Source organism: Thioalkalivibrio sp. ALE21 (assembly GCF_003208255.1).
Classification (GTDB): domain Bacteria; phylum Pseudomonadota; class Gammaproteobacteria; order Ectothiorhodospirales; family Ectothiorhodospiraceae; genus Thioalkalivibrio; species Thioalkalivibrio halophilus.
The window spans coordinates 1-56,427 of sequence record NZ_QKMA01000004.1; the positions used below are offsets into that span (position 1 = coordinate 1).

The window sequence follows — 56,427 nt, forward strand, 5'->3', positions numbered from 1 at the left end:
GAGACGACGCCGGCGCCCACGGTGCGGCCGCCTTCGCGAATCGCGAAACGCAGACCGTCTTCCATGGCGATCGGGCTGATCAGCGACACCGTCATCTTCACGTTGTCGCCCGGCATCACCATCTCGGTGCCTTCCGGCAGCTCGACCGAACCCGTCACGTCCGTCGTCCGGAAATAGAACTGCGGACGATACCCGTTGAAGAACGGCGTGTGACGACCGCCCTCTTCCTTGTTCAGGATGTACACTTCCGCCTCGAACTGGGTGTGCGGAGTAATCGAGCCCGGCTTGCACAGCACCTGGCCGCGCTGCACGTCGTCACGCTTGGTGCCGCGCAGCAGCACGCCCACGTTGTCGCCGGCCTCGCCCTGGTCCAGCAGCTTGCGGAACATCTCCACGCCGGTCACCGTGGTCTTCTGCGTGTCGTGCAGACCCACGATCTCCACTTCCTCGCCCACCTTGACCACGCCGCGCTCGACGCGACCGGTGACCACGGTGCCGCGACCGGAAATCGAGAACACGTCTTCCACCGGCATCAGGAACGCACCGTCCACCGCGCGCTCCGGCTCGGGGATGAAGCGGTCCATCTCGTCAACCAGCTTATGGATCGCCTGGGCGCCCATCTCGCTTTCGTCGCCTTCCAGCGCCTTCAGCGCCGAACCGGTGACCACCGGGGTGTCGTCACCCGGGAAATCATAGCTCGACAGCAGATCGCGGACTTCCATCTCCACCAGCTCCAGGAGCTCCGGATCGTCCACCATGTCCGCCTTGTTCAGGAACACCACGATGTGCGGCACACCCACCTGGCGCGACAGCAGGATGTGCTCCCGCGTCTGCGGCATCGGGCCGTCCGCCGCCGAAACCACCAGGATCGCACCGTCCATCTGCGCAGCACCGGTGATCATGTTCTTCACATAGTCCGCGTGCCCCGGGCAGTCCACGTGCGCATAGTGGCGCGTGTCCGACTCGTACTCCACGTGCGCCGTCGCAATCGTGATCCCGCGCTGCTTCTCTTCCGGCGCGTTGTCAATCTGGTCAAAGGCACGCGCATCGCTGCCGTACTTCTTCGCCTGAACCACCGTCAACGCCGCCGTCAGCGTCGTCTTCCCGTGGTCCACATGACCAATCGTCCCCACATTCACGTGCGGCTTCTTGCGTTCGAACTTTTCCTTGGACATATCTCGCTTCCCCGGATCGTGACGCTGTCGCTACGACGGCAGCACTGACGTTGCTACGTACCAAAAATGGAGCTCATGACCGGACTCGAACCGGTGACCTCTTCCTTACCAAGGAAGTGCTCTACCTGCTGAGCTACATGAGCCTGACCTGCAAGCCAGAATCTGGAGCGGGTGATGGGAATCGAACCCACATCATCAGCTTGGAAGGCTGAGGTTCTACCATTGAACTACACCCGCAGAACCTGGCTTTCTCGCCATCGCCCGCTCGGGTCGCTGGCATGAAACTGGGTGGTGGAGGGAGGAGGATTCGAACCTCCGAAGGCTGTGCCAGCAGATTTACAGTCTGCCCCCGTTGGCCGCTTGGGTATCCCTCCTGAACCAAGCCGTGCATTCTGAGAGACGAATCTAGACAAGTCAACCCCGCCCGAGACGCCGTTCGCAGAACCGTCGACTGACCCGCATCGAGGGCGCGGACCGCGGAAAACCTTGTTCCCATCCTTGTAATCCGCCGAATAACCGCTCTAATATCGGGCCAATGTGAGGAACAACCGCAGCGCCAGCTCGGCATGCGTTTCCATTCCGGACCGCGCCACGTACAGTGTGGATAATCCCCAATAACGTCTGCGAACACCCATGGCCAACAGCAACACGACCCCCCGCCTGCCGGGGCTGGCAAAACGCCTCGTCGACAACGGGCTGATTGCACAGGACATCGCCCAACAGCTGGTCGAACAGGCGCGGACCCAACAGACCCCACTCATGGCGCTGCTGGCCGACAAGGGCGACGTGCCGGAACCACGACTCGTCGAAGCGGCGGCGGAGGAGTTCGGGCTTCCGGTACTGGACATGGCCGCCTTTGACGAGGAAGTCATTCCGCGCGACCACCTGAACGAGAAGCTGATCCAGAAGCATCATGCCCTGCCTCTGATGCAACGCGGGAATCGGTTGTTCATCGCGGTATCCGATCCCACCAACCTGGTGGCCACCGACGAATTCAAATTCGCCACCGGGATGCCCGTCGATGCGGTGCTGGTCGAACCGAAGAAACTGGACAAGGCCATCGACGACGCACTGAATGCCTCGTCCCAGTTGATGGAAGATCTCGGCGATGACGAGCTCGACAGTCTGAATGTCGAAGCCGATTCCGATACCGAGAGTGCCTCGGATGAAGGTGATGCCGTTGATGACGCCCCGGTAGTTCGGTTCGTCAACAAGCTGCTGATGGACGCGATCAACCGTAAGGCATCGGACATCCACCTGGAACCTTTCGAGAAGGATTTCCGGGTTCGTTTTCGCATTGACGGCGTGCTGCATGAGGTGGCTCACCCGCCGAACTCGCTGGCTCCCCGCATCCTGGCCCGCGTCAAGGTCATGTCGCGCATGGATATCGCCGAACGCCGCATCCCGCAGGACGGGCGCATCAAGCTGAAGCTCTCACGCACCCGCGCGATCGACTTCCGTGTCAGCTCCCTGCCCACGCTGTTCGGCGAAAAAATCGTACTGCGAATCCTCGACCCGAGCTCGGCATCGATGGGCATCGATCAGCTCGGTTACGAGGAGGAGCAGAAGGCGCAGTACCTGGAGGCCCTCGGGCGCCCGTACGGGATGATCCTGGTGACCGGACCGACCGGGTCCGGCAAGACCGTCTCCCTCTACACCGGTCTGGGCATCCTCAACACGTCGGACCGCAACATCTCCACTGCGGAAGACCCGTCCGAAATCAACATGCCCGGGGTGAACCAGGTCAACATCAACCCCAAGGTCGGACTGACGTTCGCCAGCGCACTGCGCGCCTTCCTGCGCCAGGACCCCGACGTAATCATGGTCGGCGAGATCCGCGACCTGGAAACCGCCGAGATCGCCATCAAGGCCGCTCAGACCGGGCATCTGGTACTCTCCACCCTGCACACCAACGATGCGCCGCAAACCCTGACGCGCCTGGCCAACATGGGGGTGCCGCCGTACAACATCGCCTCGTCCATCCTGCTGATCATCGCGCAGCGACTGGCGCGCCGTCTGTGCCCCAACTGCAAGGCACCCGAGGATCTGCCGGAGGAAACGCTGCGCGACGAGGGCTTCACCGACGAGGAGCTCGAACAGGGCTTCACGGTGTACCGGCCGGTGGGCTGCGATCAGTGCACCAATGGCTACAAGGGCCGGCTCGGGATCTACCAGGTTATGCCGATCTCGGAGGAACTTGAACGGATCATCCTTGAAAATGGCAACAGCACCGAACTCGCCCGCCAGGCCGAAAAAGAAGGCATCAAGGACCTGCGGCGGGCGGGCCTGCACAAGGTCATCGAAGGGCTGACCAGCCTGGAAGAAGTCAACCGCGTGACCATCGACTAGCGGCTAAGGGGGACAGGGAATGGCCGATTCCGGCACGATCTACACTTGGGAAGGCCTCAACAAGAACGGGGACCGCGTCAAGGGCGAAGTGCCCGCGGAGAACGAGACCTCCGCGCGCGCCGAACTGCGCAAGAACGGCGTCAACGTTCTGAAGATCAAGAAGAAGCCGAAACCCCTTCTGGGTGGCGGGCAGAAGAAGATCATCCCCGCCGACATCGCGTATTTCCTGCGCCAGATGACCACCATGCTGCAGTCGGGGGTGCCGCTGGTGCAGGCGTTCGAGATCGTGGGTCGGGGCAACGAAAAGGCCTCGATGCGCGATCTGATCATGCAGATCAAGACCGACGTCGAGGGCGGCGACACCTTCGCCACCGCCCTGTCGAAGCACCCGAAGCACTTCGACGACCTCGTGGTGAATCTGGTCGAGTCCGGCGAGCAGTCCGGGACCCTGGAAACGCTGCTCGACAAGATCGCGACCTACAAGGAAAAAACGGAGGCCCTCAAGGCCAAGATCCGCAAGGCCCTGTTCTATCCGGCGGCGGTCATCGTGGTGGCCATCGTGGTAACGGCGATCCTGCTGATCTACGTGGTGCCGCAGTTCGAATCCCTGTTCCAGGGCTTCGGCGCAGACCTCCCGGTGTTCACCCGCATGGTCATTAACATGTCGGAGTTCGTACAGGCCTGGTGGTGGGCGATCCTCGGTGCGGCGATCCTGGCGGGATTCCTGTTCATTCAGGCCCGCCAGCGCATTCCAAAATTCGATCGCTTCCTTGACATCGCCATCCTCCGCGCCCCGGCCTTCGGCCCCATCCTGCGCAAGGCCGCGGTGGCCCGCTTCGCCCGGACCCTGTCGACTATGTTCGCGGCCGGCGTGCCGCTGGTGGATGCCCTCAACTCGGTCTCCGGCGCCACCGGCAACGCGGTGTATCGCGAAGCCACCGAGCGAATGCGGGACGAAACCGCAGCGGGCGGGCAGCTTCAGTGGTCGATGCGCAACACGGCCGTGTTCCCCAACATGGTGGTACAGATGGTCGCGATCGGCGAAGAATCAGGCTCGCTCGACACCATGCTGGCCAAGGTCGCTGACTTCTACGAGGAAGAGGTCGACAACGCGGTGGACAGCCTGTCCAGCCTGCTGGAGCCGCTGATCATGGTGGTCCTGGGTGTACTGGTCGGCGGCCTGGTGATCGCGATGTACCTGCCAATCTTCCAGATGGGGCAGGTGATCTGATGGCCGGCGGCATGACCCGCGCATGAGCGAGCTGCTCGCGAACCCGCTGGCGCTGGCGATCATCGCCGGTTTGCTGGGGCTGCTGATCGGCAGCTTCATCAACGTAGTGATCGCCCGCCTCCCAGTCATGCTCGAACGGGAGTGGCAGGCCGAGGCCCGCTACGTCCTGCAGGGCGAAGAACCCGCGGAAGACACCGGCGCGGAGCGTTTCGATCTGATCCGCCCCCGCTCGCGCTGCCCGCACTGCCAGCGTAGCATCCGCGCAATCGAGAACATCCCGCTGCTCAGCTTCCTGTTCCTGCGCGGACGCTGCCCGGGATGTGGGTCCCGCATCAGCTGGCAGTACCCCGCCGTGGAACTGCTGACCGGGCTCCTCTTCGCAGCAACCCTGTGGCACTTCGGCGCCAGCGTCGAGGCCGGCCTTGCACTCGTGCTGACCGGCGGGCTGATCGCAGCCGGCGGCATCGATGCCCGGACCACTCTGCTGCCCGACCAGCTGACCCTGCCTCTGCTCTGGCTGGGGCTGCTGGTGAACAGCTTCGGGGTCTTCACCGACCTGCAGTCGGCCGTGTTCGGCGCGATGGCGGGCTACCTGCTGCTCTGGCTGGTATTCCACGGCTTCCGCCTGCTGACCGGCAAGGAGGGCATGGGCTACGGCGACTTCAAGTTGCTGGCCGCGCTCGGCGCCTGGCTTGGCTGGCAGGCCATCCCGGTGATCCTGCTGCTGGCCTCCCTGGTAGGAGCGGTGGTCGGCATTGCGCTGATCGTCCTGCGCGGACGCGATCGCAACATTCCGATCCCCTTCGGGCCTTACCTGGCCGCCGCCGGATGGCTGACGCTGATCACGGGCGACGCCCTGCTGCGCATCTACTTTCCGCACGGTCTATGATGAAGCTATGGAGCGAGCTGGACTGACGGGGGGGATCGGATCCGGGAAATCCCGTGTGGCGGCCTTGTTCGCCGAACAGGGGATCCCGGTGCTGGATGCCGATCGCGTCACGCGCGAACTGCAGGAACCCGGACAGCCGCTGCACGGGGCGATCGTCGAGCATTTCGGGCCAGGCATTCTTGACCCGCGCGGACACCTCGACCGCCGGGCGCTTGCGACCCGCGTGTTCGCAGACTCCGAGGAACGCGAGGCTCTGGAGGCGATTGTCCATCCGGCCGTCCGTGACGAGATCCACGCCCGGCTGAAAAACAGCTCCCGGGAAGCCCCCTACGCGCTCATCGTCGTGCCTCTCCTGTTCGAAGCGGGCTGGGAGACGGATTTCTTTCACGTCCTTACCGTTGAGTGCACCCCCGAAGAACAGATCGAGCGGGTGACCCGGCGCGACGACCGCACCCGCGAGGAGGTTCGCGCGATCATGGAACGCCAGCTTGGCACGGATGCGCGGCGCCGCCGGGCCGACACCTGCATCGATAACCACGACGGTATCGACGACCGGCAGCTGCGCGACCAGGTCCTGGCCGCCGATCGACACCTGCGAACCCTTACTTCCGGCGGGTAGAAACACCCCCCCACAATCGTGGATACTGCAGAATCTTCAAGCCAATGGCACCGCCGTGACCGCTCCGCTGATCTTCGAACAGCCCCTCCACGAACGGATCCGCCTCCTGCTCCGGCTGGAGGCGCTCACGCAACGTTTCGGTGACGCCCTGCAAGCAGGGCAACCTTACGACCATCACGAAGCCCTGGTCTCCCTGGTCGACATCTATGCGCTGGTCACGCGCGTCGACATCAAGCGCGAGCTGATGGGCGAGATCGAACGCCAGACCGCCAATCTGCAGCGGCTGGCCGACCAGCCCGGGATCGACGCCAGCCGTTTCCGAAGCACGATGGACGACCAGCGGCGCCTGCATTCCGCACTGGAAGAGCAGGCCGGGGCGCTGGACGGGGCAGTCCGCGAGAACGAATTTTTCAACAGTGTGCGCCAGCGGATGGCCCTGCCCGGTGGCGCCTTCGACTTTGACCTCCCGATCTACCACCACTGGCTGTCACAGCCCGTGGAGGCACGCACCGAGCTGCTGCGGGAGTGGTTCCGGCCGCTGGAGAGCGTGACCGAGGCCACACAGCACGTGCTGCGCTATATTCGGGGATCCGGCAACGACCGCAGCGTCACCGCCGAGGAAGGTTTTCTGGAACAGCCCCTGGACAGCCAGCACGCCTGGCAGATGATTCGGGTCAGCGTGGACCCGCAGCTGGGCATCTACCCCGAGATCTCGGGCGGGCGTCAGCGCTTTACCGTGCGCTTCATGGATCCCGGCGATTTCCGCTCGCGCCCGAACCCGGTGCGCGAGGATGTGACATTCGGCCTTTGCTGCTGCGCCCTGTAGGCAGCCCCGGGCGGCACCGCCCCGTGCCGTCACCCCCTCGCGCCCGGCGGCTCTCCGAGCAGACCACGGATGGCTGCGATCCCGCAGGCGCCGGCGGCACGGGCCGGCGCGAGGCTGCCCGCGTCCACCCCCCCCAGGGCGTAGACCGGCACCGGACTCGCCGCGGTCAGACGTGCCAGACCGTCCCAGCCCAGCGGCGTCGCCCCCGGGTGCGTCCGGGTCGGCCGGACCGGACCGACCACGGCCAGATCGGGCGCCAGCCCCCCCGCCTCCCGGAGACCCGTGACATCGTGCGCCGACACGCTGATACGGCCGTCCACCGCGGGACGCCGGGACAGCGCCCGCCAGCGCCGCTCCGGCAGATGCACCCCGGCCGGCGGTAGCTCGTCCAGCCAGTCCAGCGGCGCGTTCAGGAGCACTTCAGTGCCCAGCGACTGCGCGACCGTCACCAGGTCATGGGCAAAGCGGAGATAGTCGTCCCGAGCCAGCCCCGGCGCACGGACCTGCAACAGCCCCACATCCCCGTGCCGGAGGCGGGCCGCCACACGGTCCACCACGGCGGCGATGCCGTCGGACCCGGCCGGGTCGGGCGTCACCAGAAGGAAATCGGGGAGCTGCAACAGGCGCAGAATCGGGCCGTTGGCGGCCGGGAAATCCGCCGGATCCAGCGCGGTCGCCTCGCGCCAGCGCAGGGCGCAGCCTTCGCACTCCCGGACCTCGCCGCTCCAGTCCGGCACCCGGAACACGTGCAGCCGCACGCGGCGGTCGCCGTAGTCATGCTCCAGCCGCAGGCAGGGGATGGCATGGGCCACCTCCAGCGCGGTCTCCTCCCGGATCTCGCGCACCAGGCCCGCGGCCGGGGACTCGTCCGCCTCCAGCTTGCCGCCGGGGAATTCGAGGCGATCCGGCTGATGCTGCCCGGCCCCGCGCTGACCGACCAGGACCCGGCCGTCCCCGTCCTCGATCACGCCCAGCGCCACATCAAGCGGTGGCGCCTCAGGAGCGGTATTCGGCATTGATGCGCACGTACTCGTGGGAGAAATCGCAGGTGTACTTGCGCGCCCGCGCATCGCCGCGTCCGAGGTCGATGGCGATGGTGATCTCGTCAGCCGCGAAGGCGGCCTGGCCGTCTTCCTCGCGGTATTCGGGCGCGCGGCCGCCACCGCGCACGATCGCCAGACCGTTGATGTCGACCGTGACCCCCTCGATCCGGAGATCGCTGACGCCGGCCCGTCCCACGGCCGCGAGGATGCGCCCCCAGTTCGGGTCACTGGCGTACAGCGCGGTCTTCACCAGAGGGGACAACGCGACCGTCTCGGCAACGCGCTCGGCTTCCGCCCGCTCGCATGCGCCCGTCACCTCCACGGTCACGAACTTGGTCGCCCCTTCCCCGTCGCGCACGATCGCGGTCGCCAGTTCCAGACACAGTGACCCCAGCGCCTGCGCGAACGCGGTGCGGTCGGCATCGCCGACCAGACGGACACCGCTGGCCCCGCTGGCCATGCAGACCAGCGCGTCATTGGTCGAGGTATCGCCATCCACGGTAATGGCGTTGAAACTGTCACGGTTCGCCTCGCGCAGCAGCGCGTCCAGCTCGTCCGCATCGGTGGCCAGGTCCGTGCCGACAAAACCCAGCATCGTCGCCATGTCGGGATGGATCATCCCCGATCCCTTCGCCATGCCTGTCAGCCGCACGCACCCTTCGGACAGACGGACGTCGCGGCTCGCGACTTTCGTCACCGTGTCAGTGGTCATGATCGCCCGCGCCGCCCGCAGCCAGCTTTCGCCGTCCTCCACGAGTCCGTCGTAGAGCCCCGGCAGGGCCGCCTCCAGTCGCTCCAGCGGAAACGGCTCGCCGATCACCCCGGTCGAAAACGGCAGCACCGCCGAGGCCTCGCTGCCGGCCAGCCGGGCCAGGGCCGTGCAGCTCGCCTCGGCCGCACGCAGCCCGGGCTCACCGGTACCCGCGTTGGCGTTCCCGGCGTTGATCAGAAGCCAGCGGGGACGCCCCTGCGCCTGATGGCGACGAGCGACCTCCACCGGCGCAGCGCGAAACGCACTGGTTGTGTACAACGCGGCGACCACTGCGTGTTCGCCACCGTCCATCAGCACCAGGTCATCACGACCGGCATACCGGATGCCGGCCGCCCCGGCTGCCAGACGGATGCCCGGCACGGCCGGCGGCGCCGACGGTTCCTGCAGTCCCACGGCCATCAGCGCGTCTCCCCGGACCGGCCGTCAGAGACGGCCGTGGCAGTGCTTGTATTTCTTGCCGGAACCGCACCAGCAGGGCTCGTTGCGTCCGAGCTTGGGCTCCTCCCGCCGGTACGTCTCGTCACCACCGGCGACCTTGCGTGCGCCCTCGTCCGCGGCGCCCCCGTCGTCCTCGTCCGCGGCCAGCGGACTGTCGGGATTCTCGTGGCGGAAATTCATGGCCCCGGTATCCGGTGCCTGGCGTTCCGGCTGCAGCTGTTCGGCGTCCTCGGCGGAACGCAGCTGGATACGCAGCAGCATCTTGATCACGTCGTGCTTGATTCGCTCCAGCAGCGACTGGAACATCGCGAACGCTTCTTTCTTGTATTCCTGCTTGGGATTGCGGTTGGCATACCCGCGCAGGCCGATCCCCTGGCGCAGATAGTCCATCGCCGCCAGGTGTTCCTTCCACTGCGAATCCAGCACCTGCAGCATCACGTCTCGTTGCAGGCGGTTCATGGTGGCATCGCCCAGCTGTTCGCGCTTGCCGTTGAGGGTCTCGCGCGCCCGCTCGATGATGCGCTCGCGCAGGGGTTCCTCGTGCAGGTCGTCCTCGTCATCCAGCCACTGCTTCACCGGCAGTTCGAGGCCGAATTCGTTGCGCAGCGCCTGCTCCAGCCCTTCCGGATCCCAGATATCCTCGATGCTGCCGGGCGGGATGTATTCGCTGATCTGCGCATTCATCACGTCGGCCACGAGGGCATCAATGGTGTCGCTGATGTCTTCGGTGGTCAGCAGTTCCGCGCGCTGCTCATAGATGACCTGGCGCTGGTCGTTGGCGACGTCGTCGTATTCCAGCAGCTGCTTGCGGATATCGAAGTTGTGCGCCTCGACCTTGCGCTGGGCGTTCTCGATGGCGCGCGAGACCCAGGCGTTCTCGATCGCCTCGCCTTCCTTCATGCCCAGGCGTCCCATCAGGGACTTCACCCGTTCGGACGCGAACACCCGCATCAGGTTGTCTTCCAGGGACAGGAAGAACCGGCTGGAGCCCGGGTCACCCTGGCGCCCCGAACGCCCGCGCAGCTGGTTGTCGATGCGCCGCGACTCGTGCCGTTCGGAGCCGATGATGTGCAGGCCGCCGGAGGCCAGGACCTCGTCGTGACGCTTCTGCCATGCCTCGCGAATCCGCTCGCGCTGCTCGGTGTCCTCCGGATCCACCTCGGCCAGCTCGGCATCCAGGCTGCCGCCCAGAACGATGTCGGTACCGCGACCGGCCATGTTAGTGGCCAGGGTCACTGCGCCGGGCTGCCCCGCCTGGGCGATGATGTGCGCCTCCCGCTCGTGCTGCTTGGCGTTGAGCACCTCGAATTCGATGCCCTTCTCCTTGAGCGACTTCGCCAGCCGCTCGGAGCTGTCCACCGAGGCCGTGCCGACCAGCACCGGCTGGCCGCGCTCGACGCACCACTGGATCTCCTTCGCGATCGCGTCGTACTTCTCGTCCTGGGTCAGGTACACCAGGTCCTGCATGTCCTCGCGGATCAGCGGCTTGTTCCCGGGGACCACCACGACCTCCAGGCCGTAGATGGTCTGGAACTCGTAGGCTTCGGTATCGGCGGTGCCGGTCATGCCCGCCAGCTTGTCGTACTGGCGGAAATAGTTCTGGAAGGTGATCGAGGCAAGCGTCTGGTTCTCGCGCTGGATCGGCACGCCCTCCTTGGCCTCGATCGCCTGATGCAGCCCCTCGGACCAGCGCCGACCGGTCATGATGCGGCCGGTGAATTCGTCGATGATCTGGACCTGGTTGTCGCGCACCAGATAGTCGACATCCCGATGGAACAGGGCATGCGCGCGCAGCGCCGCGTTCAGATGGTGCAGGACCGCGATCGCGCCGGCGTCGTACAGCGACTGGTCCTCCTCCAGCAGGCCGGCCTCGCGCAGCAGGGCCTCGGCCTTCTCGTGGCCGTCCTCGCTGAGGAAGACCTGTTTGGCCTTCTCGTCAACGAAGTAGTCGCCCTCGCTCTCTTCGTCTTCCTGACGCGTCAGCTGCGGCGGGATCGCATTCATGCGCTCGTACAGCTCGGAGTCCGAGCCGGACGGGCCGGAAATGATCAGGGGCGTGCGCGCCTCGTCGATCAGGATCGAGTCCACCTCGTCGACCAGCGCGTAGTTCAGGCCCCGCTGCACGCGCTGTTCGGCCGAGAAGGCCATGTTGTCGCGCAGATAGTCGAAACCGAACTCGTTGTTCGTGCCATAGGTGATGTCGGCCGCGTAGGCCTCGGTACGGGTGACCGGCCGCAGGCCGTCCATGCCGTCCTCACCCGCCACATGGTCGGGGTCGAACACGAACGAGGAGGCACCGCCCGACTGCCCGCCGGAGGAGTTGATGACGCCGACCGTCAGTCCCAGGGCCTGGTAGAGCCGTCCCATCCAGGCCGCATCGCGGCGGGCGAGATAGTCGTTCACGGTCACCACGTGCACGCCATCGCCCGGCAGCGCATTGAGATAGGCCGTCAGGGTCGCGACCAGGGTCTTGCCCTCGCCGGTGCGCATTTCCGCGATCCGTCCGTCGTGCAGGACCATCCCGCCCATCAGCTGGACATCGAAGTGGCGCAGGCCGAGTACGCGGTCGCTCATCGCTCGGCAGACCGCGAAGGCTTCGGGCAGCAGCGCATCCAGGTCCTCGCCCGACTGCAGCCGTCGGCGGAATTCATCGGTCTTGTGCCGCAGTTCTTCCTGCGGCAGATCGTCGATGGCCGGGGCCAGGGCATTGATGCGCTCGGCCTTTTTCGCGTAGCGCTTGATGATGCGGTCGTTGCGACTGCCGAAGAACTTGCGTACGAGCTGCTTCATGGGGATCCGGAAGATTGGCTGAAACCGACCTAGGATAAACGATCCGCGGAGGTCACGCTCAGCGATGGACGTAGTCGGCCGGATTTTCCGGCCCGCCGGGACCGTGAACTTCGAAATGGAGGTGGGTATCCGTCGTCCGTCCGGTACTGCCCATACGGGCGATGGGCTGGCCTGCTTCCACCCGTTCCCCGGGATCGACCAGCAACTCCGCATTATGCGCGTAACGGGTCAGCAACCCGTCGGCATGAACGATGTCGACGCTGCGCCCGAACCCACCGTTGGTGTCCGCCCGCACCACGATCCCGTCCGCGGCCGCCCGGATCTCGGAGCCCTCGCGTCCGGCGTAGTCCATGCCGGAATGGAAACGCCGCTCGCCGGTGAACGGATCGTCGCGGTATCCAAAGGCCGAGCTGACCCAGGCCTCGGACTCCACCGGCCGCACGCCGGGGCGCATGCGCTCGTCCCGGGCATCGCCGCGCACCGCCTCGTCCAGGCGCGCGACAGTCGTGTCGCGCTGCCCCAGCAGGTGATCCAGCGCGGCGATGCGACGGTCCATCGCGGCCGCGGAGTCCGGCGGCGCGGGTCCGCCACGACCGCCGGTCTTCGGTTCCAGCGCCTCCGGGTCCAGATCCAGGGCGTCGCCCAGACCGGACATGCGCAGGTCCAGGCGCGCCTGGCGGTTTTCCAGCTCGACCAGACGGGACGCCAGCGACTCCACCCCCTCGCGCGCGAGCTCGCGTTCCGCGAGTTCGAGATCGGGCGAGCCCACGGTCGGGAGCACGGGGATTTCGACCACGTCACGCTGCTGCTGACCCAGCTGATAGCCGGCGGTCACGACCGCGGCCAGCACCCCCAGCAGCACCGGAACCACCAGCCACAGCGGGATCCGGGTACAGACACCGCCGGCTCGTAGTAGCATCAGGTCCATGCAACCTCCGTTGATTCCTGCAAGACCCGACCGGGAGGCGCCATGTCAGCCATGACGCCGCCCCGCATCGGCCGATACATCCGCGCCGCGTGGCAGAGCCACGTCACCCCGGACCGGGCACTGGAACGGGCACTGGCCGGGCTGGTCGGAACGCACGTCGCCAGTGGGCGACTCCAGCTGGTGCGCCACGACACCACCCTGGTGGCAGTCTGCCGCGACCGCGCCCTGTGCACCGAGATGCGCTTCCAGCAGCGCGAGATCCTCAAGACCCTGCAGGCGGCCGGCTACCCCGAAGTGGAGCGCGTGCGGGTCGCCCTGGGCGGTGCGGCCCGCTCTACCGAACCGGAGCCGGTGCGCAGTCGTCCGCCGATCCCGGACAGCGCCCGCCAAACCCTGGAACAGACGGCCGGCGAGGTCGACGATCCCCGCCTGGCGGGAGCACTGCGACGGCTGGCCCGCACCCGTCCCCGCGATTCGGGGAACGATGCGGGGTGACGTCCCTCAGCCGGTGGCGCCCGGCTCCAGCTGCCCGAACGAGATCGGCAGCGGCTCCGCAGGGTCCTCGAAGGTGACCTTTTCCCAGGCCGTCCGGTCCGCGGCCAGCTGACGGATGAGCTGGTTGTTCAGGGCATGACCGGACTTGTGCCCGGTGAAAGCCCCGATCAGGCTGTGGCCCAGCAGGTAGAGATCGCCGACCACGTCGAGGATCTTGTGCTTGACCAGTTCGTTGTCGTAGCGCAGTCCGGTTTCGTTGAGGATCCTGAAGTCGTCCAGCACCACGGCATTGTCCAGGCTGCCGCCCAGTGCCAGCTGATTCGCACGCAGGGCCTCGATGTCGCGCATGAACCCGAATGTCCGGGCGCGCGAGACTTCCTTCACGAACGAGGTCGACGAGAAATCCAGCTCTGCGCGCTGGCTCCCGTCCGTGAACATGGGGTGTTCAAAGTCGATGCAGAAGCCGACCTTGAACCCTTCATAGGGATCGAAGCGCACCCATTTGTCGCCGTCGCGAACCTCCACGCTGCGCTTCACCCGGATGAATTCCTTGGGAGCATCCTGCTCCTTGAGACCCGCGGACTGCAGCAGGAACACGAACGGTCCCGCGCTGCCGTCCATGATCGGGACCTCCGCCGCGCTCACGTCGACGAAGAGATTGTCGATGCCCAGACCGGCCACCGCCGACAGCAGATGTTCCACGGTGGAGACCCGCGCATCGCCGTTGACCAGGGTCGTCGACAGCCGCGTGTCCCCGACGTTCTCGGCCCGTGCCGGGATTTCCACCGGCGGGTCGAGGTCATCGCGGTGAAACACGATTCCGGTATTGGGGGGGGCCGGACGCAGCGTAAGGACCACCTTCTCGCCCGTATGGAGCCCCACTCCGGTCGCCCGGATGCTGTTCTTGAGCGTTCTTTGCCTGATCAACGCACTGCCTCTTCTGCGAGAGCGCATGGAGGGGAGCCCGGGCCCTCCCGGGCTCCGTTCATGCACACAACGAATGCTCCATTATTGCAGGATTCCGCTCCTCCTGCATGTCAAGTCCCTCAATCCGCCTGCTTGCGCAGGAAAGCCGGGATGTCGAGCACATCGATATTCGACTGCTGGTTACCGCTGCCGTAATCGGTCGCGACCTCGTCCTGGCCGCGGCGCTGACGCTGGTGCGTGGGGCGGTCGAAGTCCACGTCGGAACCGGCCGCCGCCTGCTGCGGCTGGGCATCCACCACGCGCACCTGCGGGCGTTCGGGCTGCTCGGTCTGCGCGCCCAGGCCGGTGGCCACCAGCGTGACCCGCATCTCGTCGCTCATCTCGGGATCGATGACGGTACCCACCACCACGGTGGCGTCCTCGGAGGCCAGCGCCTTCACCGCTTCGCCGACTTCCTCGAATTCGCCGATACCGACATCCATGCCGCCGGTCACGTTGACCAGGATGCCGCGGGCCCCGGAGATGTCGATGTCCTCGAGCAGCGGGCTGGCAATCGCGGCCTCGGCGGCCTGGCGCGCACGGTCTTCGCCGGAACCGGTGCCGGTCCCCATCATCGCCATGCCCATCTCGCGCATCACGTTGCGTACGTCGGCGAAGTCGACGTTGATCAGGCCCGGACGGGTGATCAGCTCGGCGATGCCCTGCACCGCGCCGAACAGCACGTCGTTGGCAGCCTTGAAGGCATCCAGCAGGGTGGTGTTCTTGCCCATCACCGTGAGCAGCTTCTCGTTGGGGATGGTGATCAGGGAGTCCACCTGCTCGGTCAGCGCCTTGATCCCGGACATTGCGACCTGCATGCGCTTCTTGCCCTCGAACGGGAACGGCTTGGTCACCACGGCCACGGTCAGGATGCCCATCTCCTTGGCGATCTGTGCCACCACCGGGGCCGCGCCGGTGCCCGTGCCGCCGCCCATGCCGGCGGTGATGAACACCATGTCCGCGCCGTGCAGCAGGTCCTGCACCCGCTCGCGATCCTCCAGTGCGGCCTCGCGGCCCACGGACGGATCGGCCCCGGCGCCCAGGCCCTTGGTGATGTCCCCGCCCAGCTGCAGCAGGGTCTTGGAATCCAGGCTCTTGAGCGCCTGGGCATCGGTATTGGCGCAGATGAAATCCACGCCATCCAGCTGCGAATGAACCATGTGCTGTACGGCGTTGCCGCCGCCGCCACCCACGCCCACGACCTTGATCGTGGCGCTCTGGCTAAAGGTATCCATCAGTTCGAACGTCATGATTGCGTCCTCTTGTTTCGTGTGTACATGTCCTTCCTTCTCGGTAGCCGGAGAGCGGTCCGGCCCTTCGGTCCGGCCTAGAACTGGCCGGTAAACCAGCGCTTCATGCGCGCCCAGACCCCCTGGAACCCGGATTCCACCGGGCGGGCCTCCTGCAGAGCCCTTGACTCGCGGGCATACAGCAGCAGGCCCACCCCGGTGGCGTGCACCGGGTTGCGCACCACGTCCAGCAGCCCGGTCACGTGCTGCGGGACTCCCAGGCGAACGGGCATGTGGAAGACCTCCTCTGCGAGATCCACCCCACCTTCCATCCGCGACGACCCGCCGGTCAGTACCACCCCGGCGGCAATCATTTCCTCGGTCCCGGAACGGCGCAGTTCGGCCTGAACCAGCTGCAGCAGCTCCTCGTAACGCGGCTCCACCACCGAGGCGAGGGTCTGCCGCGACAGCCGGCGCGCTTCGCGGTCGCCCACCCCCGGGACCTCGATGGACTCCCCGGGGTCGGCCAGCGAGCGCAGCGCGCAGGCGTATTTCATCTTCAGTTCTTCGGCGTACTGCGTGGGCGTGCGCAGCGCGACCGCGATGTCGTTGGTCACCTGGTCACCGGCGATTGGCAGCACCGCGGTGTGCGCGATCGCGCCGTGGGAGAACACCGCGATGTCGGTGGTGCCGCCCCCGACATCCACCAGGCAGACCCCCAGGTCCTTCTCGTCCTCGGTCAGCACCGAATAGGACGACGCCAGCTGCTCGAGGATGATGTCGTCCACCCGCAGGCCGCAGCGCTCCACGCACTTCACGATGTTCTGCGCCGCCGACACCGCGCCGGTGACCAGATGGACCTTCGCCTCCAGGCGCACGCCGGACATCCCCACCGGTTCGCGGATGCCCTCCTGCTCGTCGATGATGTATTCCTGCGGGAGCACGTGGAGGATGCGCTGGTCGGCGGGGATCGCGATGGCCCGCGCAGCGTCGATGACCCGCTCGACGTCGCCCGGCCCCACCTCGCCGTCCTTGATGGCCACCACGCCGGTCGAGTTGTAGCTCTTCACGTGACTCCCGGCGATACCGGTGTACACCGAGTGGATCTCGCAGCCGGCCATCAGCTCGGCCTCCTCCACCGCGCGCTGGATCGACTGCACGGTGGACTCGATGTTGACCACCACGCCCTTCTTCAGTCCGCGCGAGGGCGACGAGCCGATGCCGATGATCTCGATCTCGCCATCGTCCTTCAGCTCGCCGACGATGGCCTCGATCTTCGAGGTCCCGACATCCAGCCCGACGATCAGACCCGATTCCGCCTTCTTTGCCATCATCTCCCCGCGTCCTTTCACTGTGTCCCGGGATCGCCGGCGGCGTCCCCGTCTTCTTCGGCCCAGGCCACCGCCATGCCATGCGGATAGCGCAGGTCCCAGCGTTCCACCGGCGCGTCACGGCGCTCGCGCACGACGTCGGCCGCCCGTACCAGAGCATTCAGGCGGGCCGCCTCGGCGTCCCGCCCCATCAGGATCCGGCCCCCGGACTCCAGACGGATGGTCCAGTCATGCCGACGCCCCTCGGCTACGCCGGCCACTTCCAGGCCGGCATCCGCCAGACGTGCCGACACCTCGAGGTAACGGCGCATCAGCACCACCTGGCGCCCGTCCTGCCCCTCCAGCGCGGGCAGGTAGTCCCACTCGGCCTGATCCACCGGCCCGAACACCCGGCCATGCCGGTCGACCAGCTGCTCCTCGCCCCAGCGCGCCACCGGTACCGGTTCGCGCACCTCGACCACCAGCGTCCCCGGCCATTGCCGGCGCAGCTGCACGCCATCGATCCAGGGCTCGGCGACCAGCGAACGTTCCAGCGCCGCCAGATCGGCGGTAATGAACCCCGGCGCGTGGCGACGCGCGAGTTCACGCACCCGCTCCACGTCGGCGTAGCGCGGCTCGCCGGCGATCTCGATGCTCTCCACCGGCACCAGCGCGTCCGGCTCGAACCGGGTCGTCGCCAGCAGGACCAGCACGATCGCCGCGGCCAGCGCCATTCCGGCCAGCACACGCAGGGCCGGACCGGACACGCTGCGCAGCCGCGCGAAGCGCGCTGCCGGCGGGGTGCGCCGGCGATTCATCGCAGCCCTCCGCACTGGAAACTGGAGTCCAGGATGCGCAGGCACAGGGTGTCGAAATCGATCCCCGCCTCGGCCGCCGCCTTGGGCACCAGGCTGTGATCCGTCATGCCGGGCACGGTGTTGATCTCGATCAGATGGTTGTCGCCGTGCTCGTCCTGCAGGATGTCGACCCGTCCCCAGCCGCAGGCTTCCAGCGCGGCAAACGCACCCAGCGCCAGTGACTGCAATTCCAGCAACGAGCTTTCATCCAGTGGCGGCGGGCAGACATACCCGGTGCGGTCCGACTCGTATTTCGCGTGGTAGTCGTAGAACCCGCCGTCGGCACGGATCTCGACCACCGGAAGCGGCTGGTTGTCGAGGATGGCCACGGTGTATTCGTGGCCCTCGATCCACTGTTCGGCGAAGATCTGCCCGGGCTGGCTGCGCGCCGCCTCCCAGGCGGCCGGGAGATCGGCCGCCCGATCCACCCGGGTAATGCCCAGGCTCGAGCCCCCGCGGGCCGGCTTCACGATCAGGGGCAGCCCCAGCGCCTCGGCCACCGCATCCGGGTCGAACCCCGGGTTCAGCAACCGGTAGGGCGCACTGGGCAGGTTGCTCCCGGTCCACAGTCGCTTGCAGGCCAGCTTGTCCATCCCCAGGGCGGAACCCAGCACGCCGGTGCCGGTGTAAGGCATGCCGGCCAGGTCCAGGCAGCCCTGCAGGGCCCCGTCCTCGCCACACTCTCCATGCAGCGCGATGAAGACCCGGTCGAACCCCTCCAGGGGGAGGTGCAGATGCCCCATGTGCGCCCGCGTGAGATCGACCGGATGCGCATCCACGCCCTGACGTCGCAGGGCCGCCAGCACGGCGTTGCCGCTGGCCAGCGAGACCTCGCGCTCTCCGGACCAGCCGCCCATCAATACCGCCACCCGGCCATAGTCGCGGGGCTCTGCGTCGTTACGATTCATGCCGTTCCCTCGCTGTCGTCGCCCGGGTCGATGAACCGGCCCAGGATGCGTACCTCCGGCTCCAGGCGGACGCCGAACCGCTGCTCCACCGTGTTGCGCACCGTGTCGATCAGGCGCTCGATGTCTTCCGCCCGCGCCGTACCGTCGTGGGTGATGAAATTGGCGTGCACCGGCGAGACCTCGGCCGCGCCCGCGCGCAGGCCCTTGAGTCCGGCCGCCTCGATCAGGCGTGCGGCGTGATCGCCTTCCGGATTGCGGAACACCGAACCGCACGACGGCTGACCCAGCGGCTGTTTTGCCGAGCGTTCGCGCAGCAGTTCGCGGATGCGCCGGGTACCGGCCTCCGGGTCGCCCGGGCTCAGACGCAGGGTCGCCCCGGTGAACCACAGGCGCTCGCGCGGATCGAGCCCCTGGACCCGGCGGTAACCCACCCGGAACGCATCCGGGCGGCGGGTTTCCAGGCGACCCTCACGATCGATCACCTCCACCGATTCCACCAGGGGCCAGGTCTCGCCGCCCCAGGCCCCGGCGTTCATCTGCAGGGCGCCGCCCACGGTGCCGGGGATGCCGGCAAGGAACTCCGCCCCCACCAGGCCCTCGCGGGCACAGAAGCGCGCAGCCTGGGCACAGGCCAGCCCGCCGCCCAGGAACACCCGGTCGCCGTCCAGGCGTTTCCGCTCGGCCAGAACGCCCTGCAGATGCACCACCAGCCCGGCAATGCCGCCGTCGCGCACCAGGACGTTGCTGCCGAGGCCAAGAAAGGTGATCGGAAGGTCCGGCGCGAGGCGGGCGACCTGCGCCAGCAGGTTCGCGAGATCCTCGCGGTCCGCCGGGCGGAACAGCCAGTCGGCGTGCCCGCCGGCACGCCATGAGGTCAGCGGCGCCAGCGGTGCCCGCGCCTGCAGTTCGCCGCGTGGCTGCAGCTCGTGCAGATGACGCGCCGCGGCCAGGGCAGGGTCCAGCGGTGTCATGCGCCACCTCCGGTTAGCTCTTGCGGCAGCAGGGCCGCCAGGCGACCGATGTCGCCCGCCCCCTGAGCGATGATCACGTCATCCGCCTGCAGCAGCCCCTCCAGCACGCCGGCCACGTCCGCGGCCTGTTCCACGAAAATCGGCTCGACCTGGCCGCGCAGACGGATGGCCCGCGCCAGGCTGCGCCCGTCTGCGCTCGCGATCGGCGCCTCGCCCGCGGCATACACCTCCAGCAGGATCAGCACGTCGGTCTCCGACAGCGCCTCCACGAAGTCCTCGAACAGGTCGCGGGTGCGGGTGTAGCGATGCGGCTGAAACACGGTGATCCGCCGGCGACCGGGCCAGGCATCCCGCGCCGCGGCCTGGGTCGCGGCGATCTCGCGCGGGTGATGACCGTAATCGTCGACCAGCGTCACCGGCCCGGCCGGCCCCGCCCACTCGTGGACCTGGAACCGCCGCCCGATGCCCTGGAAGCGTTCGAGCGCCGTGGCGATCGCCTCGCGCGGGGCCTCCAGCTCCCAGGCCACGGCGGCCGCGGCCAGAGCATTGAGCACGTTGTGCCGCCCCGGGAGATTCAGGGTGACCGGGAACGGCTCACCGGCCTCCGGCAGTTGCAGGCGGAAATGCGTCTGCACGCCTTCCTGGCGCACATCGAGGGCACGCACGTCGGCCTCGGCATCGATCGCGTAGGTCAGCCGCGGGCGTTCCAGCTCCGGCATCAGCTCGCGCACCTGCGGGTCATCGGCGCACAGGATCGCCAGCCCGTAGAAGGGCAGGTGGTGCAGGAACTCGAGAAAGGTCTCGTGCAGCTGGCGAAAATCATTGCCATAGGTCCCCAGGTGATCGGCATCGATGTTGGTCACGATCGCGAGCAGCGGCTGCAGATGCAGGAACGAGGCATCGCTCTCGTCGGCCTCGGCCACCAGGTAGTCACCGGCGCCCAGGCTCGAGTGGCTGGCGGTGGAATTGAGCCGCCCGCCGATCACGAAGGTCGGATCCATGCCCGCCTCCGCCAGCACGCTGGCCACCAGACTGGTCGTGGTGGTCTTGCCATGGGTCCCGGCGACCGCAATCCCGAAGCGGAAACGCATCAGTTCCGCCAGCATCTCGGCACGCCGCACGATCGGGATACCGCGCTCGCGCGCCGCGGCGACCTCGGGATTGGACGGATCGATGGCCGAAGACACCACCAGCACGTCGGCCTCGGCCACGTTCTCCGGCCGGTGCTCGCCGACCACGCGCACGCCCATCTCCACCAGGCGGTCGATCATCGGCGAGCGGCCCAGGTCCGAACCGGAGACCCGGTAACCCAGCTGATGCAGCACCTCCGCGATGCCGCTCATCCCGGAGCCGCCGATCCCCACGCAGTGGATCCGGCGGATGCGGCGCATCGCATGTTCCGGCAGGCGCGCGTGGCTCATGATCCCTCCCCCGCGGGGCCCGGCCCCGCCAGTTCCACACAGACATCGGCGAGGCGCGCGGCACTGTCGGGGCAGGCCAGCGCCCGCGCGCGTTCGGCACGGTCGCGCAGGGTCTCGCGGTCCAGCGAGCCCAGCAGCTTCGCCAGCGCCTGCGGCTCCAGCTCGGCATCGCGGAAACGCCAGGCCGCCCCGGCGTCCACCAGGGCCTCGGCATTCGCATACTGGTGATCGTCCACCGCATGCGGATACGGCACGAACACCGCGGCCACACCGGCGGCCGCCACTTCGGCTACGGTCAGCGCTCCGGCGCGACAGATCACCAGATCCGCCTCGGCCCAGGCCGCCTCCATGTCCGCGATGAACTCGGTGACCGTGGCTTCCACCCCGGCGTCGGCATACGCCGCGCGGGCTTCTTCCAGGGTGCGCGAGCCGGCCTGGTGCAGAACCTGCGGGCGCTGCTCCGACGGCAGCAGGCCGAGCGCGGCGGGCACCGCGTGATTCAGCGAACGCGCGCCCAGGCTGCCTCCCAGGACCAGGATATTGAGCGGCCCGCCGCGTGCGGCGTAGCGCTCGCCCGGGGCGGGCAGGGCCGCGATCGCGGAGCGCACGGGATTGCCAACCCGCGTGGCGCGCACCCCGGGCGGGAACGCACCGTCGAAACCGGCGAACACGCGGTCGGCGACCTTCGCCAGCCAGCGATTGGTCAGGCCGGCCACCGCATTCTGTTCGTGAATCACCAGGGGGCGTCCCAGGGCCGCGGCCATCAGCCCGCCGGGTCCCGCGGCAAACCCGCCGAAACCGATCACCGCATGCGGGCGAATGCGCCGGAGCAGCAACAGGGCCGCCCACAACGACAGCCCCAGGCGCCAGGGGGCGAAGGCCAGCCCGAGCAGCCCCTTGCCACGCAGGCCCGTGATCGGGAGGGTATGCAGGTCAATCCCGGCCTGCGGCACCAGGCGCGCCTCCACGCCCGCACGAGTCCCCAGCCAGACCACCTCGACCCCGCGCTCGCGCAGGGCCTCGGCCACCGCCAGCCCGGGGAAGACATGGCCGCCGGTACCGCCGGCCATGATCAGCACGCGCGGGGCCGTCATGCCGCACCTCCGCTCTGCCGGGCGGCGCGCGAACGCCGGCGAGGCACCGGGGCCGGCGCCGGGGTCCGCGCCTCGCGGGCCACCCGCAGCACCAGACCGACCGCAATCATACTGACGATCAGCGAACTGCCGCCGTAGGACAAAAACGGCAGCGTCATCCCCTTGGTCGGCAGCAGCCCCATGTTCACGCCCATGTTCAGGGCCGCCTGCAGGCCCAGCCAGATCGCCACGCCGAAGCTCAGATGGGCACCGAAGGCATGACCGCTGCGCTGGGCCTCCAGGCCGATGCGCAGGCAGCGCCAGACCAGCCCTGCGAACAGTGCGATCAGCACCAGCACACCGAAGAAACCGAACTCCTCGGCGAACACCGCGAACAGGAAATCGTTGTGCGCCTCCGGCAGGTAGAACAGCTTCTGCACCGAGCCGCCCAGGCCCGAGCCGGTGACCCCGCCGGAGCCGATCGCGATCAGCGACTGGGTCAGCTGAAAACCGCTCGCGAACGGGTCCTGCCACGGGTCCAGGAACGCCGTCAGGCGCGCCACGCGGTAAGGGGCCGCGACCGCGGCGACCGCCATGCCCGCCGCGATCGTGCCCCCCAGCGCGAGGAACTGCGACAGGCGGGCGCCGGCGAGGAACAGCATGCCCATGCCGATCGCCAGCATGATCGCGGCCCCGCCGAAATCCGGCTGCAGCAACAGCAGGACGGTACCCGCCCCCAGCACCACCAGGGGACGCACGAACCCGGCCAGCTGCAGGCGCAGGGTGGAGTAATGACGCACGATGTAGCCCGCCAGGTACATCACCACCAGCAGCTTGGCCAGCTCGGCCACCTGCAGGTTGAACGCTCCGATCGGGATCCAGCGGGTTGCCCCGTTGACCGTGCGTCCGACGCCGGGCAGCAGGACCACCACCAGGATCAGCAGGAACAGCGCCAGCAGCCACGGGCCAGCGCGTTCCCAGCGCGCCAGCGGCACGTTCCATGCCGCCACCGCGGCCATCGTACCCAGCGCGGCAAACAACACCTGGCGCTGCAGAAAGTGCCAGGCATTGCCGAAATCACGCGCGCCCATCTCCATGGAGGCCGAAGCGACCATCACCAGCCCCAGCGCGACCAGCGCCGCGGTCAACGCCAGCAGCGGCAGGTCCACCTCCTGCTGCAGGCGCCGGACCATGGGCGAAGTCGGCTGGCTGACCGGGGCGCTCATGCGGCCAGCTCCCGCACGGCCCGGGCGAAGTCATCACCCCGGGCGCGATAGTCCGGATACATGTCCAGGCTGGCGCAGGCGGGCGACAGCAGCACGGTGTCACCCGGCTGCGCCCATTCTGCGGCATGCGCCACCGCCGCATCCATGTCGTCGACCCGCTGCACCGGCACCACCGGGGCGAGGGCACGCGCGATCAACGGCGCGTCCTCGCCCAGCAGCACCGCGCCGCGCACCTTGCCGGCCAGCTGGTCGGCCAGCGGGGCAAAATCCTGCCCCTTGGCCTGCCCGCCCGCGATCAGGACCAGCGGCCCGGGCGTGCCGCGCAGTGCGGCCAGGGTGGCACCGAGGTTGGTGCCCTTGGAATCGTTGATCCAGTCCACGCCGTCGACCGAGGCGATCCACTGCGAGCGATGCGGCAGCCCCGGGAAATCGGCCAGCGCCGCCAGGGCCCGCGCCCGGCGCCCCGCCGAGTCCAGCCACGGCCAGACCAGGCCCAGTGCGGCCAGGGCGTTGGCCCAGTTGTGCTGGCCGCGCATGCGCAGGCGCGCGGTCTCCAGCAGGGCCTGGCCGCCGCGACACAGTTGCGGTCCCTCCCCGTGGCCGCCGACACACACGCCCCAGTCGGCGTCCGCCGCCGGCGCGCCCAGACCGAAGGTCTCGCGCGCCATGCCCGGCGGGGTGGTCAGCTCCGCCACCATCGGGTCGTCACGATTGAGCAGTCCGCGCCGCGCGCCGCGGAACACCCGCTGCTTGGCGCGCAGGTAGGCGGCCATGTCCGGATGGCGATCGAGGTGATCCGGCGACAGGTTGAGCACTACGGCAGCAGCGGGCGCAAGCTCGTGACACCGTTCCAGCTGGAAGCTGGACAGCTCCAGCACGAACACCTCCGGGTCGCGTTCCAGCAGGTCCAGCGCCGGGGTCCCGTAGTTGCCCCCCATCGCCATCGCGTAGCCGGCCGCATCCAGCAGCTCGCCGACCAGCGCGGTCACCGTGCTCTTGCCGTTGGAACCGGTGATCGCGATCACCGGGGCTCCGGCCTCGCGGGCGAACAGGTCGATATCCCCGGTGACTTCGGCGCCGGCCTCACTTGCGGCGGCGATCACCGGGTGTTCCAGGGCCACCCCGGGCGAGACGATCAGGCGACGCACCCCGCTCGCATCCAGGCCGTCCAGCGGGCCGACCCAACGCTCGTTCAGGATCCGCGCCAGTTCGGGATCGTCACAGGCCGGCGGCTCGCGACGGGTATCGGTAACCGCAAACGACATCCCGCGCGCGAGCAGGTAACGCGCCACCGACTGCCCGGTGGCGCCCAGCCCGACGATCAGGTTGTCGCTTCGCAGCCGTTCCATCAGCGCACCTTCAGGGTCGCCAGACCGATGAGGACGAACACCACGGTCAGGATCCAGAAACGCACGATCACGCGCGGCTCCGGCCAGCCCTTGAGTTCGAAGTGGTGATGCAGCGGCGCCATGCGGAACATCCGCCGTCCGGTCAGCTTGAACGAGGCGACCTGCAGCATGACCGAGACGGTCTCCAGCACGAACACGCCGCCCATGATCAGCAGCACGATCTCCTGGCGGGTCAAGATCGCCATCATCCCCAGCGCCGCGCCCAGGGCGAGGGCCCCGACATCGCCCATGAACACCTGCGCGGGATAGGTGTTGAACCACAGGAACCCGAGCCCCGCCCCCACCAGCGAGGCGGCGAAGATGCCCACCTCGCCAACCCCGGGGACCGCGGGAATGCCGAGATAGTCGGCGAACACCGCATGGCCCGCGGCATAGGCGAAGATGCCCAGCGCACCGGCCACCAGCACCGCCGGCATGATGGCCAGCCCGTCGAGCCCGTCGGTCAGGTTGACCGCATTGGACGAGCCCACCACCACCAGCCACACCAGCGGGATGAACAGCCAGCCCAGACTGAATTCGATGTCCTTGAACACCGGCAGATAAAAGGTGGTTTCCACCGGATCCTGGGCCGTGAGCATGATCACCCCGGCGGCCACCAGGGCGAACAGGGTCTGCCACAGCAGCTTGGATTTCGCCGACAGCCCCTGGCTGTTGCCGTAACGCAGCTTGAGGTAGTCATCCCAGCCGCCGACGGCGCCGAAGGCCAGCGTGGTCAGCAGCACGATCCAGACGAAACGATTCGTCAGGTCGCTCCACAGCAGGGTGGCCACCGCCACGGCCACCAGGATCAGCGCACCGCCCATGGTGGGCGTGCCGGCCTTGCTCAGGTGCGATTCGGGGCCGTCCTCGCGGATGTTCTGGCCCACCTTGCCCAGGGTCAGACGGCGAATCACCGAGGGACCGATCAGGAGCGCGATCGCCAGCGCCGTGACCACCCCGAGGATGGCGCGCAGGGTCAGGTACTGGAAGACCGTGAACCCGGTATGGAACTGGGCGAGATATTCAGTCAGTGCGAACAGCATCCGCCGCCTCCGGGTTCAGGGGCTGCGCGTCCAGCGCGTCCACGATGGATTCCATGTGCTGGCTGCGCGAACCCTTGACCAGCACGGTGGTTCGCTCGTCCAGCAACCCCTGCAGACGCGCGACCAGTGCGGCATGATCGGGGAACCACTCGCCCTGCTCGCCGAAGGCATCGGCGGTTTCGCGGCCCAGCTCGCCGAGCGCCAGGCAGAAATCGATCCCCATGGCGCGGGCCTCCCGCCCGGTGGCCACGTGCAGGGCCGCTGCATCGCCGCCCAGCTCGCCCATTTCCCCCAGCACCAGGATGCGCCGACCGGGCACCGCCGCCAGCACCTCCAGACCGGCCCGCAGAGAATCGGGGTTGGCGTTGTAGCTGTCGTCCCAGATGCGGGCACCGCCTGCGTGCTGCAGTGCCTGCAGGCGGCCGGCGACCGGGCGCCAGTCGCTCAGTCCCTGCGCGATGATGTCGATCGCGGCGCCCGCGGCATTGGCGGCGGCAGCGGCCGCCACGGCATTCGCCGCGACATGGCGGCCGGGACCGGCAAGGCGGATCTCGCGGCTGGCACCGAGGATCGTGAGGCGCAGGCGATCCGGGGCGACCCACACGCCCTCAACCTCGCCGCCCCCCTCGAGGGAGAAGCGCTGCAGATGATGATGCTCGTTGAGCGACAGCCAGTAGTCGGCGAACGGGTCGTCCAGATTCACCACCGCGGTCCCGCCCTGGGCCGGCAGGCCCGAGTAGATCTCGGCCTTGGCGTGCGCCACGCCTTCCAGGCTGCCGAAGCCTTCGAGGTGCGCATGACCGGCGTTGGTGATCATGGCGACGTGCGGCTGAGTCCATGCGGCCATGCGGCCGATCTCGCCGGCGTGGTTGGCGCCCAGTTCGATCACCGCGAAATCGGTATCCTCCGGCATCGCCAGCAGGGTCAGCGGTGTCCCGATCTCGTTGTTCAGGTTGCCTTCGGTGGCATGCACCCGCCCCATGCGCGCGAGGATCGAGCGCAGCATCTCGCGGGTGGTGGTCTTGCCGTTGGAGCCGGTCAGCGCGATCACCCGCGCGCGGCACAGCCTGCGCCAGGTCGCGGCCAGCCGCCCCAGGGCCTCGCCGGTGTCGGGCACCACTACCTGGGCCTGCGGCAGGTCTTCGCGGGCGCGGCGGACCAGCAGCACCGGTGCCGGCAAGTCGGCGTGCAGATGGTCATGGGCATCAAAGTTCGGACCGCGCAGGGCGACGAACAGCCCGCCTTCACGCGGGTTACGCGTGTCGCTGAACACGCCGGTGAATGCCACCCCGGCGTCCCCCTGCAGGCGCCCGCCCACGGCGGTCGCCAGTTCTCCGGCCGTCATCCGGATCATCGCTCCCCCTCCCCGGAAATCCCCTCGCGCGCCAGCCGGGCGGCCAGCTCGCGATCACTGAATGGATGAAACCGGTCACCGATCTGCTGGGTGGTTTCGTGCCCCTTGCCCGCCAGCAGCACGATGTCGCCCGGCCCGGCATCGGCGACCGCGGTACGCACCGCGGCTTCGCGGTCGCCCATCTCGCGGCAGCGCGCGGGATCGTCACAGCCCTGCAGCACCGCCTGGCGGATGGCCGCCGCATCCTCGTGGCGCGGATTGTCATCGGTCACGATCACCCGGTCCGCGGCACGCATGGCCACGCGCCCCATCGCCGGACGCTTGCCCCGGTCGCGATCGCCGCCGCAGCCGAAGACCACAAAGAGGCGGCCACGCACGTGCGGACGCAACGCACTCAATGCGGCCTCCAGGGCCTGCGCGGTGTGGGCGTAATCGACCACCAGCTGGGCTCCGCCCGGCAGATCGTGGCGCTCCATGCGGCCGGGGACCCCGGGCAGCTCGGCCACCGCGTCCGCGGCGGCCTCCCAGGCATGTCCGAGGGCATGCAGGGCGGCCAGAGTGGCCAGCAGGTTCTCGACCTGAAACCGTCCGTACAGCCGCGACCGCACCGGCACGCGCCGCCCGTCGGCAACGAGGACGAAGTGCAGTCCCTCCGGGCCGGCCTGGATGGCCTCGGCGCGCGCCATCGCTGCGGAAGACTCCAGCCCCCAGGTGACGTCGGTGATGCCCTCGGGCACCGGACGGCGCAGGAGCTCGTGACCAAGCTCGTCATCGGCGTTGATCACCCGCGTGCACAGTCCCGGGCGGTCGAACAGCGTGGCCTTGGCCTCGGCATATGCGGCCTGGCTGCCATGGAAGTCCAGATGATCCGTGCCCAGGCGGGTCAGCACCGCGACGCGCACCGGGACCCCGTCCAGACGCCCCTGGACGAGCCCGTGCGAAGAGGCCTCCAGCGCCGCGGCTTCGCAGCCTTCGCGCGCCAGCCCGGCCAGATGCCGGTGGAGCTCGAGCACGCCCGGGGTCGTGTGCCCGGCCGGGTGCAGCTGCCCCGGACGCCCGACGCCCAGGGTGCCGACCAGGCCGGCCGGGGTACCCAGACGTTCGAGTGCCGCTGCGATCAGATGTGTCACCGAGGTCTTGCCATCGGTGCCGGTCACCGCGACGATCGGCGCGGCCTCCGGCCAGGCACCGAATACCCGCTGCGCCATGGCTGGCAGCAGAGCACGCAGCCCCGGAACATGAACGCAGGGCGCGCCAGGCGAGGCGGCGGAGGGGCCCGCATCGGCCTCGTCCCACAGGATCACGCCGGCGCCGCGCGCCGCGGCATCCTCGGCGTGGGCCAGACCGTGCTCGCGGGTTCCCCGGAGGGCCACGAACCCGGCGCCCGGGGTCACCGCGCGGCTGTCCTGCACAAGGTCGGTCACGACCAGCGGGCCGTGGCCATCCAGGGCCTCGGGAAACTGCGCGTGCAGATCCACCCCGGCCACCCGTGGATCGGTCGCCGCGGCGGTCATGGCTGCGCCTCCTCGCCGGTGGCGAGCTGCATCGGGATCTCGGGCATCGCGTCCGGACGCACGTTGTACATGCGCAGGGCCGAGGCGGTGACCTCGCGGAACACCGGCGCCGCCACCGCCCCGCCGTAATGCACGTCGGCGGGTTCGTCCACGACCACCGCCATGACGAACCGTGGCTCGGATGCCGGGACCAGACCGACGAAACTGGAGTAGTAACGGTCCTCGGCATAACCGCCGCGCACCGCCTTGCGCGCGGTGCCGGTCTTGCCGGCGACCCGATATCCGTCGATCACGGCCTGGCGCGCGGTGCCCTCGCTGCCCACGGTGTGTTCCATCATCGCGCGCAGGCGTCCGGCGGTGTCCGCGGTCATCACCCGTTGCGGCTCGCGGGCATCATCCGCGGTCTCGACCAGGCGCACCGGCAGGCGACGCCCGTCATTGGCAAAGGCCGTATAGCCGGCAGCCAGCTGCAGCGGCGTGACCGCGAGCCCGTAACCGTAACCGAGCGTGGCCTGCTCGACCTCGCGCCAGGCGGTGAAGTCGCGCAGGGTGCCACGCGCCTCGCCCGGAAAATGCAGGCCGGTTGCCTGTCCGAAACCGGCGCGGTGCAGCGTCTGCCAGAAATCGGCCGGCTCGGTGTCCAGGGCGAGACGCGTTGCGCCCACGTTGGAGGACCGCGCGATCAGCGTAGTCAGGTCGATGGTGCCGTAGTCGCGCAGATCGCGGACCGTCAGACGCCCCACCTGCATGGTGCCGGGCGCGGTGTCCAGGGTCACGTGTGGGTCGACCGCATCGGCATCCAGGGCCGCCGCGACGGTAAACGGCTTGATGACCGAGCCGGGTTCGAACGCGTCCACGACCGCCCGGTTGCGAGCGCGGTCGGAGCGGATCGAACTGCGATTGTTGGGGTTGAAACCGGGCTGATTGACCATTGCGAGGATGTCGCCGCTGCGCGCATCCAGCAGCACGGCCGATCCGCCGCGCGCATCGTGACGCTGCACCGCAGCCTTGAGTTCGCGGTAGGCGAGGAACTGCAGCCGCGCGTCCAGCGTCAGCTGCAGGGGATTGCCTTCACGCGCCGGACGGATGCTGGCAACGTCGCGGATGGTGCGACCATGCCGGTCGCGCAACACCCGTTTGGCGCCCGGCTGCCCCGAGAGCCAGTAGTCGAACGCGAGCTCGACCCCTTCCTGGCCCTGGTCGTCGATGTCGGTGTAGCCCAGCACATGCGCTACCGCCTCACCATGCGGATAGTAACGGCGGAACTCGCGCGTCAGGGACACTCCGGGCACGCGCAGGGCGGCCACGGCTTCGGCCCGCGCCGGCAGCATGTGCCGACGCAGATAGACGAACTCGCGGTCGGCGCGGCTCTCGATCCGCTCCGCCAGGATCTCGCGGTCCATATCCAGGGCCGCGGCCAGCTCGCCCCAGCGCTCGCGCGCCTCCAGCAGCGCCCCCGGATGCGCCCATGCGGTCTGCACCGGTGCCGAGATCGCCAGCGGTTCTCCGTGGCGATCGGTAATCGCACCGCGGTGGGCGGTCTCGGTCAGCGTGCGCACCTGACGCGCCTCCCCCTGGGCGGACAGGAACTCGCTCTTGAACATCTGCAGATCGGCGGCGCGCAGTACCAGCGCGATCAGCACCAGGACCAGCAGGACGACCAGCGTCCGTAGCCGACCCATTGAGATTTCGCGTTTCAGCGCACCCATGCGTCCCTCCCGATCACCACGAGGCGATCCGCATCGGGGCGCGACATGCCAAGTTCCTCGCGCGCATGACGCTCGATACGCCCGGGCGTCGCCCAGGTGGACTGCTCGATCTGCAGCCGGGTCCATTCCAGGTTGAGCCGGTCGCGCTCGGCCAGCACCGCCTGCTGCTCAACGAACGCCTGACGCGCCTCGTGGCGCGCCACCACCACGCCAATCGCCGACGCAAACGCGCCCACCGACAGCGCGACGATCGCGAGCCCGCGCCAGACCATCAGTTGCGCTCCGCCACGCGCAGCACGGCCGAACGTGCCCGCGGATTGCGTTGCTGTTCCCCGGCATCCGCCCGCACCGGCTTCCCCAGCGGGCGCAACGGACGCGGTGCCGCCTCCGGGATGACCGGCAGCCCGCGCGGGAGGCGGGGCGCATCGTCACGGTCCCCGCGGAAGGCCCGCTTGACCATGCGATCTTCCAGCGAATGAAACGCGATCACCACCAGGCGCGCCCCGGCCGGCAGGACCTCGGGAATGGTTTCCAGCCACGTCTCCAGCTCGCGCAGCTCGGCGTTCACGTGAATGCGCAGGGCCTGGAAGGTGCGGGTCGCGGGGTGCTTGCCGGGTTCGCGCCGGGGGGCCGCGCCACGCACCAGTTCCGCCAGCTGCGCGGTGCGGGTGATCGGGGCGTCGGCACGAGCGCGCACGATCGCCCGGGCGATGCGCCGCGAGAAACGCTCCTCGCCGTACTGGTAGATCACGTCCGCGATCTCCTTTTCCTCGGCGCGCGCCAGCCAGTCGGCCGCACTTTCGCCGGACGACGGGTCCATGCGCATGTCCAGCGGGCCGTCATGCTGGAAACTGAAACCGCGCGCGGCATCGTCCAGCTGCGGCGATGACACCCCGAGATCGAGGAACACGCCATCCGGCCGGCGATCGGGGTAACGCTGCCGCAGCACCTCGGCCATGGACGAGAACGGCGCGGGCTCGAACGCGAAACGCGGGTCCCCCAGAAACGAAGAGGCGGCCTCGGCCGCCTCGGGATCCCGGTCCATCGCCAGCAGGCGACCGTCCGGCCCCAGACGGTCAAGCAAGGCGCGGCTGTGCCCGCCCCGTCCGAAAGTACCGTCCACGTAAAAACCATCAGCGCGCACCGCCAGCCCCTCGAGCACGGTGTCCAGCATGACCGGGACATGGGCCTGTCGCTGTTCCTGCATCACAGCGAGATCGACTCGAGTTCATTTGCATCGATGCCTTCATCGAACATCTCCTCGCAGCGCTGATCCCACGTAGCCTGGTCCCAGATCTCGAACTTCTTGCCCTGCCCCAGCAGGGCGACCTGCTTGTCCATGCCGGCGAACTTGCGCAGCGGCTGCGGCAACAGCAGACGACCGTTGCCGTCGAGCTCGCAGTCGGAGGCATGACCGACCAGAAGCCGCTGCAGCCGGACTACGGCTGGCTTGAGATTGGGGCGCGACATCAGGTTCTGCTCGACCCGTTCCCATTCGGGCCGCGGGTACATCAGGAGACAGCGATCGGGATGAACGGTCACCACCAGCTGGCCATCACAGGACGCCACAAGCTCGTCGCGATAGCGCGCCGGCATGGCGAGGCGCCCCTTCGCATCCAGATTGAGCTGACTGACGCCTCGGAACATGGCCGTGTACGGTGGATTCCCACCTTCTCCCACTTTTTCCCACTTCAATCCACTATAGGTACACCCCTGTTGAGGGTCAAGGAAAAACGGGCTTGCCAGAGAAAAATAAGCCTTGCATCACAGAGACTTATGAGTCTCTGCACAAGAGATACAGGAACGGGGAAAGATACGTTCAAAACCAGATGCCTGGCTCGAACTCTTGAGAAATCACTTGATCATTTCGCGAGCGCCCGGCCGGGGCACGCGAGAGACGCGGGGACAATGGTGGGGAAAAGTGGGAGCCGGCCTGTAAGCCGGGTTCTGTCGAGAACGATCATTCATCTGGGACGTCCGTCACCGGACGCCTCAAGCAGCCTACCCGGGTGCGATGCGGGCCACACCATGCACCCCTATTTGGCCTTGCTCCGGACGGGGTTTACCGTGCCACGGACTGTTACCAGCCGTGCGGTGCGCTCTTACCGCACCATTTCACCCTTGCCTGTGCCCGGACGAGCCGGGCCATCGGCGGTATGTTTTCTGCTGCACTTTCCGTCGGCTCGCGCCGCCCAGGTGTTACCTGGCGTCCTGCCCTGCGGAGCCCGGACTTTCCTCCACGCCACACGGACGCAGCGACCGCCCGGCCGACTCCCGCCTCCCTTTTACCCGCGCCCTGCTCCGGATGCAAGGATATCCGGGGCAGTCAGGCGGGATCATCGCCCTCTTCGCGGTCCGCCTGCTGCAGTTCCAGCGCGCGGGCGTAGAGCCGATTGCGCGGCAGCCCGGTGGCGTCCGCCAGCAGGCGCGCGGCCCGCTTGACCGGAAGCTCGGCGACCAGGCCGGCCAGCAGCCGTTCCTGTTCACCCGACAGCGCGTCGCCGTCTTCGTCGACGGCCGGCGCCGGGGCCAGCACCAGCACGAATTCGCCGCGCGTACGCCAGGCATCCGCCTCCAGCCATTCGGGCAGGCGGCCGGCCGGACCGTAATAATGTTCCTCGTATTGCTTGGTCAGCTCGCGCCCCAGGAACACGGAGCGGTCCGGGGCCTGCGCCGCCAGCTCCCGGGCCGCCGCAAGGATGCGATGCGCGGACTCGAACACGATGCCGGTCTGCGGACGCGCCAGCAGTTCGGCCAGGCGTCTTTCGCGCGCGCCGGCGGCGTGCGGCAGGAAACCGTCAAAACAGAACCGGTCGCTCGGCATCCCCGAGACCGCCAGCGCGGCCAGGGGGGCGCTCGGGCCGGGCACCGCGCGCAGGGCATGGCCGGCTTCGCGGGCCCCGCGGACCAGGCGGAACCCGGGATCCGACACCAGCGGGGTGCCCGCATCCGAGATCAGCGCCACATCTTCGCCCGCGGCCAGCTGCGCGAGCAGGCCCGCGACGCGCTGTTCTTCGTTGTGTTCGTGCAGACTGACCAGCGGCGTGTCGATGCCCAGCGGCGCCAGCAGCGCGCGGCTGTGACGCGTATCCTCCGCCGCGATGCGCGAGACATGCGACAATACATCCCGGGCGCGCTGCCCCAGATCGGCCCGGTTGCCGATCGGGGTGGCCACCACCCACAGGGTTCCGCCCTGCGTTGACACTGTTTCGCGCGCTTCCAATACTGACTCCTTATCGCCAATCCGATGTCTGCCGTGAACCGACTCCCGCTCCCCCTCCGCCCGTTACACCGCTCCGTGCCGGGCCCGGGCCTGACGCGCCCGCTCATGGTACTGCTGGCGGCCGGCCTGATGGCCGCCTGCGCTGCGCCGCAACCGGATCCCGCGGCGACACCGGACCCGGACCCCGAAATCCCGGCCGAGATCGAGCTGGCCCCCGAGCCGCTGGCCGAGCATCGGCTCGAGCGGATCGAGGCGTTGCCGGACGAGCAGGCCGAGCCGGAGGAATTGCGGGCCGCAATCGACGCGGTGCTGGCGCTGGACCCGGTCCCGGAACCGCTGCTGGAACGCGCGGAGGCGGCCTGGAACCGCTTGCCCGACGCGGAGCCACGCCCGCTTGCCGACCGCGTGCGCGGCGGCTGGCTGGCCTGGCACCGCGGGGAGGCCGACCCCGCGGCCGAGCGCCTGGGGGCCGACGATCCGGATGATCCGACACGCACCCCGGAATTCCATCGGCGCGGCATGGAGCTGCATGCCCGGCTGCTGGAATGGGAACAGCAATGGTATCAGGCCCTGAATGTGCGATTTCGGCTGGATTCGCTGCTGACCCTGGAACCCGATCTGCAGACCGCCAACCATGAGCGGATCTGGGGCCTGATGGCCGCCCTGCGCCCGACCCAGCGGGAACGACTCGGGCGCGAGAACATCGTCGGGGCCGATGGCTGGCACGATCTGTTCCGGGGACTGGGCCGGGCGGACGATGCCGCTGCGGCGGAAACGTTCGCCCGACGCTGGCAGCAAGCCTTCCCCCGGCATCCCGCGAACAGCCATCTCCCGGAACTGCTCGCCGCGTCACCCGCCAGCGCGGATCCGGCCGGAGATACGGTGGTCCTGCTGCCATTGTCGGGCAATCTGGCCGGCCTGGGAGAGGCGGTTCTCGACGGCATCACCCGGGCACATTATGCCGACGGCCAGGGGCAGCTCCGGGTGCGCGACACCCGGGGCGATCCACGCCAGGCCGTTGCGCTTTACCGGGATGCAGTACTCGAAGGTGCCGATCACATTATCGGCCCGCTGCAGCGCGATGCCGTCGCCGCGGTCGCCGACCTCGAGGAACATCGGCCCGGGGTGCTCCTCAACCGCACCGCCAACGCCCTGCCGCGCGGCATAACCACACTGGCGCTGGATCCCGAGGCCGACGCCCGCGCCGTTGCCGACCGCGCGGCTCGCACCGGCTGGGGCGCCGGCCTCGGCATCATCGCCGAGGGGGCCTTCGGTGATCGCCTGGCATCCGCATGGTCACTGGCCGCCGAGGAACACGGGGCACCCCCACGGGAGGTGGCGCGAGTAGACACCCGTGCCGGGGACCTCAACGACCGCATCGCCGCCCACGTCGGGATTGATCGCAGTCGCGAGCGCATTGCGTCGGTGTCCCGGCGCCTCGGACTCGGTCTTGAAGGCGACCCGCAGATTCGCGCCGATGTCGGTTACATCTTCGTCGCGGGCAGCGCTGCCGACGTACGCCGCATCGCGCCGCATCTGCACTTCCACCAGGCGTCGCGCCTGCCGATGATGTCCACGCCACATGTCTATCCGGGCCGCCCCGACGCCTCGCGCGACCGCGATCTCAACGGGATCGCATTTCCGGATGCGCCCGGTCTGTTCAGTGAAATCGCCGCGCTCGGGAACACCGGAGCCGAGCCGCTGCGGGAACAATCCGGGCTGCCGCGCTTCTATGCCCTGGGCATGGACGCCCGGCGCCTGGCCGTACGCGCCGACACTAGCTACGCGGCCCCGCATACGACGCTCGTCGGTACCGCCGGCGAGTGGCAACTCAACCCGTTGACCGGTGACTGGCAGCGGACGCCGGCCTGGGCGCGGTTCGTTCGTGGTGAACCCCGGCGGCTGGACGCCGCGACTCCCTCGGACTGATGTTCCGTCCGGGAGAATCCGGCCAGCAGGCCGAACAACGCGCCGCGCGCTATCTCCAGGATCGCGGGCTGCGCCTGGTGGCCAGCAATGTCCGGCGGCCCTGGGGCGAGCTGGACCTGGTTCTGCGTGAGGGGGACACCGTGGTCTTCGTCGAGGTCCGCATGCGCAGCAATCAGGATTACGGAGGCGGACTGGAGAGCGTCGACCGGCGCAAGCGCCGCAAGCTGGTGCGCATGGCGGAAACCTGGATGCTGGAGGAAGACTGGAACGGCCCGGCGCGCTTCGACGTGGTGGCGCTGGACGGTGATGGCGGGGTGGAATGGATCGTGGACGCGATCCGGGCGGACGACTCATGAGCGATCTGGCGCGCGAGATCGAACGTCTGCTGCCGCCGGAGGACCGCCTGCTGGACCCGGCGGACTGCTGGGCCTATGGCGCCGACAATTCGCGCCTGCACGCCGCGCCCGAAGCCGTGGCGTTCGCCCGCGACAGTCAGACCGTCGTGGAACTTGTACGCCTGTGCCGGCGCCTCGGGGCGCCGCTGGTGGCGCGCGGCCGGGGCACGGGCACAACCGGCGCGGCGGTTCCCGACCGCGGCGGACTGGTGCTGTCACTGGAGCGCATGAACCGCATCGTGGATGTGGATCCCGCGAATCGGTGGCTGATTGCCGAACCCGGGGTCACCAACGCCGAGATTCAGGCCGCGGCAGGCGAACACGGGTTCTTCTGGCCCCCCGATCCGACCAGTGCCGCGTATTGCACCCTGGGAGGGAATCTCGCCTACAACTCGGCCGGGCCGCACGCGGTGAAGTACGGTACACCGCGCGACAATACGCTGGGTCTGGAGGCCGTCGCAGGCACCGGGGAGCACTTTCGCACCGGCGTACGCACCACCAAGGGCGTGGTCGGCTACGACCTCACCCGCCTGCTGATCGGCTCGGAGGGAACTCTGGGGATCATCACCCAGGCGACCCTCAAGCTGACACCCCGTCCGGAGTGCACCCGCCTGCTGCAGGCGGTCTACCCGACCATCGATGCGGCGGCCCGGGCAGTCGCAAGACTGATGGCGCGCGCGGAGTCGCCTTCGGCGCTGGAGTTCATGGATCGCTCGGCTATCGGGATGATCCGCGGTTATGGCGGGGTGGAACTGCCGGAAGCCGCCGGAGCCATCCTGATGATCGAGTCCGACGGTCCTGCCGAGATCATCGAGACCCGGATCGACGGGATCCGCCGGACGGCCGCCGAAGGGGCCCTGAGCGTGGATGTCGCCGACACACCGGAGGCGATGGACCGTCTCTGGCAGGTACGCAAGGCCCTGTCACCGGCGCTGCGGACCATTGCCCCGAAGAAGATCAACGAAGATGTCGTGGTGCCGGTATCGCGGATCCCCGCCCTCATCGGCGGCCTCGAGGAACTGGCCGAGCGGCATGCCATCCGCATCGTCAATTTCGGCCACGCCGGCAACGGCAACATCCACGTGAACCTGCTGGTCAATCCGGACGACCCGGAAGAGATGCACCGGGCCGAAGTGTGTCTGGATGAAGCGTTCCGCCTCGTCCTGTCGCTCGACGGCAGCCTGTCGGGGGAACATGGTGTGGGACTGGTCAAACGACCGTTCGTGGATCGCGAACTGGATCCGGCCGCACTGACGCTGATGGAAGGGGTGCGGGCGGTGTTCGATCCGGACGGGATTCTCAATCCGGGGAAGGCGCCGCCCGCGCCCTGACGACCGCCCTTACTTGACCACGGTCAGAGACGGGCCGCCCTTGCGCCGGGGCGCCTCGTCGCCACCCTCGCCGCCATCACCCGTGTCATCACCGTCATCCGGCGGCCCGTCTCCGGGACCGGGGTCCGGATCCGGCCCGGGCTCGCTACCGAACATCATCCCCTGGCCGTTCTCGCGCGCGTAGATCGCCATCACCGCGGTCTGCGGCACGAAGACATCCATCGGACTGCCGGCGAACCGCGCCGAGAACGACACGTACTCGTCGCCCAGCTCCAGACCCTGCACGGCCGTGGGGCCCACATTCAGGGTGATCTTGCCCTGCTCGACGAACGCGTCCGGCACGGCCGTGCCGTCGACCGTGGCATCCACCAGCAGGTGCGGTGTCATGCCGTTGTCGGTGATCCAGTCCCACAGGGCACGCAGCAGATAGGGGCGGGAAGAAGTCAAAGACGCAGCTCCCGTTCGGCTTCGGTGAGGCTGATGGAGAAGGATTCGCGCCGGCACACCCGTTCGGCATAGTCCTGGATCGCCTGCGGCAGGCTTTCCAGTTCGATGCCCACGGCCGGCAGCCGCCAGATGACCGGGGCGATGGCCGCATCCACGATACTGAACTCGTCACTCAGGAAGTACGGCTTGAGTTCAAAGATCTCGCCGGAGGCGATGAAGCTCTCCTTGAGCACCTTGCGGGCCTTGCTGACCCCGGAACCCGAAGCCTTCGCGAGGTTGTCCAGTCCCTCGTACCAGTCGCGCTCGACGCGATAGAGCGCCAGACGCGCGGCCGCGCGCGAGACCGGATCCACCGGCATCAGTGGCGGATGCGGGAAGCGTTCGTCGAGATACTCGGTGATGACATGGGTCCCGTACAGGGCCAGATCCCGGTCCACAAGGGTGGGAACCTCGTTGTACGGGTTCAGGTCGGAGAGATCTTCGGGCATGTCGTCGGGCCCGAGGTTGACCACGTCCACCGCGATGTCCTTCTCGGCGAGGATGATGCGCACCCGGTGACAGCGCACGCAGTCGTGTGCAGAAAACAGCGTCATAACGGAACGGCGGTTGGCGACCAGCGCCATGGCATTCTCCCTAGCCCGGCATGGGGTTCCGCCGGGTCGACGGTACAGGATGCCGGCGCACCCCGGTCCTCCGGGGCACGCCGACTACGGCTCGTCCCGCCTAGTGTACGTCCTTCCAGTATTCCTTTTTCAAGAAGTACGCCAGCACGGTAAAGAAGGCGAGGAAGATCATCACGAAGACCCCGATCCGCTGGCGCTCCAGCTGCACGGGTTCGCCGATGTACGACAGGTAGGTGACGATGTCGCGCACCGCTCGATCGTATTCGGTCGGACTCATGCTGCCGCTCTCGACCAGTTCCAGGCGTTCGTTGCCATCCTCGTCCTCGACCAGCTCCTGCCAGCCCTGCTTGTGCCACAGGACATGCGGCATGCCGACATTACTGAAGATGGTGTTGTTGGCGCCCAGCGGACGGGACTCGTCGCGGTAGAACGACTTGAGGAAGGTATACAGCCAGTCCTCGCCGTGGATGCGGGCGGTCAGGGTCAGATCCGGCGGGACAACACCGAAGGCCTCTTCGGCATAGTCGTCTTCCATGGCGATCTCCATAAGCGAACCGACACCTACCGGCTCACCCTCTTCGTCGGTGACGAAGATGAAGTGCTCTTCCATGTGCTCTTCGGTCAGGCCGATACCCTTGCCGACCCGGTTGTAACGCTCGTACTTGGTCGAGTGGCATCCCATGCAGTTGTCCGCGAACAGGCGGGCACCCCGCTGCAGCGCGTTCTGGTTGGAGATGTCCACGTTGGCCGACATCAGCTCGCTGGCGCCGGCGGTACCCGCCGGCCCCATGAACAGGGCCGCAAGGCCCACGAAGGTTGCAGCAATCAGCTTTTTCATCACGAAGTCACCCTTTGCGGAACGGCACGGTCACGGCCCAGACCACGTGCGAACACGGGGGCCACCATGGTCACGAACAGATAAACGGTCGGGATGAGCCAGCCCCACATGATCAGGGAGGCTTCGTCCGGATCGAAGCGGACCACGTCGTAGAACGTGTACATCGCGACCAGCACCAGGAATGCCAGGATGCTGAAGCCGGCCGAACGCTCCCGCGACAGGAACCACAGCAGGAAGAAGAACAGGAAGTACACCTGAGCGAAGCGCAGGCTCATGTCGCTCACCGCGGTGGTGGCCTGCTGCAGGCCCAGCCAGCCGAGGATCACGAACGCAACCACGAACACCGCCAGGTTGAACTTGGCCGCGAACGAGCGATAGCGCATCGACTTCACGGGGTTGCGGTCCAGCCACGGGATGACGAACAGGATCACCACCGCGGCCCCCATGGCCACCACGCCCAGGAACGGATCCGGCACGGAGCGCAGCACCGAGTACATCGACGTGAAGTACCAGACCGGCGGGATCAGGTCGGGGGTCACCAGCGGATCGGACGGGATGAAGTTGTCCGGCTTCAGGAAGTAGCCGCCACCCTCGGGGGCGAAGAACACGATCGCGAAGAACACGATCAGGAACACGCCCACTCCGACGATGTCCTTCACGGTGTAGTACGGATGGAACGGGATGCCGTCCTTCGGAATGCCGTTCTCGTCCTTGTGGGCCTTGATCTCGACGCCGTCGGGATTGTTCGAGCCCACCTCGTGCAGCGCGATGATGTGCGCGGCCACCAGCAGGATCAGCACCAGCGGCAGGGCCACCACGTGCAGCGCGAAGAAGCGGTTCAGCGTCGCGTCCGACAGCAGGAAGTCACCGCGAATCCAGGTCACCAGTTCCGGCCCGATGTACGGGATGGTCTGGAACAGGTTCACGATCACCTGCGCGCCCCAGTAGGACATCTGGCCCCACGGCAGCAGATAGCCGGCGAAGGCCTCGGCCATCAGCACGACATAGATCAGCATGCCGAAGATCCAGATCAGCTCGCGTGGCTTCTTGTAGGAGCCGTACAGGAGCGCCCGGAACATGTGCAGATAGACCACGACGAAGAACATCGAGGCGCCGGTGGAATGCATGTAGCGGATGAGCCAGCCCCATTCCACGTCACGCATGATGTACTCGACGGACGAGAAGGCGAGCTCCGCGTCCGGCTTGTAGAACATGGTCAGGAAGATGCCGGTGACGATCTGAATGACCAGCACCAGCAGGGCCAGCGAGCCGAAGAAATACCAGAAGTTGAAGTTCTTCGGCGCGTAATACTTGGCCAGGTGGTCGTTCCACATCTGGGACAGGGGGAAGCGTGCATCCACCCAGCCCAGGAAGCCGCCCTGGATCTTTTCGTCCGGATTACTGGCCATCAGACGGTCCCTCCTTCTTCGTCGTCTTCGCCCACCAGGATCACGTCGTCCGTGAGGTACTTGTACGGCGGGATCACGAGATTGGTGGCCGCCGGCATGTTGGCGTACACGCGGCCGGCCATGTCGAAGCGGGAACCGTGGCAACCGCACAGCCAGCCGCCCTGCCAGGCGGCCCCCATCTCGGGATCACCGATTTCCGGACGATAGCTCGGCGAGCAGCCCAGATGGGTACAGATGCCGATCACGACGAGGAACTCGGGATCGATCGAACGGTGTTCGTTCTGGGCGTAAGGAGGCTGCTGCTCCTCGACTTCGGAGTTCGGGTCGCGCAGACGGTCCGTGATCCTGGACAGCCCTTCGATCATCTCGTCCGTGCGCCGAACCACCCAGATGGGCTGGCCGCGCCACTCGACGGAGATGCGCTGGCCCGGTTCGATCTCGCCGAGGGCGACCTCGACCGGAGCCCCGGCCGCCTGGGCGCGCGCGCTCGGCTGCAGCGACGCCAGCATCGGTGCGGCTACTGCAGCCACACCGGCCCCGCCCACGACCGAAGTCGCGGCGACGAGGAACCGGCGACGGCCTCGATTTACGCCTTGGTTTGCCATGTTTGTCTCTCCAAACAACGTGTTGAAAGCGTGATGCGAGGATGCACCCGCCGGGCGCAGCCTGCTCGAAGGAGCCTTGTGGCTCTCTTGTTCGGACCCGACGGGCGGGCAGGAAAATCGTAATAGAATTCCCGAACACGCTAATAAGGTCAAGTACGATGCGGATCGGCGCGGCGTCGCGCGGATCCGGGACTCCGGCCGGCAGCAGACAGCTGCGGCTCGCGGCGCAGGGTATCAGGCCGGGTTGTCGAGATCGAGGAATTCGTGGGTCAGGTCGAACGTCCGCGCGCACCATTCGCCCAGCGCCCGCGGTCCGCCCCGCTCCGTCGCGTGGTGGCCGGCGGCCAGGTAGTGCACGCCCAGCTCGCGCGCCTCGTGCGTGGTCTGTTCGGAGATCTCCCCGCTGATGTAGGCATCGGCGCCCAGCTCGGCGGCGCGGGGCAGCAACGACTGGGCGCCCCCGCTGCACCAGGCCACGCGACGGACGGGGTGTTCGCCAGCGGTGACCAGCAGGGGCTCGCGCCCGAGGGCAGTAGCGATGCGACTGGCAAGCCCCGGGGCCGAGAGCGGCTCGTCCGGCGCGCCGACCAGGCCCACGCCGTCGTCGCGCAGCGTACCGTCGGCCACCAGCCCCAGGTCGCGTGCCAGGGAGGCGTTGTTGCCCACCTCCGGATGGGCGTCCAGGGGCAGATGGTAGGCGACGAGGTTCATCCCGCTCTCCAGCAGGCGACGGATCCGTCGCTGCTTCATGCCGGTGATGACCTGCGGCTCGCCTTTCCAGAAATAGCCGTGATGCACCAGCAGGACATCGGCGCCGCGCTCGGCGGCGGCCTCGATGGTGGCAGCGGAGGCGGTCACGGCACTGACCACGTGGCGCACCTCGGTGCGGCCCTCGACCTGCAGGCCATTGGGACAGTAATCGGTAAACCGGGCAGGCTCGAGTTTGGCGTCGAGGCCCGCAAGCAGCTCGTCACGATGCATGGGAGGGACTCCGGTTCCGGCCGGGCCGACGACCCGGGCAAGGGGTTGGGACTGGGGGTGTCAGGATCACATGATCCGCGCGGGCAGGCGTGCACATGGACCAGTGTTTCCTTAAGCTGCCCCATATGGTGAATTTTTCTCGCTTCTTCCTGCAAGCTGCGGCGACCGGCGTCCTGATCGCGGTGGCGATCGCGGTGTTCTTCCCGGACTGGCTCGGTACCGGCGAGGACGGCACGGCCGTGGACCGGGTGGCAACCCCGGCCGAGGATGCCGCATCCGCGCCCGCCTCCTATGCGCCGGCCGTGGAACGCTCGGCCCCGGCCGTGGTGAACATCATGGCCTCGCGCACCGTGGAGCCGGACCCGGGCATGCTGCTGGAGGAATTCTTCGGCCGGCGGGTCCCGCCGCCCGGCGAACGCGAGGAATCCAGCCTGGGCTCGGGCGTGATCATGACCGGGCAGGGGCACATACTGACCAACCATCACGTGATCGAAGAAGCCGAGGCGATCGCGGTGGTCCTGCCCGATGATCGGGCGCTGCCCGCGGAGATCATCGGGATCGATCCGGACACCGACCTGGCGGTGCTGCGGGTGGAGACCGAGGAGCCGCCGGTCGCCCCCCTCGGACGGTCCAGCGATCTGCGGGTGGGCGATGTGGTCCTCGCCATCGGCAATCCGTTCGGGGTGGGCCAGACCGTGACCCAGGGCATCGTGTCGGCCACCGGCCGCAACCGTCTGGGCATCAACACCTTCGAGGATTTCATCCAGACCGACGCCGCCATCAATCCCGGCAATTCGGGCGGGGCGCTGATCAATGCGCACGGCGAGCTGGTGGGGATCAACACCGCGATCTTTTCCCGCTCCGGCGGCTCCCACGGGATCGGCTTTGCGATCCCGGCGGATCTGGCCCGTGACGTGATGACCCAGATCATCGAACAGGGCTATGTAACGCGCGGCTGGCTGGGGATCGAGGTCCAGTCCCTGAGCCCGGACCTCGCCCGCTCGTTCGGTGTCGAGGATGCCCTGGGGGTACTGGTTGCCGGTGTGCTACGCGACGGACCGGCGGCCGAAGCTGGCATCGAGCCCGGGGACGTGATTACTCACCTCAACGGTGACCGGGTGGAATCCCCGCGCGATGCCCTCGACATCATCGCCCGCACGGCGCCGGGCGAATCACTGGACATCCGCATCGAGCGCGCCGGCGACCGCCACGACCTGGCAGCAGAAGTCGCCCAGCGCCCCATCTGACGCCAGGCGCACGCCGCCCCGGAAAACGCAGTCTCAGCTCCGCTCCAGCGCGGCCTCCAGCGCCTCGAGAAAACGGTCGTTGTCTTCCGGACGGCCCACGGTGACCCGCAGGTGGTCGGCCAGCAACGGATGCGCACGGCCCACGTCCTTGATCAGCACGCCCCGCTCGCGCAGCCCGGCGAACACCGCCGCACCCTGGCCCTCCCCGACCCGGAAGAGGACAAAATTGGCCTGCGACGGAACCACCGAGGTGACGCCGGCCAGCGCCTCCAGGGCCTGCAGCAGGCGCTCGCGCTCGGCCACGATCGCGCGCGCCTGACCGTCCAGTACGTCACGATGATCCAGGGCAAAGCGGACGCTGCGCTGAGTCAGGGTGTTGATATTGTAGGGCAGGCGCAGCCGGTCCAGCGCGTCGATCCAGGCAGACTCCGCCGCCAGGTAGCCCAGCCGGGTACCCGCCAGGCCGAGCTTGGACACCGTCCGCATCACCAGCAGGCCTGCGGTACCCCCGGCCTGTGGCATGAAGCTGTGTCCGGCGAACGGCGCGTAGGCCTCGTCCACCACGGTGATGCCGGGATTGGCTTCGATCACCGCCTGCACCGTCGCGGGGTCTTCCAGACGACCGGTCGGATTATTGGGATGGGCCAGGAACACGATCGCCGGCTGCTCCTCGCGGATCGCCGCCAGCAGGGCATCCAGGTCGAGGGCAAAGTCGGGCCGCAGGGACACGCCGCGGAAGGGCACACCCAGCGCGCGCGCCAGCACGCCGTACATCACGAATCCGGGCTCGGGCGCAATCACCGGCCGTCCGCTGCCGGCCACTGCCTGGATCAGAATCTGGATCAGCTCGTCGGAGCCGTTGCCGAACATCAGCCCGGCGCCCTCGGGCACCGCCTCAACCGCACGCACGCGCGCCGCCAGATCGCGCGCCGCGGCATCCGGGTAGCGATTGAGCTCGGGCTCGCTCAGGGCTTCCAGCCAGGCGGCCTCCAGCTCGCCCGGCCAGGGCCACGGATTTTCCATCGCGTCCAGCTTGAGCAGCCCCGTGGCATCCGCCACCGCGTAGGCCGGCTGCGCCAGAACCTCCGGGCGCATCAGGTCTTCCGGCCGGTCGTGGCGGCCCGCGCTCACGATTCCCGCCGCAGTTCCGCGGAACGTGCGTGCGCGGTCAGCCCCTCGCCATGGGCCAGTTCCGCAGCGGTGCGCCCCAGCCGCGCCGCGCCTTCGGGCGAACACTGGATGATGCTGGAGCGTTTCTGGAAGTCGTAGACCCCCAGCGGTGACGAGAAACGCGCGGTGCGCGAGGTCGGCAGGACGTGGTTGGGCCCGGCGCAGTAGTCGCCCAGGGCTTCGGAGGTATGACGGCCCATGAACACCGCGCCGGCGTGCCGCAGCCCGGCGTCCAGCGCCGCCTGCGGGTCAGCCAGCGAGAGCTCCAGGTGTTCGGGGGCGACCCGATTGGCCACCGCAACCGCATCGTCGAGGTCGCGCGCGGCGATCAACGCGCCCCGATTCTGCAGACTCGTGCGAATGATGTCGGCACGCGGCATTTCCTCCAGCAGGCGGTCCATGGCCTCGTTCACCCGATCGAGAAAGGCATGGTCCCAGGACACCAGGATCGACTGGGCCTGCTCGTCGTGCTCCGCCTGGGAGAACAGGTCGGCCGCGATCCACTCGGGATCGGTCTCGCCGTCGCAGACCACCAGGATCTCCGACGGACCGGCGATCATGTCGATCCCGACGGTACCGAAGACCTCGCGCTTGGCCGCGGCGACAAAGATGTTGCCGGGGCCGACGATCTTGTCCACCGCCGGGATGGTCGCGGTCCCGTAGGCCAGCGCCCCTACCGCCTGGGCACCGCCCACGGTGAACACCCGGTCGACACCGGCGACCGCCGCGGCTGCCAGGACCAGGTCGTTCAGCTCGCCGTCCGGCGCCGGCACCACCATGATCAGCTGGCCGACACCGGCCACCCGGGCGGGCACCGCATTCATCAGCACCGAGGATGGATAGGCGGCCTTGCCGCCCGGCACATACAGCCCCACCGAGTCCAGCGGGGTCACCCGCTGCCCCAGCACCGTGCCGTCGGCGTCGGTGAACTGCCAGTCCTGCATCGACTGGTGTCGGGCGTATTCGCCGATGCGTTCGGCGGCGGTCTCCAGCGCCTCGCGCTGCGCCGCGGGTATCGCCTCCAGCGCCGCCTGCAGGCGTTGCTGCGGGACTTCCAGCCCGGCGACCGAGTCGCGCTCCAGGCGGTCGAAGCGCTCGGTATAGCGCAGCACCGCGGCGTCCCCCTCGGCCTTCACCGCATCGAGGATCTCGCGCACCGCGTCGCGCACCCCGGCCTCCTCGCCGGACTCCCAGGCGAGCAGGCGCTCCAGTTCGGTCGCGAATCCGGTGTCCCGCGTGTCGAGTCGCTTGATCGAAGGCATGGCGTGTCCTCGTGCCCGGGCGTCAGGCCGGGGTGTTGTGCTTGCGGCGCGCGCGCACGGCTTCCGCCAGCCCGCGCAAGGTGGCCTCGGAGTCATCCCAGCCCATGCAGGCGTCGGTGATGCTCTGGCCGTAGTTCAGCGGCTGCCCCGGGAGGATATCCTGGCGCCCGCCGAGGAGATGGCTTTCCAGCATCACCCCGATGATCCGGCGATCCCCCCCGGCGATCTGCTCGCCCAGCACCCGCGCGACCTCCATCTGCTGCGCCGGGTCCTTGCGCGAGTTGGCGTGGCTGCAGTCCACCATCACCTGTTCGGGCAGCTCGGCCATCTGCAGCTCCCGGCACGCCTGGTCGATGCTTTCGGCATCGTAATTGGGCTGCCTGCCACCGCGCAGGATGATGTGGCAATCGTCGTTACCGGCGGTGGAGAAGATCGCCGAACGCCCGGCCTTGGTGACCGACAGGAAGTGGTGCGGCCGCGACGCCGAACGGATCGCGTCGATCGCCACCCGCAGACTGCCGTCGGTGGAATTCTTGAAGCCCACCGGGCACGACAGCCCGGAAGCCAGCTCGCGATGCACCTGGCTCTCGGTGGTGCGGGCGCCGATCGCGCCCCAGGCGACCAGGTCGGCAATGTACTGCGGGCTGATCAGGTCGAGGTACTCGGTGGCCGCGGGCATGCCCTTGACCGCCAGATCGCGCAGCAGCCCGCGTGCCACGCGCAGCCCCTTGTTGATGTGGAAGCTGCCGTCCAGATCCGGATCGTTGATCAGGCCCTTCCATCCCACCGTGGTACGCGGTTTCTCGAAATACACCCGCATCACGATGTTCAGCGCATCGGAGAGTTCGTCGCGCAGGGGCTTGAGGCGGTCGGCATAGTCCAGCGCGGCATCCACGTCGTGGATCGAGCAGGGGCCCACGATCACCTGCAGGCGGTCGTCCTCGCCATGCAGGATCCGATGGCAGGCCTGGCGGGCCTCGTACACCGTGTCGGATGCCGCATCGGTGATCGGCAGTTCGTCGCGCACGGTGTCCGGAGCGGACACCTCCTGGATGTCACGGATCCTGAGGTCGTCGGTATCGGCGGTCATGGCAGTCTCGGTTACGTCGTCGCGGGCGTCACGGCCTCGCGCAGGTTCTCAATGAGATTTTGAATCAGTCCATGTCTCATCTTCATGGCTGCCTGATTCACGATCAACCGGGAACTGATGGGGGCAATCTCCTCCAGCGGCTCCAGGCCGTTGGCGCGCAGCGTATTGCCGGTATCCACCAGATCCACGATGTAGTCGGCCAGACCCACCAGCGGCGCCAGCTCCATCGAGCCGTAGAGCTTGACGATCTCCACCTGGCGTCCCTGGCTGGCGAAATAATTACGCGCGATGTTCACGAACTTGGTCGCGATCCGCAGGCGCGTGCCCGGGTCCGGCTGCTGCCCCGGGTGGCCGGCCAGCATCATGCGGCAGCGCGCGATGCCCAGGTCGAGCGGCTCGTACAGCCCGGCGGCCCCGTGCTCCATCAGCACGTCCTTTCCCGCCACTCCCACCGCGGCGGCACCGTGCTGTACGTAGGTCGGCACATCGGTGGTCCGCACCACCACGATCTTCACGTCCTCGCGCGTGGTGTCGAGGATCAGCTTGCGCGTCTTGTCCGGATCCTCCAGCGGCTCGATCCCCGCCTGTGCCAGCAGCGGCAGGGTATCCTCGAGGATGCGCCCCTTGGACAGGGCAATGGTCAGGGTATTGGCGTCCATCATGTCAGGCAGGCTCCCGGCGAATCGTTGCGCCGATCTGGCTCAGTTTTTCCTCGATGCATTCATAACCGCGATCGATATGGTAGATGCGCTCCACGGCGGTCTCCCCCTCGGCGACCAGACCGGCGAGGATCAGGCTGGCCGAGGCGCGCAGGTCGGTGGCCATCACCGGCGCACCGACCAGCTGCTCCACGCCCTCGACGATCGCGGTGTTCCCCTCGATGGTGATCCGGGCGCCCATACGCTGCAGTTCCAGCGCGTGCATGAAGCGGTTCTCGAACACCGTCTCCACCACCGAACCGGTCCCCTCGGCCACTGTGTTCATGGCCATCATCTGCGCCTGCATATCGGTCGGGAACGCGGGAAACGGCGCAGTCCGCAGATTCACCGCCCGCGGGCGACGCCCCCGCATGTCCAGATCGATCCAGTCCGAACCGGTCTCCACCCGGGCGCCCGCCTCGTCCAGCTTGGCCAGTACCGCGTCGAGCAGCGACGGCCGGGTGTTGCGGGTGCGCACATGCCCACGGGTCATGGCGGCCCCGACCAGGAAGGTCCCGGTCTCGATGCGATCGGGCATCACGTCGTAATCGCAGCCATGCAGGCGTTCCACGCCTTCGACCCGGATGGTGTCGGTCCCGGCACCGCGGATTTTCGCCCCCATCGCGGTGAGGCAGTCCGCCAGGTCCACCACCTCGGGCTCGCGGGCGGCATTTTCGATCAGCGTCTCCCCCTCGGCCAGGGTCGCCGCCATCAGCAGGTTCTCGGTGCCGGTGACGGTGACCTGGTCGAACACCACCCGCGCGCCCTGCAGGCGTCCGGCCCGCGCATGGATGTAGCCACCATCGACGTCGATCTCGGCACCCAGCGCCTCCAGCCCGCGCAGATGCAGATTCACCGGCCGCGAGCCGATCGCGCAGCCGCCGGGCAGGGACACCTCGGCCTCGCCGAAGCGCGCCAGCAGCGGCCCCAGCACCAGGATGGACGCACGCATCGTCTTGACCAGATCGTAGGGCGCAACACACTGGGTCAGGGTGGTGGGATCCACCTCGATGCGCATGCGCTCGTTCACCGTGAGGCTCACGCCCATGCGCCCCAGCAGCTCCATGGTGGTGGTCACGTCCTGCAGGTGCGGCACGTTGCCGATCACCATGGGGCTGTCGGCCAGCAGCGTCGCCGACAGGATGGGGAGTACCGCGTTCTTGGCGCCGGAGACCCAGACCTGACCGTCCAGGGGCTCGCCGCCGGTGATGATGAGCTTGTCCATGTATTGCCCGGTTCGCAAGCCGGGCCAGGAGCGGACCGGCAAAACCCGCAATGATAACGAAACTGCGTCGCCGGCGCGCGGCGCCCCGCCCCGGGCCAGTCAGTGGCAGCCGGGCGGATCCGCCGCCTTCGCCGCGGATTCGCTGATCACGCCCCGCAGGTCGTACAGTTCCAGCAGGGGCTCCAGCCGTGCGGGCACCGGCTCGAACACCAGGAAATGCCCCCTGTGCCGGGCCTGGCGCCACAGAGTCACCAGAAATGCCAGACCGGCACTGTCGATGCGCCCGGTGTCGCCCAGCGCCACCCGGGCATGTTCGGGCAGGCCCTGCCACAACGGGCGCACCTGGCGCTCCAGCCCCGGCACGGTCACGAAGGTCAGATGACCGCGCAGGACCAGGCCCGCGTCATCGGCGGTAATCCGGGCGTCGCTCACCGGTCCTCCGCGGCGTCGGTCTCCTCGGCCACGTCGTCCACCGCCTCCTCGATCAGCTCCTCGTCACCATCCTCCAGGCGTGCGATCAGCTCCTCGAGCCCGTTGTTGGCGATCTCGTCCCCGAAGCGGCTGCGGAAATTGCCGACGAAGGACAGCCCCTCGGCCTCCACATCGAACACCTTCCATTCGCCGTTGACCGGGCGCAGGCGGTAATTGACCTGCAGATTGGACTGCCCGGAGCCCATCACGATCTCGCTGGCCACCACCGCCATGCGGTCGTCCTCGCGCGAGCGCCGTTCGATGATGCGCACCTCCTTGTCCAGGTGATCCGCCAGCTGCACCCCGTAGACCTGCAGCAGGGTGGTCGTGAACGCCTCGGTGAAACGCTCACGCTGCTCGTCGGACGCATCACGCCAGTGGCGCGCCAGCACCAGCCGCGCCATCCCGTCCACGTCGACATGCGGCAGCACGTACTCGCGCAGCACCTCGATCACGAACTCGGGCTCCTCCTGCGCGCGATCTTCATTCTCGCGCAGGACCTTGTAAACCTCGTCCACCGAGCGCTCCATCATCTGCGCCGGGCTTTCGGCCTGGGCGGCCGGGGCCAGCGTCGCCAGCAGCAGGGCCGTCGCGGCCAGCCATGCCGGCGCGGTACGCGGGGAACGAACGAAATTCGGCAACAAACGCATGGCACACTCCCTCGGTATTGGGTGGCCAGGATGACTCAGTCATCCCCCATGTTGGTCATGAACCGGCCGATCAGGTTCTCGAGGACCACGGCCGACTGGGTGAACAGGATCCGGTCACCGTCCTGCAGGGTATCGTAGTCGCCACCCGGCTCCAGCGCGACGTACTGTTCGCCCAGCAGTCCTGCGGTATGGATACTCGCCTGGGTGTCCGCCGGCAAATAGTCGTGTTCCGAACGGATGGCCAGGGTCACCTTCGCCTCGAAGGCCTCGGGGTCGTAGCGGATGTCGGCCACGCGCCCGACCCGCACCCCGGAGATGTTGACCGGCGCGCGCACCTTCAGCCCGCCCACGTTGGAGAAGTAGGCGGTCACCTCGTAGGTGTCGCCGTCGCGGTAATCGGTAATGTTGCTGACCTGCACCGCCAGATAGAACAGCGCCGCCACGCCCAGGAGCACGAACACCCCGACGGCCAGCTCGACGAAACGCATCTTCATGGTTGCTTCTCCACTCCTCAGTTCCCGCCGAACATCAGCCCGGTCAGGATGAAATCGAGCCCCAGTACCGCCAGCGAGGAGACCACCACGGTCTGCGTGGTCGCGCGCGAGATGCCTTCCGAGGTCGGCGTGGCATCCATGCCCTGGAACACCGCGATCCAGCTGACCACGAAGCCGAACACGATGCTCTTGATGACCCCCGACATGACGTCCTCGTTCCAGTCGGTCACCGCCTGCATCTGCGAGAAGTACGCACCGCTGTCCACGCCCAGCAGACCCACCCCGACGATGTAACCGCCCATGACGCCCACCGCGCTGAACATCGCGGCGAGCAGCGGCATGGAGAGGAACCCGGCGACGAAGCGCGGCGCAAACACCCGGCGGTAGGGGTTCACCGCCATCATCTCCATCGCCGAGAGCTGCTCGGTGGTCTTCATCAGGCCGAGTTCGGCGGTCAGCGCGGAGCCGGCGCGTCCGGCGAACAACAGCGCGGTCACCACCGGGCCCAGCTCGCGCACCAGTGACAGCGCGACCACGCCGCCCAGGGCCTCGGCGGCACCGAAGTCCACCAGGGTGATGTAGCCCTGATACGCCAGCACCATGCCCACGAACAGCCCGGCAACCACCACGATAAGCACCGAGCGCACACCCACCGAGTAGACCTGCCACACGGTCAGGCCGAAGCGCCGCACCACGGCATCCAGCGCGGCGAAGATCCGCAGCAGGAACATCGAGGCCCGCCCCAGCACCGCCAGCGCATCCAGGCTGAAGCGCCCGACCGACGCGATCGCGTCAATCATGGTTGCGCCCTCCCGCGTCCAGCAGATCGTCCTGATACGAGGCCCCGGGGTAATGGAACGGCACCGGACCATCCGGCCGGCCTTCCAGGAACTGGGCGGACCAGTCGGAGGCCCGCGCCTGCAGCGCATCCGGCGGCCCGGCATCCACCGCGCGCCCCTCGGCGATCAGCACCACGTGATCGGAGATGCTCATGGCCTCATTCACGTCGTGCGACACCAGCACGCTGGTGAGCCCGAGACTGTGGTTGGTGCGCCGGATCAGGGTCACGATCTGGCCCATGGTGATGGGATCCAGGCCGGTGAACGGCTCGTCGTACATGATCAGTTCCGGATCCAGCGCCAGTGCCCGTGCCAGCGCCACGCGCCGGGCCATGCCGCCGGACAGCTCGGCCGGGTCCATGTCGCGCGCCGCGCGCAGACCGACCGCCTCCAGCTTCATCAGCACCAGGGTCCGCAGGATATCCTCGGGCAGCTCGGTGTGCTCGCGGAGCGGGAAGGCCACATTCTCGAACACCGACAGATCGGTCAGCAGGGCCCCGGTCTGGAACAGCAGCCCCATGCGCTTGCGCACCGCGTACAGCCGGCGTGTGGAAAGCCGCCCGATCTCCTCGCCATCGACCAGGATGCGTCCCGCATCCGGTCGCAGCTGGCCGCCGATCAGCCGCAGCAGCGTGGTCTTGCCGCTGCCGCTGGGGCCCATCACGGTCGTCACGCGCCCGCGCGGCACCTCCAGCGAAAGACCATCGAAGATGGGCTTCCGGCCACGACGGAAATGCAGGTCCTCCACCACGATGTGCGGCGTTTCGGCGGATGCGGACTGGCTCACATTCGAGTCTCCCGGGATGCGGACGCGGCGTCCCTCGCAGCGCGGCGCATGCATGGACGCCGGAGTCTGGCCCCGGCCGCACGGTGCGTCAAACCACCGTGTACATTGATCAGTGTTTCCCCAACAGTTTCGCGATGGTGCGCACACCGTCGAGCACGCCCGGCGAGGCCTCGAGGAACACCGGCAGCGCCCCTGCGGGGCTGCATCCGGCCACGGCCTCCACCAGCACGCGCCAGTCGGCGGGATCCGGCTCGCCCGCAGGACGCAGACGCCAGAACCCCGGCCCCTCTCCGGCATGGAGCTGCGGGTACCACACCGCTTCGTCGACCCCGGGCAACCCCACGGATTCGCCCGGCCCTGCCACCTGCAGGCGCTCCAGGCCCGCACCCCGCAGCCCGGCAACCGCCGCCTCGACGGCCACCCCTGGTTCGAACGCCACCCCCTCGAGACGCTCGCCGAGGACCCGTGCCAGACCCGTCAGGCCGGCGACTCCGGCCGTGGCCTCGGTCTCCGGCGGCCAGCTCACGGTGACGCGCAGATTGGGCGGCACCGCGTCGTCCCAGTCCCCGAACGGGGCGGAGAGCGCCCCGTCGGCCCCCAGCACCCCGGGCACGAACACCCGCGAGCGAAAATGGCCGAGATAGGCCAGTTGCCAGTCCAGCGGCAGACTGGCCGGGAAATACCCGTCCCAGGCCGGCGTACCCGGCCGGGCGACCGCGGCCGGCTGAACCTGTACGCGCATCCCTTCGGTGGCCGCGTCCGATGGATCTCCTGCCGTCATATTCCCCCCGTTGCGACTTGCCAGCACCCCGGTGGCGCGGCACAGTTTCCCGATGTACTTCGACCTCTTCCACGAGATCTCGGTCCCCGAATTCCTCGATATCGACGAACACCGCGCGATCGAGGACACCCTTGCACTGTGGGACCTCGCCGACACCCTCGGATTCAACACCGCGTGGCTGGTGGAACACCACCTGATGCCGGAGTTCTCGCATTCCACCGCACCGGACCTGGTGCTGGCCGCGGCCAGCCAGCGCACCCGGAACCTGCGCCTGGGGCTGGGGGTCGTGCCCCTGCCCTATCACCACCCGCTGCGGGTCGCGCAGCGCGTCGGCATGCTCGACCAGCTCTCCGGCGGCCGCCTGGAGCTGGGCATCGGCCGCGGCTTCTCGCCGCCGGAATATGCCACATTCGGCGCCGAGATGAGCGAGGGCCGCGCCCGGGTCGATGCCGGCCTGGATGCCCTGCGCCAGGCCTTCGCCACCGGCCGCATCACTCAGCACGGGCCCTTCCACCACCTCGACGACGTCCCGGTGATGCCGGCAACGCTGCAGGACCCGCACCCGCCGCTGTGGACCGCCGCGGTCAGTCCCGAGTCGTTCACCTGGGCGGCGGAACAGGGCATCGGTGCGCTGGCCGGCCCGTTCAAGCCGTGGCAGATGATCCGCGAGGACATCCGCCTGTACCGCGAGGGCTGGACCCATGCCGGCGGCGACACCCCGCACCCGCCGCGCGTGGGCATGACCCTCGGCGTGCTGTGCCTGCCGGACGGCAAGCGCGCCCGGCGTGAGGCCAAGCCCGCGTTCGAATGGTTCTACCGCAACATGTTCCGGCAGACCCTGCCGGTGCTGGAACGCCTGATCGAGGGCTACGACTACTACCGCTCGCTGGGCCGCTTCCGCCACCTGGTCAAGGCCGGGATCAACCTGAAGATCCTCGACATGCTGGGCATGACGCTGGTCGGCACCCCCGAGGAATGCCGCGAGCGCATCGAGGCCCTGCGCGAGGCGGGCGTGGATCACCTGCTGCTGGCTTTCGGCGCCGGGGCCGTGCCGCGCGAACTGGCGGAGGAGTCCATGCGCTGCTTCGCCGAAGAGGTCATGCCGGAATTCCTCGATGGCCCCGCCCCGACCCGATAACCGCATGCGCGTTGCCGTCACCGGCGCAGCCGGTCGCATCGGCCGGGTCCTGCTGCCCGAACTGCTGCACACCCCGGAGGTGGAGCGGATCATTGCCCTGGATCGCGAACCGGCGGACTTCCCCGGGGCCGCGACCCTGCCGGCGGACCGCTACGACCTGCGCCAGAAGGATCTGGCGCAACTGACGCCCGAAGACCTCGCCGGGACCGATACCCTGGTGCATCTGGCCTTCCAGCTGATGGGCGGGCACGGCGGACGCCAGCGCCACGACCGCGACTGGGTGCGCCGGCAGAACGTGGAACTGTCGCGGTCGGTCTTCGCGACCGCCGCACAGGCCGGTGTGCGCCATGTAGTGTTCCTCTCCAGCGCCGCGGTCTACGGCCCGTGGCCGGACTCGCCCGTCCCCCTGGACGAGGACCGGCCGCTGCGCCCGCGCTTCCCCTACGCCGAGGACAAGGTCGCCACCGAACAGGCCCTGGAGGCCACGGGGCGCGACTATCCCGATCTGGTCTCCACCGTCCTGCGGCCGCCCGCGGTAGTCGGGCCGCATGCCCACCCGCTGCTGCAGCGGATCGCCCGCAGCCGCCTTCACCCGGCCGGGATCGACGCGCCGGTGCAGATCCTGTGGGAAGAAGACGCCGCGCGGGCAATCGCCGCCGCGGTCACCCGCCGCGCCCCGGGCTGCTTCAACCTGGGCACCGAACCGGTGTGGTCGCTGCGTGCCATGGCCCGTTACGGTCGGCGCCTGACCCTGCCGGTACCCGCCGGCCTCATTCGCAGACTGCACCCGCTGGCCTGGCGCCTGAGCGCACGGGCCGGTGATCCGGGCTGGGTGCGCGGGCTCGACGGCCCGCTGGTCCTGGACTGCACGCGCGCACGCCGGGAACTCGACTGGCAACCCCGGGTCACGACCCCGGAGTGCCTCGAGCGCCTGCGGGTCGGCAATCGATAGGGGGCGACCGGACCACGCATGCTGCTGCCGCTGCTCGCCGTCGTCGGTGGTCTCGTGCTGCTCGCCGCCAGTGCCGATCGCTTCGTGTTCGGCGCCGCCGGCCTGGCGCGCGGGCTCGGGGTCTCGCCGGTGCTGATCGGCCTTACCGTAGTCGCCTTCGGCACTTCGGCCCCGGAGATCATCGTCTCGCTGCTGGCCAGCCTGCAGGGAGCGCCGGGGCTGGCGGTGGGCAACGCGATCGGCTCGAACATCGCCAACCTGGGACTGGTACTCGGGCTGGCCGCCCTGATCGCCCCGATCATCGCCGGTCACGGGCTGGTACGACGCGAACTGCCACTGTTGCTGCTGGCCACGCTCGGTGTGCTGTTGCTGCTGCTGGACGGCCGGCTGGCGCGGGCGGAAGGGGTGATCATGCTGGCCGGCCTGATCGCGGTCGTGGTCTGGATGATCCGCGCGGCCCGCCACCCCGGCACGCCCCCGGAGTCCGACCCCGGGCTGGCCCCGCCCCCGCCGGCGGCCACGCCCGGCGGTCTCCCGACCGCCCTGGGGTGGCTCGCCGGCGGTCTGGTGGTGCTGCTGGCGAGCAGCCAGGCGCTGGTCTGGGGGGCAGTCGAGATCGCCACCGCCCTGGGAGCCGGCGAACTGCTGATCGGCCTGACCCTGGTCGCGATCGGCACCAGTCTGCCGGAACTGGCCACCACCGTGGCCAGCGCGCTGCGCCGCGAAACCGGCATGGCCCTCGGCAACGTCGTCGGTTCCAATCTGTTCAACCTGCTGGCGGTGCTGGCGGTACCCGCCCTGATCGCGCCGCTGGCGGTGGAACCCGCAGTGCTGACCCGTGACTATCCGGTGATGCTGGCCCTGACCGTGGCGGTGCTGCTGGCCGCCCGCTTCGGCTCGGGACGCATCACCCGCTGGCACGGAGCCCTTCTCCTTCTGGCCTTCAGCGGCTACCTTGTGACTCTCGCAATCACGGCACCGGCATGGATCTGAACCCCGACACAACCCGCAAGCTTGCACTGGCCGTCCTCGAAAATGAGGCCGACGCGGTGCGCGGCCTCACCGCGCGCATCGACGACGCCTTCCTCGCGGCCTGCCGGCACATCCTCGCCTGTCGCGGGCGGGTGGTGGTTACCGGCATGGGCAAGTCCGGCCACATCGGCAGCAAGCTGGCGGCCACCCTCGCCTCCACCGGCACGCCGGCGTTCTTCGTGCATCCGGGCGAGGCCAGCCACGGCGATCTCGGCATGATCACCCGCGACGACGTAGTGATCGCCCTGTCGAACTCCGGCGAGACCGACGAGATCCTCACCATCCT

Annotated in this window: 54 protein-coding genes, 3 tRNA genes and 1 other RNA gene (1 of these 58 only partly in view); 14 read left to right on the forward strand and 44 right to left on the reverse strand. The window is 68.3% G+C overall.

Annotated features, from left to right (window positions below):
• The 4 genes from tuf to D893_RS04725 all read right to left on the reverse strand — a co-directional run.
• The coding region (tuf, locus tag D893_RS04710; protein ID WP_110619253.1) for an elongation factor Tu at positions 1–1,175 on the reverse strand (1,175 nt) is incomplete at its 3' end.
• 67 nt (positions 1,176–1,242) lie between these two features.
• Positions 1,243–1,318: transfer RNA gene (locus tag D893_RS04715), tRNA-Thr, on the reverse strand.
• A gap of 20 nt (positions 1,319–1,338) precedes the next feature.
• Positions 1,339–1,412, reverse strand: a tRNA-Gly gene (locus D893_RS04720).
• Between the two features lie 52 nt (positions 1,413–1,464).
• Positions 1,465–1,549 (reverse strand) — tRNA-Tyr (locus tag D893_RS04725).
• A 259-nt stretch (positions 1,550–1,808) separates the two neighbouring features.
• Between D893_RS04725 and pilB the strand changes: the two genes are divergently transcribed.
• Genes pilB through zapD form a run of 5 tightly spaced genes read left to right on the forward strand, consistent with a single transcriptional unit; the run spans position 1,809 to position 7,089 of the window.
• Positions 1,809–3,524, forward strand: a complete 1,716-nt coding sequence (pilB, locus tag D893_RS04730) for a type IV-A pilus assembly ATPase PilB (protein WP_018947357.1) — start codon at positions 1,809–1,811, stop codon at positions 3,522–3,524.
• A 19-nt stretch (positions 3,525–3,543) separates the two neighbouring features.
• Positions 3,544–4,755 (forward strand): type II secretion system F family protein, encoded by a 1,212-nt coding sequence (locus tag D893_RS04735; RefSeq protein ID WP_110619254.1) that lies wholly within the window; start codon positions 3,544–3,546, stop codon positions 4,753–4,755.
• Between the two features lie 22 nt (positions 4,756–4,777).
• On the forward strand, positions 4,778–5,644 hold the full coding sequence (locus tag D893_RS04740; protein ID WP_018947359.1) for an A24 family peptidase: 867 nt from the start codon (positions 4,778–4,780) through the stop codon (positions 5,642–5,644).
• 7 nt (positions 5,645–5,651) lie between these two features.
• Complete coding sequence (gene coaE, locus D893_RS04745; RefSeq protein WP_026289005.1) at positions 5,652–6,263, forward strand: dephospho-CoA kinase; 612 nt, start codon at positions 5,652–5,654, stop codon at positions 6,261–6,263.
• A gap of 55 nt (positions 6,264–6,318) precedes the next feature.
• Positions 6,319–7,089 carry a cell division protein ZapD gene (gene zapD / locus D893_RS04750; RefSeq protein ID WP_110619255.1) on the forward strand — a complete coding sequence of 257 codons (771 nt, stop codon included), beginning with the start codon at positions 6,319–6,321 and terminating at the stop codon, positions 7,087–7,089.
• Between the two features lie 29 nt (positions 7,090–7,118).
• Here zapD and D893_RS04755 read toward each other — a convergent pair whose 3' ends face one another.
• Genes D893_RS04755 through D893_RS04770 form a run of 4 tightly spaced genes read right to left on the reverse strand, consistent with a single transcriptional unit; the run spans position 7,119 to position 13,060 of the window.
• A complete protein-coding gene (locus D893_RS04755) occupies positions 7,119–8,105 on the reverse strand; it encodes a Nudix family hydrolase (protein ID WP_168409928.1) in 987 nt (328 codons plus the stop codon).
• Positions 8,086–9,303 (reverse strand): bifunctional glutamate N-acetyltransferase/amino-acid acetyltransferase ArgJ, encoded by a 1,218-nt coding sequence (gene argJ, locus D893_RS04760; RefSeq protein WP_110619257.1) that lies wholly within the window; start codon positions 9,301–9,303, stop codon positions 8,086–8,088. Before argJ ends, D893_RS04755 begins: the two co-directional genes overlap by 20 nt.
• A 24-nt stretch (positions 9,304–9,327) precedes the next feature.
• On the reverse strand, positions 9,328–12,132 hold the full coding sequence (secA, locus tag D893_RS04765; protein ID WP_110619258.1) for a preprotein translocase subunit SecA: 2,805 nt from the start codon (positions 12,130–12,132) through the stop codon (positions 9,328–9,330).
• A gap of 58 nt (positions 12,133–12,190) precedes the next feature.
• The gene (locus D893_RS04770; protein ID WP_110619259.1) at positions 12,191–13,060 is read right to left on the reverse strand and encodes a M23 family metallopeptidase; all 870 of its coding nucleotides are present in this window, start codon (positions 13,058–13,060) and stop codon (positions 12,191–12,193) included.
• A 51-nt stretch (positions 13,061–13,111) separates the two neighbouring features.
• Between D893_RS04770 and D893_RS04775 the strand changes: the two genes are divergently transcribed.
• Positions 13,112–13,555, forward strand: coding sequence for a DciA family protein (locus tag D893_RS04775; protein WP_018947366.1), 444 nt, complete (start codon positions 13,112–13,114; stop codon positions 13,553–13,555).
• 6 nt (positions 13,556–13,561) lie between these two features.
• On the opposite strand, the gene lpxC is transcribed toward D893_RS04775, so the two are convergent.
• The 19 genes from lpxC to rsmI all read right to left on the reverse strand — a co-directional run bounded on the left by lpxC (position 13,562) and on the right by rsmI (position 33,747).
• Complete coding sequence (gene lpxC, locus D893_RS04780) at positions 13,562–14,482, reverse strand: UDP-3-O-acyl-N-acetylglucosamine deacetylase (RefSeq protein WP_077244790.1); 921 nt, start codon at positions 14,480–14,482, stop codon at positions 13,562–13,564.
• 119 nt (positions 14,483–14,601) lie between these two features.
• On the reverse strand, positions 14,602–15,771 hold the full coding sequence (gene ftsZ / locus D893_RS04785; RefSeq protein WP_019021424.1) for a cell division protein FtsZ: 1,170 nt from the start codon (positions 15,769–15,771) through the stop codon (positions 14,602–14,604).
• Between the two features lie 77 nt (positions 15,772–15,848).
• Complete coding sequence (gene ftsA / locus D893_RS04790) at positions 15,849–17,084, reverse strand: cell division protein FtsA (protein ID WP_110619260.1); 1,236 nt, start codon at positions 17,082–17,084, stop codon at positions 15,849–15,851.
• 14 nt (positions 17,085–17,098) lie between these two features.
• Complete coding sequence (locus D893_RS04795) at positions 17,099–17,827, reverse strand: cell division protein FtsQ/DivIB (RefSeq protein WP_210434080.1); 729 nt, start codon at positions 17,825–17,827, stop codon at positions 17,099–17,101.
• Between the two features lie 47 nt (positions 17,828–17,874).
• Positions 17,875–18,825 carry a D-alanine--D-alanine ligase gene (locus D893_RS04800; RefSeq protein WP_024328179.1) on the reverse strand — a complete coding sequence of 317 codons (951 nt, stop codon included), beginning with the start codon at positions 18,823–18,825 and terminating at the stop codon, positions 17,875–17,877.
• Positions 18,822–19,796 carry a UDP-N-acetylmuramate dehydrogenase gene (gene murB / locus D893_RS04805; RefSeq protein WP_077244792.1) on the reverse strand — a complete coding sequence of 325 codons (975 nt, stop codon included), beginning with the start codon at positions 19,794–19,796 and terminating at the stop codon, positions 18,822–18,824. Before murB ends, D893_RS04800 begins: the two co-directional genes overlap by 4 nt.
• Complete coding sequence (gene murC, locus D893_RS04810) at positions 19,793–21,217, reverse strand: UDP-N-acetylmuramate--L-alanine ligase (RefSeq protein ID WP_024328181.1); 1,425 nt, start codon at positions 21,215–21,217, stop codon at positions 19,793–19,795. Before murC ends, murB begins: the two co-directional genes overlap by 4 nt.
• On the reverse strand, positions 21,214–22,311 hold the full coding sequence (gene murG / locus D893_RS04815) for an undecaprenyldiphospho-muramoylpentapeptide beta-N-acetylglucosaminyltransferase (protein WP_110619262.1): 1,098 nt from the start codon (positions 22,309–22,311) through the stop codon (positions 21,214–21,216). Before murG ends, murC begins: the two co-directional genes overlap by 4 nt.
• Positions 22,308–23,516, reverse strand: coding sequence for a putative lipid II flippase FtsW (gene ftsW, locus D893_RS04820; protein ID WP_029681154.1), 1,209 nt, complete (start codon positions 23,514–23,516; stop codon positions 22,308–22,310). Before ftsW ends, murG begins: the two co-directional genes overlap by 4 nt.
• Positions 23,513–24,865: a UDP-N-acetylmuramoyl-L-alanine--D-glutamate ligase gene (murD, locus tag D893_RS04825; RefSeq protein WP_110619263.1), complete on the reverse strand. Its 1,353-nt coding sequence runs from the start codon at positions 24,863–24,865 to the stop codon at positions 23,513–23,515. The genes ftsW and murD overlap by 4 nt, the downstream gene beginning before the upstream one ends.
• The gene (mraY, locus tag D893_RS04830) at positions 24,865–25,947 is read right to left on the reverse strand and encodes a phospho-N-acetylmuramoyl-pentapeptide-transferase (protein ID WP_024328184.1); all 1,083 of its coding nucleotides are present in this window, start codon (positions 25,945–25,947) and stop codon (positions 24,865–24,867) included. Before mraY ends, murD begins: the two co-directional genes overlap by 1 nt.
• Positions 25,928–27,301 carry a UDP-N-acetylmuramoyl-tripeptide--D-alanyl-D-alanine ligase gene (gene murF, locus D893_RS04835; protein WP_110619264.1) on the reverse strand — a complete coding sequence of 458 codons (1,374 nt, stop codon included), beginning with the start codon at positions 27,299–27,301 and terminating at the stop codon, positions 25,928–25,930. The genes mraY and murF overlap by 20 nt, the downstream gene beginning before the upstream one ends.
• On the reverse strand, positions 27,298–28,815 hold the full coding sequence (locus D893_RS04840) for a UDP-N-acetylmuramoyl-L-alanyl-D-glutamate--2,6-diaminopimelate ligase (RefSeq protein ID WP_018947377.1): 1,518 nt from the start codon (positions 28,813–28,815) through the stop codon (positions 27,298–27,300). Before D893_RS04840 ends, murF begins: the two co-directional genes overlap by 4 nt.
• The gene (locus D893_RS04845) at positions 28,812–30,524 is read right to left on the reverse strand and encodes a penicillin-binding protein 2 (RefSeq protein ID WP_110619265.1); all 1,713 of its coding nucleotides are present in this window, start codon (positions 30,522–30,524) and stop codon (positions 28,812–28,814) included. Before D893_RS04845 ends, D893_RS04840 begins: the two co-directional genes overlap by 4 nt.
• Positions 30,512–30,796: a cell division protein FtsL gene (gene ftsL, locus D893_RS04850; protein ID WP_018947379.1), complete on the reverse strand. Its 285-nt coding sequence runs from the start codon at positions 30,794–30,796 to the stop codon at positions 30,512–30,514. The genes D893_RS04845 and ftsL overlap by 13 nt, the downstream gene beginning before the upstream one ends.
• Positions 30,796–31,731, reverse strand: coding sequence for a 16S rRNA (cytosine(1402)-N(4))-methyltransferase RsmH (gene rsmH, locus D893_RS04855; protein WP_110619266.1), 936 nt, complete (start codon positions 31,729–31,731; stop codon positions 30,796–30,798). The genes ftsL and rsmH overlap by 1 nt, the downstream gene beginning before the upstream one ends.
• On the reverse strand, positions 31,731–32,171 hold the full coding sequence (gene mraZ, locus D893_RS04860; RefSeq protein WP_018947381.1) for a division/cell wall cluster transcriptional repressor MraZ: 441 nt from the start codon (positions 32,169–32,171) through the stop codon (positions 31,731–31,733). Before mraZ ends, rsmH begins: the two co-directional genes overlap by 1 nt.
• Positions 32,172–32,444: 273 nt before the next feature.
• Positions 32,445–32,799: RNase P RNA component class A (gene rnpB, locus D893_RS04865), an RNA gene on the reverse strand.
• A gap of 51 nt (positions 32,800–32,850) precedes the next feature.
• Positions 32,851–33,747, reverse strand: coding sequence for a 16S rRNA (cytidine(1402)-2'-O)-methyltransferase (gene rsmI, locus D893_RS04870; RefSeq protein WP_018947382.1), 897 nt, complete (start codon positions 33,745–33,747; stop codon positions 32,851–32,853).
• A 105-nt stretch (positions 33,748–33,852) separates the two neighbouring features.
• On the opposite strand from rsmI, the gene D893_RS04875 reads away from it, so the two are divergent.
• From D893_RS04875 to D893_RS04885, 3 genes are read left to right on the forward strand one after another with little or no spacing between them, the layout of a single operon-like run.
• On the forward strand, positions 33,853–35,676 hold the full coding sequence (locus D893_RS04875; protein WP_246863877.1) for a penicillin-binding protein activator: 1,824 nt from the start codon (positions 33,853–33,855) through the stop codon (positions 35,674–35,676).
• Positions 35,676–36,032, forward strand: coding sequence for a YraN family protein (locus tag D893_RS04880; protein ID WP_018947384.1), 357 nt, complete (start codon positions 35,676–35,678; stop codon positions 36,030–36,032). The genes D893_RS04875 and D893_RS04880 overlap by 1 nt, the downstream gene beginning before the upstream one ends.
• Positions 36,029–37,402 carry an FAD-linked oxidase C-terminal domain-containing protein gene (locus D893_RS04885; protein WP_110619268.1) on the forward strand — a complete coding sequence of 458 codons (1,374 nt, stop codon included), beginning with the start codon at positions 36,029–36,031 and terminating at the stop codon, positions 37,400–37,402. Before D893_RS04880 ends, D893_RS04885 begins: the two co-directional genes overlap by 4 nt.
• A gap of 9 nt (positions 37,403–37,411) precedes the next feature.
• On the opposite strand, the gene D893_RS04890 is transcribed toward D893_RS04885, so the two are convergent.
• The 6 genes from D893_RS04890 to D893_RS04915 form a co-directional block, all read right to left on the reverse strand.
• Positions 37,412–37,849, reverse strand: coding sequence for a ClpXP protease specificity-enhancing factor (locus D893_RS04890; RefSeq protein ID WP_018947386.1), 438 nt, complete (start codon positions 37,847–37,849; stop codon positions 37,412–37,414).
• Positions 37,846–38,472 (reverse strand): glutathione S-transferase N-terminal domain-containing protein, encoded by a 627-nt coding sequence (locus tag D893_RS04895; protein WP_018869859.1) that lies wholly within the window; start codon positions 38,470–38,472, stop codon positions 37,846–37,848. The genes D893_RS04890 and D893_RS04895 overlap by 4 nt, the downstream gene beginning before the upstream one ends.
• A 100-nt stretch (positions 38,473–38,572) precedes the next feature.
• On the reverse strand, positions 38,573–39,310 hold the full coding sequence (locus D893_RS04900; RefSeq protein WP_018869858.1) for a cytochrome c1: 738 nt from the start codon (positions 39,308–39,310) through the stop codon (positions 38,573–38,575).
• Complete coding sequence (locus D893_RS04905; protein WP_110619269.1) at positions 39,310–40,719, reverse strand: cytochrome bc complex cytochrome b subunit; 1,410 nt, start codon at positions 40,717–40,719, stop codon at positions 39,310–39,312. The genes D893_RS04900 and D893_RS04905 overlap by 1 nt, the downstream gene beginning before the upstream one ends.
• Positions 40,719–41,324, reverse strand: coding sequence for a ubiquinol-cytochrome c reductase iron-sulfur subunit (gene petA, locus D893_RS04910; RefSeq protein WP_110619270.1), 606 nt, complete (start codon positions 41,322–41,324; stop codon positions 40,719–40,721). Before petA ends, D893_RS04905 begins: the two co-directional genes overlap by 1 nt.
• Positions 41,325–41,558: 234 nt before the next feature.
• A complete protein-coding gene (locus D893_RS04915; protein WP_018947391.1) occupies positions 41,559–42,305 on the reverse strand; it encodes a Nif3-like dinuclear metal center hexameric protein in 747 nt (248 codons plus the stop codon).
• 125 nt (positions 42,306–42,430) lie between these two features.
• Between D893_RS04915 and D893_RS04920 the strand changes: the two genes are divergently transcribed.
• Positions 42,431–43,552: a trypsin-like peptidase domain-containing protein gene (locus D893_RS04920; RefSeq protein ID WP_026289009.1), complete on the forward strand. Its 1,122-nt coding sequence runs from the start codon at positions 42,431–42,433 to the stop codon at positions 43,550–43,552.
• 33 nt (positions 43,553–43,585) lie between these two features.
• Here the strand turns inward: D893_RS04920 and hisC are convergent, their stop codons facing one another.
• The 11 genes from hisC to D893_RS04975 all read right to left on the reverse strand — a co-directional run bounded on the left by hisC (position 43,586) and on the right by D893_RS04975 (position 53,019).
• Entirely contained in the window at positions 43,586–44,647 is a 1,062-nt protein-coding gene (gene hisC, locus D893_RS04925) for a histidinol-phosphate transaminase (protein WP_246863885.1), read from the reverse strand.
• 32 nt (positions 44,648–44,679) lie between these two features.
• On the reverse strand, positions 44,680–45,984 hold the full coding sequence (gene hisD / locus D893_RS04930; RefSeq protein WP_018947394.1) for a histidinol dehydrogenase: 1,305 nt from the start codon (positions 45,982–45,984) through the stop codon (positions 44,680–44,682).
• A gap of 22 nt (positions 45,985–46,006) precedes the next feature.
• Entirely contained in the window at positions 46,007–47,074 is a 1,068-nt protein-coding gene (locus D893_RS04935; protein WP_018947395.1) for a 3-deoxy-7-phosphoheptulonate synthase, read from the reverse strand.
• 11 nt (positions 47,075–47,085) lie between these two features.
• Positions 47,086–47,736 carry an ATP phosphoribosyltransferase gene (gene hisG / locus D893_RS04940; protein ID WP_018947396.1) on the reverse strand — a complete coding sequence of 217 codons (651 nt, stop codon included), beginning with the start codon at positions 47,734–47,736 and terminating at the stop codon, positions 47,086–47,088.
• Between the two features lies 1 nt (position 47,737).
• Positions 47,738–48,997: a UDP-N-acetylglucosamine 1-carboxyvinyltransferase gene (gene murA, locus D893_RS04945; RefSeq protein ID WP_018947397.1), complete on the reverse strand. Its 1,260-nt coding sequence runs from the start codon at positions 48,995–48,997 to the stop codon at positions 47,738–47,740.
• A 99-nt stretch (positions 48,998–49,096) separates the two neighbouring features.
• Positions 49,097–49,429: an STAS domain-containing protein gene (locus tag D893_RS04950; protein WP_018947398.1), complete on the reverse strand. Its 333-nt coding sequence runs from the start codon at positions 49,427–49,429 to the stop codon at positions 49,097–49,099.
• Positions 49,426–50,118 (reverse strand): ABC transporter substrate-binding protein, encoded by a 693-nt coding sequence (locus D893_RS04955; RefSeq protein WP_024328193.1) that lies wholly within the window; start codon positions 50,116–50,118, stop codon positions 49,426–49,428. The genes D893_RS04950 and D893_RS04955 overlap by 4 nt, the downstream gene beginning before the upstream one ends.
• A 35-nt stretch (positions 50,119–50,153) precedes the next feature.
• On the reverse strand, positions 50,154–50,612 hold the full coding sequence (mlaD, locus tag D893_RS04960; RefSeq protein ID WP_018947400.1) for an outer membrane lipid asymmetry maintenance protein MlaD: 459 nt from the start codon (positions 50,610–50,612) through the stop codon (positions 50,154–50,156).
• 17 nt (positions 50,613–50,629) lie between these two features.
• Positions 50,630–51,412, reverse strand: coding sequence for a lipid asymmetry maintenance ABC transporter permease subunit MlaE (gene mlaE / locus D893_RS04965; RefSeq protein ID WP_018947401.1), 783 nt, complete (start codon positions 51,410–51,412; stop codon positions 50,630–50,632).
• The gene (locus D893_RS04970; protein ID WP_018947402.1) at positions 51,405–52,238 is read right to left on the reverse strand and encodes an ATP-binding cassette domain-containing protein; all 834 of its coding nucleotides are present in this window, start codon (positions 52,236–52,238) and stop codon (positions 51,405–51,407) included. Before D893_RS04970 ends, mlaE begins: the two co-directional genes overlap by 8 nt.
• A 109-nt stretch (positions 52,239–52,347) precedes the next feature.
• Positions 52,348–53,019, reverse strand: a complete 672-nt coding sequence (locus D893_RS04975; protein ID WP_231363021.1) for a hypothetical protein — start codon at positions 53,017–53,019, stop codon at positions 52,348–52,350.
• 52 nt (positions 53,020–53,071) lie between these two features.
• On the opposite strand from D893_RS04975, the gene D893_RS04980 reads away from it, so the two are divergent.
• The 4 genes in view from D893_RS04980 to D893_RS04995 are tightly spaced (at most 18 nt apart) and all read left to right on the forward strand, a layout consistent with a single transcriptional unit that may run on beyond the window.
• Positions 53,072–54,157, forward strand: coding sequence for an LLM class flavin-dependent oxidoreductase (locus D893_RS04980; protein ID WP_018947404.1), 1,086 nt, complete (start codon positions 53,072–53,074; stop codon positions 54,155–54,157).
• 4 nt (positions 54,158–54,161) lie between these two features.
• The gene (locus D893_RS04985) at positions 54,162–55,109 is read left to right on the forward strand and encodes an NAD-dependent epimerase/dehydratase family protein (protein ID WP_026289010.1); all 948 of its coding nucleotides are present in this window, start codon (positions 54,162–54,164) and stop codon (positions 55,107–55,109) included.
• Between the two features lie 18 nt (positions 55,110–55,127).
• The gene (locus D893_RS04990) at positions 55,128–56,102 is read left to right on the forward strand and encodes a calcium/sodium antiporter (protein WP_018947406.1); all 975 of its coding nucleotides are present in this window, start codon (positions 55,128–55,130) and stop codon (positions 56,100–56,102) included.
• A protein-coding gene (locus D893_RS04995; RefSeq protein WP_018947407.1) for a KpsF/GutQ family sugar-phosphate isomerase crosses the window boundary here: on the forward strand, positions 56,093–56,427 show its 5' portion. 643 nt of this gene lie beyond the right edge of the window; 335 of the gene's 978 nt are visible here — the first part of the coding sequence; its start codon is at positions 56,093–56,095; the stop codon falls past the right edge of the window. Before D893_RS04990 ends, D893_RS04995 begins: the two co-directional genes overlap by 10 nt.

Coding starts and splice junctions, on each gene's coding strand:
- pilB (WP_018947357.1), top strand. CDS start 1,809: ATGGCCAACAGCAACACGACCCCCCGCCTGCCGGGGCTGGCAAAACGC.
- D893_RS04735 (WP_110619254.1), top strand. CDS start 3,544: ATGGCCGATTCCGGCACGATCTACACTTGGGAAGGCCTCAACAAGAAC.
- D893_RS04740 (WP_018947359.1), top strand. CDS start 4,778: ATGAGCGAGCTGCTCGCGAACCCGCTGGCGCTGGCGATCATCGCCGGT.
- coaE (WP_026289005.1), top strand. CDS start 5,652: ATGGAGCGAGCTGGACTGACGGGGGGGATCGGATCCGGGAAATCCCGT.
- D893_RS04755 (WP_168409928.1), bottom strand. CDS start 8,105: ATGCCGAATACCGCTCCTGAGGCGCCACCGCTTGATGTGGCGCTGGGC.
- argJ (WP_110619257.1), bottom strand. CDS start 9,303: ATGGCCGTGGGACTGCAGGAACCGTCGGCGCCGCCGGCCGTGCCGGGC.
- secA (WP_110619258.1), bottom strand. CDS start 12,132: ATGAAGCAGCTCGTACGCAAGTTCTTCGGCAGTCGCAACGACCGCATC.
- D893_RS04770 (WP_110619259.1), bottom strand. CDS start 13,060: ATGGACCTGATGCTACTACGAGCCGGCGGTGTCTGTACCCGGATCCCG.
- D893_RS04775 (WP_018947366.1), top strand. CDS start 13,112: ATGACGCCGCCCCGCATCGGCCGATACATCCGCGCCGCGTGGCAGAGC.
- ftsZ (WP_019021424.1), bottom strand. CDS start 15,771: ATGACGTTCGAACTGATGGATACCTTTAGCCAGAGCGCCACGATCAAG.
- ftsA (WP_110619260.1), bottom strand. CDS start 17,084: ATGATGGCAAAGAAGGCGGAATCGGGTCTGATCGTCGGGCTGGATGTC.
- D893_RS04800 (WP_024328179.1), bottom strand. CDS start 18,825: ATGAATCGTAACGACGCAGAGCCCCGCGACTATGGCCGGGTGGCGGTA.
- murB (WP_077244792.1), bottom strand. CDS start 19,796: ATGACACCGCTGGACCCTGCCCTGGCCGCGGCGCGTCATCTGCACGAG.
- murC (WP_024328181.1), bottom strand. CDS start 21,217: ATGAGCCACGCGCGCCTGCCGGAACATGCGATGCGCCGCATCCGCCGG.
- murG (WP_110619262.1), bottom strand. CDS start 22,311: ATGACGGCCCCGCGCGTGCTGATCATGGCCGGCGGTACCGGCGGCCAT.
- ftsW (WP_029681154.1), bottom strand. CDS start 23,516: ATGAGCGCCCCGGTCAGCCAGCCGACTTCGCCCATGGTCCGGCGCCTG.
- murD (WP_110619263.1), bottom strand. CDS start 24,865: ATGGAACGGCTGCGAAGCGACAACCTGATCGTCGGGCTGGGCGCCACC.
- mraY (WP_024328184.1), bottom strand. CDS start 25,947: ATGCTGTTCGCACTGACTGAATATCTCGCCCAGTTCCATACCGGGTTC.
- murF (WP_110619264.1), bottom strand. CDS start 27,301: ATGATCCGGATGACGGCCGGAGAACTGGCGACCGCCGTGGGCGGGCGC.
- D893_RS04840 (WP_018947377.1), bottom strand. CDS start 28,815: ATGACCGCCGCGGCGACCGATCCACGGGTGGCCGGGGTGGATCTGCAC.
- D893_RS04845 (WP_110619265.1), bottom strand. CDS start 30,524: ATGGGTGCGCTGAAACGCGAAATCTCAATGGGTCGGCTACGGACGCTG.
- ftsL (WP_018947379.1), bottom strand. CDS start 30,796: ATGGTCTGGCGCGGGCTCGCGATCGTCGCGCTGTCGGTGGGCGCGTTT.
- rsmH (WP_110619266.1), bottom strand. CDS start 31,731: ATGCAGGAACAGCGACAGGCCCATGTCCCGGTCATGCTGGACACCGTG.
- mraZ (WP_018947381.1), bottom strand. CDS start 32,171: ATGTTCCGAGGCGTCAGTCAGCTCAATCTGGATGCGAAGGGGCGCCTC.
- D893_RS04875 (WP_246863877.1), top strand. CDS start 33,853: ATGGTACTGCTGGCGGCCGGCCTGATGGCCGCCTGCGCTGCGCCGCAA.
- D893_RS04880 (WP_018947384.1), top strand. CDS start 35,676: ATGTTCCGTCCGGGAGAATCCGGCCAGCAGGCCGAACAACGCGCCGCG.
- D893_RS04885 (WP_110619268.1), top strand. CDS start 36,029: ATGAGCGATCTGGCGCGCGAGATCGAACGTCTGCTGCCGCCGGAGGAC.
- D893_RS04895 (WP_018869859.1), bottom strand. CDS start 38,472: ATGGCGCTGGTCGCCAACCGCCGTTCCGTTATGACGCTGTTTTCTGCA.
- D893_RS04900 (WP_018869858.1), bottom strand. CDS start 39,310: ATGAAAAAGCTGATTGCTGCAACCTTCGTGGGCCTTGCGGCCCTGTTC.
- D893_RS04905 (WP_110619269.1), bottom strand. CDS start 40,719: ATGGCCAGTAATCCGGACGAAAAGATCCAGGGCGGCTTCCTGGGCTGG.
- petA (WP_110619270.1), bottom strand. CDS start 41,324: ATGGCAAACCAAGGCGTAAATCGAGGCCGTCGCCGGTTCCTCGTCGCC.
- D893_RS04915 (WP_018947391.1), bottom strand. CDS start 42,305: ATGCATCGTGACGAGCTGCTTGCGGGCCTCGACGCCAAACTCGAGCCT.
- D893_RS04920 (WP_026289009.1), top strand. CDS start 42,431: ATGGTGAATTTTTCTCGCTTCTTCCTGCAAGCTGCGGCGACCGGCGTC.
- hisC (WP_246863885.1), bottom strand. CDS start 44,647: ATGCGCCCGGAGGTTCTGGCGCAGCCGGCCTACGCGGTGGCGGATGCC.
- hisD (WP_018947394.1), bottom strand. CDS start 45,984: ATGCCTTCGATCAAGCGACTCGACACGCGGGACACCGGATTCGCGACC.
- D893_RS04935 (WP_018947395.1), bottom strand. CDS start 47,074: ATGACCGCCGATACCGACGACCTCAGGATCCGTGACATCCAGGAGGTG.
- hisG (WP_018947396.1), bottom strand. CDS start 47,736: ATGATGGACGCCAATACCCTGACCATTGCCCTGTCCAAGGGGCGCATC.
- murA (WP_018947397.1), bottom strand. CDS start 48,997: ATGGACAAGCTCATCATCACCGGCGGCGAGCCCCTGGACGGTCAGGTC.
- D893_RS04955 (WP_024328193.1), bottom strand. CDS start 50,118: ATGCGTTTGTTGCCGAATTTCGTTCGTTCCCCGCGTACCGCGCCGGCA.
- mlaD (WP_018947400.1), bottom strand. CDS start 50,612: ATGAAGATGCGTTTCGTCGAGCTGGCCGTCGGGGTGTTCGTGCTCCTG.
- mlaE (WP_018947401.1), bottom strand. CDS start 51,412: ATGATTGACGCGATCGCGTCGGTCGGGCGCTTCAGCCTGGATGCGCTG.
- D893_RS04975 (WP_231363021.1), bottom strand. CDS start 53,019: ATGACGGCAGGAGATCCATCGGACGCGGCCACCGAAGGGATGCGCGTA.
- D893_RS04980 (WP_018947404.1), top strand. CDS start 53,072: ATGTACTTCGACCTCTTCCACGAGATCTCGGTCCCCGAATTCCTCGAT.
- D893_RS04985 (WP_026289010.1), top strand. CDS start 54,162: ATGCGCGTTGCCGTCACCGGCGCAGCCGGTCGCATCGGCCGGGTCCTG.
- D893_RS04990 (WP_018947406.1), top strand. CDS start 55,128: ATGCTGCTGCCGCTGCTCGCCGTCGTCGGTGGTCTCGTGCTGCTCGCC.